This is a genomic window from Bosea sp. ANAM02, assembly GCF_011764485.1.
In the GTDB taxonomy this organism is placed as follows: Bacteria; Pseudomonadota; Alphaproteobacteria; order Rhizobiales; family Beijerinckiaceae; genus Allobosea.
Genome location: NZ_AP022848.1, coordinates 167,273 through 222,339, shown reverse-complemented (window position 1 = coordinate 222,339; position 55,067 = coordinate 167,273). Strand labels below are relative to the sequence as shown.

Sequence of the window (55,067 nt, the reverse complement as noted above, 5' to 3'; positions counted from 1 at the left end):
GTCCTTGAACTGCGCCTCCGCGCCATGGATTATGGCGCGGAGCTTCTCAGCAGAGAGGTCATCAGTATCGAGATCGGCCTCACTCATTCGTCGCAGTTCCAAAACTGCGATGGGGAATGGGGCTCAACTAGATCAAGGGCTTCGCACCGCTTCCCAAGCTGAATGTCGTCGGTTCGATCCCGATCGCCCGCTCCAAATTCCTTGAAAAGCTGGATCCGTCGGGCCTTCCTGATGCGAAGCCCGATTTGACTGTGCCCTTGCGCGAGGCTCCGGTCACAGCTTGACGACCAGCGCCGAGAACGCATCGACGGTGTCGCTTAGGGCCTGCGCGGTCTCCTGGATCCGCGTGGCGATTTCGGCCACGGAGACGGCCTGGTCGAGCGCGCCCTCCGAGCCTGCCGTGACGATCGCCGTCGCCTGCGTCACCGCTTCGGCGGCGATCACGGCGTCGCCTAGCGCGATGACGATCTTGCCGAGCGCATCGGCCTGCTGGTCGGAGGCGGCCAGGATGGTTTCGGCCGAATCGATCACCGAATGCGCCGCCGTTTCGATCTCATGTGAGGCGGCGATCGATTCCCTGGCTGCCGCGCGGATTTCCTCGACCTGCTTGATGATGAGCTCGGCGGCCTGATTGGTTCGGCCGGACAGGAGCTTCACTTCGCGCGCGACCACGGAGAAGCCGGTTCCGAGCTGGCCGGCCCGTGCTGCTTCGATCGTCGCGTTGAGCGCGACGAGATTGGTTTGCCGCGCGATGTCTCGGATCAGGTTCGTGCCCTTGTCGACCTCGTCCAGGAGATGGACCAGCTTCTGTTTGATGAGGACGGACCGGCGTACGTTCTCTGCCGCGACCTGGACGAAGCCTGAGGTGTGGTCGGCACCAGCCCGGATCGACGAAACCGCCTCGGTCATGCGGTGCGATTCCTCGTCGACATGCTTCAGGCCGAGTCTGGCGCGGTCGACCATCCCCGGGAATTCCGCCACGCCGGACCGGGATGTCCGGGATAGCGTCGTCAACCGGTCGGCGCTGCCATTCATCTGGCCGATCGAGGCAGACAGCGAGGACAAGGCCGTTTTCACATCCCCGTGGAAGACCTGGACGCGGCTTTCCAGTGCCAGCCGCATTGCCTCCTCGCGTGCCGCGTGCCGGCGTTCCGCTTCGCGCAGCGCGGCGATCTCGGTTTCCGCCCGCACGCGATCGAGGAAGCGCTGCGCGACCGAGCGCACGAGCAGTAGCGAGAGCGCCAGGAAGATCAGGTCCACGGCGACGTACAGCACCAGCATGTCGCCCTTGAGGAAGACCAGGTGCGTCAGTCGCCCGGCCCAGAGCGTCGCCAGGAAGGCGGCTGCGGCGGCAGGCATGATCGCCATGGTGAAGACGCCGACGCAGGATAGGCAGGTGATCGTGATGCCGATGATCCCGTCGAGCCGCGGCGCCGCGCCGGGATTGAAGGCGACGGCCAGAGCCGCCCAGGGCAGCGCGAGCAGGCAGGAATCACGGATGATGCGCACCGTGAAACGCGGCGAGGGAGGCTCGGTTTGCTGGGTACGGGCTCTCAGGAGACTCATGCGCCGGATGCCGAACCCCGACAGCGCCACGACGACGGGTGCCCAGATGAGTGGAAAGAGCCACCAGCCCGACCAGAGCAGCACCGCCGAGATCGTCAGCGAGAACACCATATTGGCGCCGAGAATCGTCGGCAGCGCTTCGCCGTAGCGCACGGCCTGCGCCTGTCGCAGCCGCGCCCGCTCCTCCGCGGCGATCGCCAGGCCACAGCTCGCCTCGAGCCATGCGCTCAGGCGCAGCAGGGTTCGGGATGGGAAGCCGAATTTGTCTGATCGCGCAGTCACTGAGACGCGGGCCCTTCCGGATACGCGCGGCGCTCAGCCGTGACATGCCGGCGCGGCTTCGCCCGTCATGACCGGTTGGGTCTTCGCCCCCTCGATCACGACCGGCGTCCAGCCGCGCTCGGATGATTGCAGCCAGTCGGCGATGTTCTGGAAGACGATGCGCTGCATCGGCTGGATCGGTTGCCCGCTCTGCTCGGAGATCGCCATGATCCGGCCGAGCTCATCGGCGAAATCGCGCCGGATCTCGCCGCCCAGGCGATTCTCCAGATGTTTGAACAGGATGCCGAACAGGCTGATCTGGGCGCTGGCCAGCCCGGCGATGCAATTGCTGAAGTCGTCCTGGTTCAAGGTCTTGTCCTCGGATCGTTCGGTCGTCGGGCGATGGCAGCGTTTCCCAGGCCGGGACGCTGCGGCGGAGCCGTTCAGAACTCGGCCCAGTCGTCGTGGCCGTTGATCGCGCGCAGCACCTTGCGCTGCAGCCGCGCCGGGGCCGTCGGGGCGAGCTCGGCCTCGCCCGGCGCCGGTCTGGCGAAGGCGGCCGGTTCAGTTTTTCTGTTCAGCCGCTCCAGCGGAATCTGGAAGGAGGTGACGAGGGACTGGAGCCGCTTCGCCGAACCTTCGAGTGTGCCGGCGACGGCATGGCTCTGCTCGACCATCGTGGCGTTCTGCTGCGTCATCTCGTCGAGATGAGCCACCACCTTGGCCACCTCCTCGATTCCGTTCGCCTGCTCCTGCGAGGCGATCGAGATATCCGCGAGCGCGTTGGAGACCTGCTGTGAGGACTGGACGATCTCGGTCAGCGCGGCGCCGGCGTCCTGAACCAGCTTCACGCCGGCGGCGACCTCCTCGCCCGAATCCGTGATCAGCTTCTTGATGTCATTGGCCGAATCGCTGGAGCGCTGCGCGAGTGCCCTGACTTCCGACGCGACCACCGCGAAGCCGCGGCCCGCCTCGCCGGCCCGGGCCGCCTCGACGGCCGCGTTGAGGGCGAGCAGGTTGGTCTGGAAGGCGATCGTGTCGATGACGTTGATGATGTCGGCGATATTGGCTGAGGCGCGCTCGATGCGCTCCATCGCCGCGATCGCCGCGGTGACGATGTCGCCGCCGCGATGGGCGATGGCATTGGCCTTCTCGCCGAGCACCGTCGCGTCCTGCGCCCGCGCCGCGCTCTGCTTGACGGAAGCCGCGAGCTCCTCGGTCGTGGCGGCGGTCTCCTCGAGGCTGCTGGCCTGCTCTTCGGTCCGCTGCGCGAGGTTGCGGCTGTCCTGGTTGATCGTCGAGGAGCCGGCCGTCAGCGTCCCGGAGATCTCGGCCGTCGTGGTCACGACGTCGCAGAGCGTCTCGATCAGCGCGTTCACGCCCTCGCAGAGATTGCGCAGGTCGCCGGCCTTGCCGGCCATCTCGATGCGTGGATTGAGATTTTTCTGCTTGGCGGCGGCGACGACCTGCTGGGTCTCGGTGACGGTGAGCTGCAGGGCCTCCTGCTCGCGGCGGCGTTCCGTGATGTCGGAGGCGAATTTCACCACCTTGTAGGGCCGCCCGGCGGAATCGAGGATCGGATTATAGGTCGCCTGGATCCAGATCCGGCGTCCGCCCCTGCCGATGCGCAGATACTCGCCCTCGTCGTATTCGCCGCGGCCGAGCTTGGCCCAGAACCGCTTGTATTCGTCGGACTGATGCTGTTCGGGCGCGATGAACAGGCGATGATGCTGGCCCTTGATCTCGTCGAGGCGATAGCCGACGGCATTCAGGAAGTTCTCGTTGGCATCGAGCACGATGCCGTCGAGATTGAATTCGATCACCGCCTGCGACTTGCGGATCGCGGCGATCTGCGCTTCCGAATTGGCGATTTCGGCCTTCTGGGCGGTGATGTCGGTCGCGAATTTGACGATTTTGGTGGGCTTGCCGTCGCGGCCGAGCACGGGCGCGTAGACCGCCTGGAGCCAGAGCGGCGCGCCGTCCTTGCTGAAGCGCAGGAATTGCCCCTCCTGCGGCTCTCCCTGACGCAGCGCGCTCCAGAACGCCTTGTAGGCCGGCGCGTAGGCCTCGTCCCTGCGCAGGAAGATCGCATGGGGGTGCCCGACGATCTCTTCGAGCTTGTAGCCGGTCGCCGCGAGGAAATTGTCGTTGGCGGACAGAACCTTGCCCGTGATGTCGAACTCGATCACGGCCTGCGAGCGATGGATCGCCTCGATCTGGGCCGCAGCATTGTCCTTGGTGAAGAGGTTGAAGGCCATTGTCCGTCCCCGACGCGATGTGACGCAGGGAAGAAAGCTCTAACCAAGTTAAATAACGAGCGGAGGCTCTTAAGGAAGCGATTAAGGGCTTGTTAGCCGCACTTAACAGCGCGAAGAAAATTTACGAATCGTGGGCGAAATTTGCATGATCCTGGGGGCGTTTGTTTCAAAACCGGTTCATTTTCATGATATCTGAGGACAAGCCGCGTTAACATGTTAACCGATATTAACGAGTTCTTAATGGAGCTCGAGCAGGTTTGTTGTCGTTTGATAACTATAAGATACTACGGATTGATCTCGTCAGGAATTTCTATTCTGCCGGATAAGGTGAAATGCTGAGCGCAGCGCTCTGGGAAGAAGAAGATTTCGCGCAACTGAAGGTTGAGATTTCAACCTTGAGCAGCAACATGCCCGCATCTGTGCGCGCTATGGTGGCGAGCACCGTCAAGCACTTCGCTGGCGATCTGGTCGACGAACTCTGGGGCGACCTCGCGCGCCATGTCAGAGTCCAGGCTCTGTTCGACAACGAGAGCCTCGCGCGGCGCTTCCGGGGCGCCCTGTCGCAGTGGCTGGTCGAGATCTTCCCGCGGGAGCCGCTCGACCCGACGCTTTTCCTCATGCGTCAGTCCGAGATCGGGGCGACCCATGCCCGCATCCAGATTTCGACCTCGCTGAGCATGCTCGCGGCGCGGGCCTTCAAGCGCGGCATCTGCAGCAATCTCAAGCATACCCGGCTGTCGCGGGACGAATTCGCCCAGGCCGCGCTCTACGTCTCCGGCGTCATCGACATCGCGACGGCGGCGATCATGGCTGCCCATATCAGCGGGCTCGACCGCAACCTGCGCGCGGAGGAAGCGCTGCGCCAGGTGTCGATCGATCACGATTTTCGGGCCGAGCGGGAAAAGCAGAAGGCTTCGCTCGCCGAATGGGCGCAGGCCGTGTTCTTCGGCTCCCATATCGCCGGCGAAGCGGGCGGCGTCCTGCCGTTGAGCCGTTCCGAGTTCGGCCTGTGGTTCTCGCACCGGGCGAATCTGCTGTTCGGCCGGACCGCGGAATATGCCTCGATCGCGCGGCTCGTCGATCAGGCCGATGCCCATATCCGGCAGCTCCACGCCGGCACTGACGCGGCCGGCAGCCAGGAGCGCTTGCGCGAGATCAGGCAGATCGTCGCTCAGATCAACAATCTCCTGAGCGCCCAGTTCAGCCATTCCCTCGACATGGGCGGTGCCCGGGATCCGCTCTCGCGTCTGCTCAACCGCCGTTTCCTGCGGGCGGCGATCTCCCGCGAGATCGCACTGCGCCGCCGCACGAGCCGCCCGTTCTCGATGATCATGCTCGAGATCTCCCAGTTCGACACGTTGCGGGCCCGCCTCGGCGAGGCCGGCGCCGACACCGTCGTGCAGCAGACAGCCGCGATGCTGCTCAATGCGGTGCGGTCGAGCGACACCGTGTTCAGCATGGGCCGGGAGACCTTCCTGATCATCCGCGTCGGGACGGATGCCAGGGAGGCGGCGGCCTTCGCCCGCGGGATCGTCGGGAGTTATGCGGCGACGCATTTCTCGATCGACGGCCAGACGGTTCTCAAGAACACGTTGAATGTCGGCGTCATCGAATATGACGGCCATCCCGATCCGCGCCGTCTTGTCGACCAGGTCGCCAATGCCCTGCGCAACGAGAAGGTCGGGAAGTGACCGATCCGGGCAGGCTTCTGCGGTCTCGATCCTGATCCGACCGTAATTCCGCTCCCGCCGGGGATCGAATCCGCGTTTCGCGGGTTGATCGGCCATGCCGCCGATTCGGCCGAAGGAGCAGGATATGATGACGATCAGGCAGACCACCACCACCATCGCCGCCGTGCTGATGCTGGCCGCGCCGGCCGTGGCGCAGCAGCGCTCCCTCGGCCCGTCGACGGGAACCGTCCGCATCGAGCAGGTTCAGGCCGGCTTCATCGCCTCCGGCGAGGCCGGCGGCGGGACCCTGCGCTACAAGGGGCGCTCCTATCCCATCACGGTCGGCGGGTTGGGCATCGGCTCGATCGGCGCCTCGCGTTCTGTCGCCTCCGGCACGGTCTACGGGCTGCGCCGCGTCTCCGATTTCGCCGGACCTTACGTTCAGCTCAAGGAAGGCTGGGCCGTCGGTGCTGCCGGCCGGGGTACAACTTGGCTGCGCAATGACAAGGGTGTGACGCTGAGGCTCGCCACCCGCCGCCAGGGACTCCAGCTCCAGCTCGGCGCCGATGGCGTGCTGATCGGCTTCCGAAACTAGAGCATTTCGAGCGAAGTGGACACCGCTCCGCGCGTATAAGGTCGGCTGGCCTCTAGGCTTTTGCGCCGCCTCGACTATGGTGCGGGCACTTTGGACAACTTGCTCCGCCCCCTGATCATCTGTGCCACCGCCGCCGTTCTGGCGGCGGTGCTGTGCGTGGCCTTGCGTCCGCTCCTGCTGCGCTACGCGCTGGCGCGGCCGAATGCCCGGTCCAGCCACAGGATTCCGACCCCGCAGGGTGGAGGCATCGCCGTCCTCGCCGGCGCCTTCCTGGCGCTCGGCGCCTCGCTCTGGCTCGCTCCGGTCGAAAGCGAAGCGGCGCGCGCAGTGATCGTGCTCGGCCTGGCCGTGACCGGGCTCGGCATCGTCGGCGCATGGGATGATATCCGGCCGCTGCCGGCAAGCATCCGGCTGGTGCTGCAGGCAGTCTGCGTCGGTTTCGTGCTGTTCCGCGCCGCGCCCGAGTTGCGTCTGTTCCCGGAATTCCTGCCTCTGTCTGTCGAGCGTGCATTCGCGCTTCTGGCAGGGGTGTGGTTCGTCAACCTCGTCAATTTCATGGATGGGCTCGACTGGATCACGGTCGCCGGCATGGTGCCGCTGGCCGCGACGCTGGCACTCGCCGGGATGACGGGGACGATCGATCCCGTCACCGGCTGGCTCGCGGCGGCGCTCTGCGGCGGCCTTCTTGGATTCGCGCCCTTCAACCGGCCGGTGGCGCGTCTCTTTCTCGGCGATGTCGGCTCGCTGCCGATCGGGCTCGTCACGGCCTATCTGCTTTATCGGCTCGCCGGCACCGGCGCTTTCGCCGCCGCGCTGATCCTGCCGTTCTACCATATCGCCGACGCGACGATCACGCTGCTGCGCCGCCTTGCCCGTGGCGAGAAGGTCTGGGAAGCGCATCGCTTGCATTTCTACCAGCAGGCCACGACCAACGGTTTCGGCGTCATGGCGGTTGTCGGCCGCGTCGCCCTGCTCAATTTCGCGCTGGCAGTAATCGCGGGCGCGTCGCTGCTCTGGCCGGCTCTTCCCGTCCAGTTCGCTTGCCTGGCCATTGCGGGTTTGCTCACCGGCCTGCTGCTCCGCCGCTTCGCTGCCGGCCCGCGACATGGCTGAGGGCTGCGTCCTCATCACCGGAGCGAGCGGCTTCGTCGGGCCGCATGTCGTCGCGAGCCTGATCGAAGCAGGCTATCGCCCGCGCCTCGCCCAACGCCGTGCGCAGGCCGTTCCTGCCGGGGTGGAAGCCGTCTTGACCGGGGATTTCACGGCGCCCGTCGACTGGCAGGCCGCTCTGGAGGGCGTCGACCATGTCGTTCACATGGCCGGCCTCGCCCATGCCGGGCCGGGGCTCGACGAGGCGCTCTACCGCCGCATCAATACGGAAGCGACGCTGGAGCTCGCCCGCGCCGCGGAAGCGGCCGGGGTGCGGCGCTTCGTCTATCTGTCCTCGATCAAGGCGCTGACCGACGCCTTCGATGGCCCGCCGCTGACCGAAGAGATGCAGCCGATGCCCGGCGACCCCTATGGCCGCTCGAAGCTTGCGGCGGAACAAGGGCTGGCCGCACTCGATCTCGACTGGGTCGCGTTGCGCCCGGTGCTGATCTACGGCCCGGGCGTGAAGGCCAACATGGCCGCGCTTCTCAAGCTGGCGCGCTTGCCCGTGCCGCTGCCCTTCGGTGGGCTGAAGGGGCCGCGCTCGCTGCTGGCCGTCGAAAACCTCGCCAGCGCCATCCTGTTCGCGCTGACCCCGGCCTGCCCGGCCCGGCAGAGCTATGCGCTGTCGGATCCCGAGCCGATCAGCGTGTCCGGGATGCTCGCGGCGATGCGTTCCGGGCTGGGGCGTGGCCCCGGACTCCTGCCCGTGCCCGAGGCCTGGTTGCGTCGGCTGGCGCGTCTTGCAGGCCGTGAGGAGACCTTCCTCAAGCTGTCGGGAAGCCTCGTCGCCCGGCCGGAGCGCCTGCTCACCGCTGGCTGGCGGCCGCAGGTTGAGACGACGGCAGCGCTGGCACGGCTGGCCGCGTCGAATCGCGCCGGCTGAAATCCGGAATCGCCTCGTCGAGCACGGCATTGGCCGCGGCCTGGTCGTTGGTCTTCACGGCGGCCTGGAGCTGCGCCAGCCATTCCTCGATCCGGGCGCGGCCGGCGAAGATCGGCTTGGCGGCCATCACGCCGTCGAGCCCGGTTTCGGCCATCGGTTCGTCATGGGCGAACAGGATCTCATGCAGCCGCTCGCCCGGCCGGACACCCGAGACGACGATCTCGATATCCTCGCCCGGCTCGAAGCCGGCGAGGCGTATCATCCGCTCGGCCAGGTCCATGATCCGCATCGGCTGGCCCATTTTCAGCACGTAGACGGCGGCGCGCTCGGTCTCGGCGCCGCTTTCGCGGGCGTGGGAAGCCGCGGTCAGCACGAGGTCGCAAGCCTCGCGGATCGTCATGAAATAGCGGATCATCTCCGGGCTGGTCACCGTAACCGGGCCACCGCGGGCGATCTGCGCCTTGAACTTCGGCACCACCGAGCCGGCCGAGCCCAGCACATTGCCGAAGCGCACCGCGACCAGCCGGATGCCGGAATCGGCGGCGACGAGCTCGGCATCGCGCGATTGCGCGTAGATCTCGGCGAAGCGCTTGGTCGCGCCCAGCATCGAGACGGGCTCGATCGCCTTGTCGGTCGAAATCATCACGAAGGTCCGGGCGCCGGCCGCGACGGCGGCGTCCATGACGTTCACCGAGCCGAAGATATTGGTCTTGATGCCCTCGCTCCAGTCGGCCTCCAGATAGGGCACATGCTTCAGCGCCGCCGCATGGACGACGATATCGGGCTTGAAACCGGCGAAGAGAGGCATGATTCGCTCACGATCGCGCACATCGGCCAGCACGCCCGAGACGGCGGTCTGCGCCGCCTGCACCGAGAGCTGTTCGCTGATCTGGAACAGGGCCGGTTCGGAGCTTTCGACGACGAGAAGCTCGGCCGCACCGAAGGCGGCGCAGCGAAGGCAGATCTCCGAGCCGATCGAGCCGCCGCCGCCGGTGACGATGACGCGCTTGCCTTTGAGGAAGGAGCCGAGCCGCTCGCGATCGATCGCGACGGTCGAGCGCACCAGCAGGTCCTCGATCTCGAGCGGCGCGATCTCCGTGTCGCGAATGCCCTCGCCGAGTGCTTCGATGCGCGAGATCGGCAGGGCGAGCTTGCGCGTCTGGGCCAGCCATTTTTCCGGCTCCGCTTCCGGCAGCAGGGCGGAGGGCGTGGCCACGATCCGCCGATAGGCTTCGCCGCGCTCGACCGCTTCGCCCGCGATCCGCTCGATATCCCCGAGCAGCCCGAGCACCGGCACGCCGCGGATCGTCTGGCCGAGATCGTCCGGCCGCGGCGACAGGATCCCGGTTGGGCGCAGTCGCCGCATCGTGCCGGCCTCCATGGCGCGGATCACCATCTCGACCTCGACGCCGCGCCCGAGCAGCAGCGCCGGCAGGCTGGACTCGCGCCCGGTCGTGGTGCGCGAGCGTGCATATTTCAGGTAGCGATAGCCGAGGCGCGGGCCGCCGAGCAGCGAGACCTGCACGAGCCAGTACAGCGCGATCGAGATCTTGCCGAAATAGAAGGCCCCGTAGAAATTCGGTGCGACCAGGACGTAGTCGACCGCGAGCAGCGAGACCGTCAGGACGGAGACTGCCTTGACGATGTTCGACAGGTCCGGCAGCGAGGCGAAGCGCCATTTCGAGCGGTAGAGCGAGAAGAACCAGTAGACCAGCCCGGCATAGGCCACGAAGAAGGGCAGGAACTGCGGCAGATAGCGCAGGTGCTCTTCGAGCTGCGCACCCTCGAAGCGGACGATGAAGACGAGCCAGATCGCCAGCGCCGTGACCAGAAGGTCGTGCAGGACGATGGCGAGCTTCTTGAGATTCTGTTTCGGGAGGATGGCCATGCCCGGGCGGTATCCCGCTCCCTCTGCGGCTTGTCAACGCGCTGGAGCATCGGCCTGAAAAGGTGAACGCGGTTTTCGGGAAAGCCGATGCGAAATCGGAAACCTGGAGTATCGGGCCGAATGTTCGCTTCGATGCTCCGGCGGAGGCCGTCTAGCGACTTTGCGGCCTCGCTTCCAGCGCGCTGAGCACGAAGGCGATCATCTCGTCCGGCGTCGGCCCTGGGATGCACTCGCATTGCGTGATCAGCAGCGGGTGCATGAAGCGGATCATCGCGGTGCGGATGCAGCCCGTGGCGTGCGCCGGTTCCATCGGCCGGAACTCGCCCCGCGCGATGCCGTCGGCGACGACGCGGCGCAGCACGATGTCGAAGCGCTCGATATGGGCGATGATCGCGTCCCAGCTCTCCTCCATCGCGGCGCAGACCATTTCCTGCATCCGGGCATGGCCGGCAAAGCGCGCGGCGTTGAGGCGGTAGGAGGTGGCGAGGATGTCGCGCAGGCGCTCGGCGGCGGGCCGGTCCTCGTCCGCGATGGCGGCGATCGCCTCTTCCTGCTCGCGCTTGTAGCGCTCCAGCACGGCCTCGTTGATCGACTTCTTGGAATCGAAGAAGCGATAGACGTTGGCTGGGCTCATGCGCAGGGATTTGGCGATGTCCGCCACGGTCGTCTTCTGATACCCGATATCGCGGAAGAAGCGCTCGGCGGTGTCGACGATGATCTGCCTGGTATCGCGTTCGGGGTTGCTCACGGCGTCGCCGGCTGGGTTGTTTCAAACGAAAGCGGTGAAGAATTGATCGTTATGACGAATTTCGTCATTCGTCAACGTAATGGCGAATAAAGACTTTTGCCTTGATGTGCATCAATCTTCCCCCAGGATCACGGTAGGGGAACGGATCACGGGCACCGATGTTCCGCAGGCGGCTTACCTCTGGGAAACACGGCGCCGGGCGAGATCGAGCAGCGCTTCCGTGTCGAAATGACCATCCAGATGCGCGGCAAGCGCATCCAGCGTCGCCTCGATCGCATCGTCGTAGAGCAGTTCCGACGCGCCTCTCGCGCCATCGATGGCGGCCAGCCATGCGCCGCGCACCGCGTCCGAAGCAAAGACGCCATGCAGATAGCTGCCGGCGACCCGGCCGTCCGGGCTCGCCGCTCCCTCCGCCCGGCCCTCGACGCGGAACGGCGCGCGGGCGGTATCGGCGCCTTCGGTGCGGCCGAGATGGATCTCGTAGGCACGGCCCTCGGCCGAACTGGCCGCATCGATGAAGCCGACCTCGCGCACGGTCTTGTCGGCGTCGAGCGTGGTCTCGACATCGAGCAGGCCGAGGCCCGGCGCCGCCCCCGGTGGCCCTTCCAGCCCGAGCGGGTCGCGCACCACGCTGCCGAGCATCTGGTAGCCGCCGCAGAGCCCGAGGACACGTCCGCCCCTGCGGCGATGGGCCAGGATGTCGATATCCCAGCCTTCTCGCCGCAATGCCGCGAGGTCGCGCAGCGTCGTCTTCGAGCCCGGCAGGATGACGAGATCGGCATCGCCCGGCAGCGGCTGCCCCGGCCCGATCATGGCGAGGTCGACGTCCCGCTCCAGCTTGAGCGGATCGAGATCGTCGAAATTCGCGATGCCCGGCAGCACCGGCACGGCGATCCTGATCCGGGCTCCGGCCTTGCGTCCGGAGCGGATGTCGAGCCCGTCCTCGGCCGGCAGGCGCACCGCATCGGCAAACCAGGGCACGACGCCGAGGCAGGGCCAGCCGGTGGCTTCCGCAATGGTCGCGACGCCGGGCGTGAACAGGTCGACATTGCCCCGGAAGCGATTGATCGCGAAGGCGCGGATCATCGCCCTGTCTTCAGCATCGAGAACCGCGTGCGTGCCGACCAGGCTGGCGATCACGCCACCGCGGTCGATATCGCCGACCAGCACGGCCGGGACGTTCGCCGCGCGGGCGAAGCCGAGATTGGCGATGTCGCGGGCTCGCAGGTTGGTCTCGGCCGGCGATCCCGCGCCCTCGACGATGACGAGATCGGCGCCTTCGCTCAGGCGCGCGAAGCTTTCGAGCACCTGCGGCATGAAATCCCCGCGCCGTGCGAAATCGCGCGAGGACAAGCGGCCGGCGACGCGGCCCTGCAGGATGATCTGGCTGCCTTGCTCGCCCTCCGGCTTGAGCAGCACGGGGTTCATGTCGGGATGCGCAGCGGTCCGGGCGGCGCGGGCCTGCAGGGCCTGTGCCCGGCCGATCTCGCCGGCGCCGGTGGCCGCGGCATTGTTCGACATGTTCTGTGGTTTGAACGGCCGCACTTCCAGGCCGCGATTCGCGAAGAGCCGGCATAAGCCCGCGACGATCAGCGACTTGCCGACATTGGAGCCGGTGCCGAGGATCATGATCGCGGGGACGGGGGAGCGGGCCATGCGTCTGCTTAGAGCCTGTGGGATTTCGAGGGAAGCACGCCGTCATTCCGAGGCTTCGCGTCGGCGAAGGGCCCGGAATTCATGAATGACCTGCCTGTCATTCTGCGCGACCCGCGTGTCATGGTCGGACTTGTCCCGACCATCCCCGTCGTCGCTGGTCGAAGCTCGCGTTCGAGACGTGGATGCTCGCCACAAGGGCGAGCATGACGGGAACATCGGGTGTCGTGCTGCGGCCGCTCGATGGGAGAGCGGCAATCTTCAGGCAAGGGCTGTGGGAGAACTTGGCGCGGATTTCGCGGGGCGGGAGATGGCTTGCATCATCCTGACAAGGTTTGCCGGCCTTCTGCGGCATCCTGCTGCGCCAAAGGGGCGAAGTCGCAACAGGCGTCCGTCGAAGGCCGGCTGACCTGTATAAACACTGAATGCTGACGAATGTCAACATTCATCATTCGCTATTTTTTGACGCCCTCGCCAGATCGCTTTTCCATTGGATGCGCCGGCCCGTCCGGCATGCTAAAGCCGCGGCTCCCGCCTTTGCCGAGCCGATCCGTCGCGATGAACCCGATCCTCTCCGCCCTTCCCACCACCGTCTTCGAGGTGATGTCGCAGCTCGCCCGCGAGACCGGCGCGGTCAATCTCGGGCAAGGCTTTCCGGACGATCCCGGCCCGCTCGACGTCCGCCGGAAGGCGGCCGAGGCCGTGGTCGACGGCTGGAACCAGTACCCGCCGATGATGGGCCTGCCGGAGCTGCGCGAGGCGACGGCGAAACACTACAGGCATTGGCAGGGGCTCGATCTCGATCCTAACAGCGAAATCATGGTGACCTCGGGCGCGACCGAGGCGATCGCCGGCGCGCTGATGGCCCTGATCACGCCCGGCGACGAGGTCGTGCTGTTCGAGCCGATGTACGACGCCTATCTGCCGCTGGTGCGGCGCGCCGGCGGCATCCCGAAATTCGTGACCCTGACCCCGCCGCATTTCGGCCTGACCGAGGAAGCGCTGGCAAAGGCCTTCTCGCCGAAGACCAGGGTCGTGCTGTTCAACAATCCGCTGAACCCGACCGCGACGATCTTCGGCAAGGCCGATCTCGACCTGCTCGCCGATTTCTGCGTCCGGCACGATGCGATCGCCATCTGCGACGAGGTCTGGGAGCATGTCGTCTTCGACGGGCACCGCCATGCCTCGGTGCTCGGGCGCCCCGACATGCGCGAGCGCACCGTCAAGATTTCGTCCGCAGGCAAGATCTTCTCGCTGACCGGCTGGAAGGTCGGGCTGGTGATGGCCGCGCCTGCGCTCATGCGCGTGCTGTCCAAGGCGCATCAGTTCCTGACATTCACCACGCCGCCGAACCTGCAGGCCGCCGTCGCCTTCGGTCTCGGCAAGGATGACGGCTACTACGAGGGCATGCGCGCCGAATTCCAGCGCTCGCGCGACCGCTTCGCCGCCGGCCTGCACGATCTCGGCTTCGCGGTGCTGCCGAGCGCCGGAACCTATTTCCTCAATGTCGACATCGCCCCGCTCGGCGAGAGCGACGACGTCGATTTCTGCCGCAGGCTGGTGACCGAGAACGGCGTCGCAGCGATCCCCGTCAGCGCCTTCTATGCCGAGGGTGCGGTCAGGAATGTCGTGCGCTTCTGCTTCGCCAAGCGCGATGCGACACTGGATGCCGCGCTGGAGCGGCTGGCGGCGCGCCGCCGGCGCTGAAGCGGCTTCAGCCCGCGATCAGCTTCGCGGCGGCAGCTCCCGCGGACCCGAGCCGCCTCTGCAGGTCGGCCGCGACGGTGCCGCCATTCGCCGCCTTGAGGGCGGTCTGGGTCGCCGCCATCAACTGGGCGAGGGCCTGCTGTGCCAGCGCCTTGTCCTTGTTGCGGCGTGCGAGCTGCAGCTTGGCCTCGGCCTGGTTGGCCGATGTCTGCGCCCAGAGCAGCGGCGCGCGTTCGACGCGATGTTCCTCCAGCGCGGCGGCGAAGGCGGCGATCGCCTCCTCGATCACGACGGGTTCGCTGTAGCGCTCGCCCATCGCCGCGAGAACACCGCCCATCTGATCCTGGAGCGCGGCCCAGCGCATCGGGTCGCGGCTGCGGTCGGTCGCCTGTGAAACCCGATTGAGCCCGTTGAAGGCACGTTCGAGCAGGGAGAGGTCGCTGCGGCGCCCGCCGAGCGTTGCGCGCGCACGCGAGATCATGTGCTCGGCCTCGAGCCAGCGGTCCTCGTCGTCGCTGCGTTTCCAGACCGCGAGCGCGGTGGCATAGGTCGCGACCGCCTCCTCGAGCAGGTTGTCGTCCTTCTGCGCAACGCCGAGGTTCACCGCGAGCTTGCCGAAGCGCAACTTCAGCGCACGCCAGAGCGCCGGCGCCTCGTCATGGCGCAGATCCTCGAGCCCGGCCCGGCAGTGCTTGAGGGCTTCCTCGAGCAGTCTGGCGTCGCCAGTGAGAGTGGCGAGCTTGTCGAGCGTGGCGGCGAGCGCCTCCTGAGCCTCGGCAAAGGCGACGGTATCGGCCAGGCTATCCAGACCTTCCAGCAGTCGCCGCAGCGCGGGGATGGCCGCGTCATAGCCGTCGCGTCCGCCGAAATCCTCGCTGATCCGGGCCAGGGCCTTCGCGTGGTCCAGGGCGGCGTCGCGGCTGCGGTCGACATCGGCAAGGCCGATCAGGGCAGACGCCTCGCCATAGCGGGCGGCGGCTTGGCGATAGGCTTCCGCTGTCGTGCGCAGGAAACTGATGGCCGCGCGATCGGCGCGGTTCTCGCCGATCAGCAGCCGGCTTGCGGGCGGCAGCGCGGAGAGGTCGGTGGAGCCGCCGATGGCGTGCAATTCGGCCTGGGCGAGCGCCTTGTCGGCTTCGGCGAAACGCCCGTTGGCGATGGCGCCTGCAGCCTCGCTGCGCAGGCGCTGAATCTCCGGATTTCCCAGAGGCACCGCGAGACGCTTCGTGAGCGTGAGAAAATCCGTGGCCTTGCGGTCGAGCAGGTTTTCGTCGGGCTGGGTGGAGCCGGGGCGACGCAGCCAATCCCCGATCATCGCCGCCAGCGCCAGCGGCGCGATGCCACGGCGCCCCGCGACACGCGCGAGGAGCGGAGCGATCTGGTCGGTCTGGCTGATGGTCGCCTCCCGCTCCGGTCCGGTGACGGGGATCGCCGCGTGTCCCGATGGAGGCGCGGCGATCCGGGACGGTTTACTTCGCGGCGATGACCGCGATCTCGACTGTGTACTGCGGCGCGGCGAGCTTCGCCTCGACCGTGGCGCGGCCCGGCGTGGCCCCGGCGACGACCCACTTGTCCCAGACGGCGTTCATCTCGGCGAAGGTCGAGATGTCGGAAAGCCAGATATTGACCATCAGCAGCTTCGACTTGTCGGTGCCGGCCTCGGCCAGGATGCCGTCGATGATGCCGAGGATGTCGGCGGTCTGCTCGCCGACGCTCTTGCCGGCGGCGTTGGCCGCGACCTGGCCGGCCAGATAGACGGTGTTGCCGTGAACCACGGCCTTGGACATGCGCGGGCCGACGCCGATACGCTGAATGCTCATAGTCTGATCTCCTTGAACGGACGCTTCGCTGGTAGCCCGCCCCGGCCGGTTTCGCAAATCATATGAGCCTGACCCAACGGAAGTTTTCGGGAAAGCCCTCGGCTGGGCCGGCATAGTCAGGCGAGGCTCGTCCAACCCGCCCAGAGCGCGGCATAGCGCCCGGTCTTGCCGATCAGGACGAGCAGGGCGAAGCGCCAGAACGGGTAGTTCAGCGTTCCCGCGACGAAGGTCAGGGGATCGCCGATGATCGGAACCCAGGCCAGCAGCAGGGAGGGCCAGCCGAACCGGGCGAAGAAGCCTTGCGCCTGCGCGAAGCGCACCGGATCGGGCCGCAGCCGCGCCGGCAGCCTGTCGATGCCGTGGCGCGCGATCATCAGCCCGAGCCACCAGTTGAGGATCGAGCCCGCGGTGTTGGCGAGGCTCGCGGTCAGGAAGAGTGCGAGCGGATCGGCGCTCCCCGCCGTCAGCAGGCCGACGAACACGGCTTCCGATTGCGCCGGCAGCAGGGTTGCGGCGACGAAGGCCGCGAGAGCCATCGCGCCGAGCGATGCGAGGGCTTCCATGGATCAGTCGCCGGCCGTCATTGCGAGGGCTTCGCTGCGCTCGCAATGAAGGAGCTGAGGGCGCGAAGCCAGATCACAGCCGCCGCAGCGCGACCTGCTGGATGCGGTGGCTCGCGCCCTTGGTCAGGATCAGGCTGGCGCGCTGGCGCGTCGGCAGGATGTTCTCCTGCAGGTTCGGCAGGTTGATCCCGGTCCAGAGCTTCTCGGCGATGGCGAGCGCCTCCTCCTCGCCGATCTCCGCATATTTGCGGAAGAACGAGCGCGGATCGCGGAACGCCGTCTGGCGCAAGGTCATGAAGCGGTTGACGTACCAGCGGTGCAGGTCGTTCTCGTCGGCATCGAGATAGACCGAGAAGTCGAAATAGTCGGAGACGAAGGGGATGACCGTGCCGTCCTTCGGCATCCGGCTCGGCTGGAGGACGTTGAGTCCTTCGAGGATCAGGATGTCCGGCCGCTCGACCGTCACCGTCTCGCCGGGCACGACGTCATAGACCAGATGCGAGTAGACCGGTGCGGTCACCTGCGGCTTGCCGGCCTTGACGTCGGAGAGGAAGCGCAGGATCGCCGCGCCGTCATAGCTCTCCGGGAAGCCCTTGCGTCCCATCAGCCCGCGCCGCTCCAGCTCGGCATTGGGCAGGAGGAAGCCGTCGGTGGTGACGAGCTCGACCTTCGGCGTGTTCGGCCAGCGCGAGAGCAGGGCCTTGAGCACGCGCGCCGTGGTCGACTTGCCGACCGCGACCGAGCCGGCGACGCCGATGACATAGGGCACCTTGGCCTCTGACTCGGCCATCAGGAAGCGTTGCGTCGCCTTGAACAGCCCCTGGGTTGCCGCGACATAGAGCGAGAGCAGGCGCGACAGCGGCAGGTAGATCGCCACGATTTCGTCGAGCGAGATCGGATCGTTGAGCGATTGCAGCTTGGTGAGGTCGTCGACCGAAAGGGTCAGCGGCGCGTCGGCGCGCAAATGCGCCCACTCGTCCCGCGAGAAGGCGCGATAGGGCGAGATCAGCTCACGTTCCGGGGCAGTGGAGATCAGGCGCTGGTCCATGACGCGACCCGCAATCCAGGCTTCGAGATTCAAGGGAGGGTCATCCTGCCGGGTCCATCCTCACGCTACGCAACGCGGCCGGCAACTTACCGGGTTCTGGCCGCCTTTTCCGCCAGTCCGGAGCGGGCCGTGCGGGCCTCAAGCTGGCTCAAGACGTCCTGCAATGCAACATCGCGGGACTTGAGCACAACCAAAAGATGATAGAGCACGTCGGCGCTCTCGGCGATCAGCTCGGCCCGGTCGCCCTTCACCGCGGCGATCACGGCCTCGACCGCCTCCTCGCCGAATTTCTTGGCGGCCCGCTCGGGGCCGGCGGCCAGGAGCTTCGCCGTCCAGGATTCCTCGGGCGAGGAGGCGGCGCGCTCGGCGACGCGGGCTTCGAGATCGGAGAGGGTGAAGGTCATGCTGAACCTCTGTCATTCCGGGGCTTCGCGGAGCGAAGAACCCGGAACCCACGACCGGGTGAGACATCCGATGCCCAGTAGCGGGCGGCGCGCCCGGTCGTGGGTTCCGGGTTCACGCCTGTGGCGCGCCCCGGAATGACAAGGGAAAGGAGCCCTGTCACGTTTCAGTCCAGCCTCATCCGGAGGCCGGCTTCGGCCATATGCGCCTTGGCCTGGCCGATCGTGTAGGTGCCGAAATGGAAGATCGAGGCGGCGAGCACGGCCGAGGCATGGCCCTGCGCGACACCGGCGACGAGATCGTCGAGATCGCCGACGCCGCCCGACGCGATGACCGGAACGGAGACGGCATCCGCGATCGCCCGCGTCAGGCCGAGATCGTAGCCGACCTTGGTGCCGTCGCGATCCATCGAGGTGACCAGCAACTCCCCTGCGCCGAGCGATACGACCTCACGGGCGAAGGCGACGGCCTCGATGCCGGTGGCGTTGCGCCCGCCATGGGTGAAGATTTCCCAGCGGCCGGGCGTGGCCTGCTTGGCGTCGATGGCGACGGTGATGCACTGCGCGCCGAATTTCTCGGCCGCTTCCTTGACGAACTGGCGGTTGGTCACGGCGGCGGTGTTGATCGAGACCTTGTCGGCGCCCGCGAGCAGCAGCGCCCGGATATCCTCGACCTTGCGCACGCCGCCGCCGACGGTGAGCGGCATGAAGCAGGCCTCGGCCGTGCGGGTGACCACGTCGAACAGGATGCCGCGATCCTCATGGCTCGCGGTGATGTCCAGGAAGCAGAGCTCGTCTGCACCGGCCGCGTCATAGGCCTTGGCGGCCTCGACGGGGTCGCCGGCATCGACGAGATCGAGGAATTGCACGCCCTTGACGACGCGGCCGTCCTTGACGTCGAGGCAGGGGATGATGCGGGTCTTGAGCGTCATGCCGCCGCTCCCGCACCTGTCGCTGCCAGCCGCTTCAGCGCTGCCGCCGGATCGATGCGCCCGTCATAGAGTGCCCGGCCGGTGATCGCGCCTTCGAGGATCGCGGCGTCTGCGGCGCAGAGGCGCTCGATATCGGCCATCGAAGCCAGGCCCCCCGAGGCGATCACCGGGATCGACACGGCCTGGGCCAGCGCGATCGTCCCCTCCCAGTTGATACCCTCCAGCATGCCGTCGCGGGCGATGTCGGTGTAGATGATTGCGGCGACGCCGGCATCCTCGAAGCGCCGGCCGAGATCGGCCGCTGCCAGCGAGGAGGTCTCGGCCCAGCCTTCCACGGCCACGAAGCCGTCGCGCGCATCGATGCCGACCGCGACCCGCCCCGGAAAGGCCTTCGCCGCCTCGCGCACGAAGCCGGGATCGCGCACCGCCGCGGTGCCGATGATGACGCGGCGGATACCCTTGTCGAGCCAGCCGGCGACCGTCTTCATGTCGCGGATGCCGCCGCCGAGCTGCACCGGAAACGCCACGCGCTTCAGGATCGCCTCGACCGCGGCCGCATTCATCGGCTTGCCGGCGAAGGCGCCGTCGAGATCGACGACATGCAGCCACTGGAAGCCCTGGGCCTCGAAAGCGGCGGCCTGCGCCGCCGGGTCGTCGTTGAAGACCGTGGCCTGCGCCATGTCGCCCTGCTTCAGCCGGACGCAGCGGCCTTCCTTCAGGTCGATCGCGGGAAAGAGGATCATGGTGCCCAGCTCAGGAAATTCGTGATGAGCTTCAGCCCCAGCTTCTGGCTCTTCTCGGGGTGGAATTGCGTGCCGGCGACGTTGCCATGCGCGACCATCGCGGTCACCGGCCCGCCATGCTCGGTGAGCGCCAGCACATCCTGCGGACGCTGCGCCGCAAGCGCATAGGAATGCACGAAATAGGCGTGCAACCCCTGCGGGCCGGTCTCGATGCCGTCGAGCAGCGGGTGCTCGTCCTGCTTGTGCAGGGTGTTCCAGCCCATATGCGGGATCTTGAGGGCGTCGTCCTTCGGCTGGATCAGGGTGACGTCGCCGGGAATCCAGCCGAGGCCCTGCGTCACCGAATATTCCAGCCCGCGCGAGGCGAGGAGCTGCATGCCGACGCAGATGCCGAGGAAGGGCCGGCCCTTGCCGCGCACCACCTCTTCCAATGTCTCGACCATGCCGGGCACGGCATCGAGCCCGCGCCGGCAATCGGCGAAGGCGCCGACGCCCGGCAGCACGATGCGGTCCGCCGCGCGCACGATATCGGTGTCGCTGGTGACATGGATGGTCGAGGGGATGCCGGCCTCAGTCGCTGCCCTCTCGAAGGCTTTCGCGGCCGAATGCAGGTTGCCCGAGCCGTAATCGATGATCGCGACGCTCTGGCTCATCGGCCCCGCGCCTCCGGAAACAGGCCGATGATCGGCAGCGGGCCGCTCGGCCGCGCCGCGGCCGGCGCCGCCTCGACCTGCGGCAGCGCCGCCTCGCCGGCCAGCGCCCGCTCGAAATAGCGGCGCTCGGCCTCGGCGAGGTTGCGGGCCTCGACGACATCGGCGAGCCGCCAGCCCTGCCGGGCAAGCTTGCGCAGGACGAGATTGTTGCCCTCGACGCCGAGGAACAGCGCGATCGCCCAATAGATCAGCGAGAGTGCGCCGGCATGCAGGCCGAAGCGGCTGTTCAGCCAGATCAGCGTGCCCCAGAACAGCACGAAGAACAGCGTCGCCAGCCAGAGCCGCTTGCCCAGGAACCAAAGGCCGGTGAGCAGGAAAGCGCCCCAGGCGAAATGCTCGGGGATGAGCCGCGCCTGTTCGATCTCCTCGCGCCGGTCGCCTTCCGGCGGCGGCGTCATGACGGTGTAGAACGGCATCCGGACCTCCTACAGCGCGCCCTTGGTCGAGGGGATGCGGTCGCCCTCGCGCGGGTCGACATCGAGCGCCTGCCGCAGCGCCCGCGCCAGCCCCTTGAAGCAGCTTTCGGCGATGTGGTGAGCGTTGTCGCCATAAAGCGTCTCGACATGCAGCGTGATGCCGGCATTGATCGCGAAGGCCTGGAAGAACTCGCGCACCAGCTCGGTATCGAAGGTGCCGATCTTCTGCGCCTTGAACTCGGTGCGGAAGACCAGGAACGGCCGGCCGGAGACGTCGACGGCGACGCGCGTCAGCGTCTCGTCCATCGGCAGGTGCACGTCGGCATAACGCCGGATGCCCTTCTTGGTGCCGAGCGCCTGTTTCAGGGCCTCGCCCATGGCGATGCCGGCATCCTCGACCGAGTGATGGTCGTCGATATGGGTGTCGCCCTTCACCTTGACCGTGAGATCGATCAGCGCATGGCGGGCGAAGAGGTCGAGCATATGGTCGAAGAAGCCGACGCCGGTGGCGATCTCGGCCTTGCCGGTGCCGTCGATCAGGAGCGAGACCGCGATATCGGTCTCGTTGGTGCGGCGCTTCACTTCGCCCGAACGCATGCTGGCCTCTCAAGCCTTTAGCGGGAAACGGCCCCGCTTTAGCAGGGGTGGGCGGCGATGGCCACTGGGGCGTAAACCTAAGCCGTCATGCTCGCCCTTGTGGCGAGCATCCACGTCTTGAACACCGTGCGTAACGAAGGAAGACGTGGATGGTCGGGACAAGCCCGACCATGACAGAAAAGCCGTAGCTCAAACCTTCGCCAGCGCCTGCTCCAGATCGGCGATCAGGTCGTCAGGGTGCTCCAGCCCGACCGAGAGGCGGACCAGCCCGTCACTGACGCCCATCGCGGCGCGCACCTCCGGGGTGAAGCGCTGATGCGTCGTCGTCGCGGGATGGACGATCAGGCTCTTGGCGTCGCCGAGATTGTTCGAGATGCGGATCAGCTTGCAGGCGTCGAGCAGGCGATAGGCGCCGTCCTTGCCGCCGGGTACCTCGAAGGCGATCATCGTCGAGGGGCCGCTCATCTGGCGCTTGATGATCTCGGCCTGCGGATGGTTCGCGTGGCCGGGGAAGATCACCCTGGTCGGCTTGCTTTGCGCCGCCAGCCAGTCGGCGACCGCCGTTGCGTTCTGCGCCTGCCTGGCGACGCGCAACGGCAGCGTCTCCAGCGCTTTCAGCATCACCCAGGCGTTGAAGGGCGAGAGGATCGGCCCGGTCTGGCGCAGATAGTTCTGGATATCGGCCTCGATCAGCTCTTTCGAACCGAGGATCAGCCCGCCGAGGCAGCGGCCCTGGCCGTCGATATGCTTGGTCGCGGAATAGACCACGATATCGGCGCCGAGCTCAAGTGGGCGCTGGTAGAGCGGCGTGGCGAAGACATTGTCGACCACGAGCCTGGCCCCGGCCTCCTTCGCGATCTTCGCGATGGCGGCGATATCGAGCACTTCCAGCGTCGGGTTCGACGGCGATTCCAGGAAGAACAGTTTTGTATTGGGGCGAACAGCCTTGCGCCAGGCGCCGAGATCGGTGCCCTCGACCAGCGTCGTCTCGACGCCGTAGCGCGGCAGATGGTCCTCGATGATGTAGCGACAGGAGCCGAACAGCGCGCTCGCCGCCACGACATGGTCGCCGGCCCGCACTGGCGCCATCATGGCGGCGGTGACCGCCGCCATGCCGGTCGCCGTGGCGCGACAGGTCTCGGCGCCCTCGAAGGAGGCCATGCGGGCCTCCAGCATCGCCGTCGTCGGATTGCCGAGCCGGCCGTACTGGAAGCCCGGATCGGTGTTCAGGAAGCGGCCCTCGGCCTGCGCGGCGTTGTCGTAGACATGGCCCTGCGTCAGGTAGAGCGCCTCGGAGGTCTCGCCGAACTGCGAACGCTGGATGCCGTCATGGACGAGGCGGGTCTCAGGATGCAGCCTGGCTGCGGTATTGTCCGGTGACGGCATGGAACTCTCGCCCGTTCTTTATAACGGACGAGAGCAGTATCAGCTCCCGAGAAGTTCGTAAAGAAGAACGAAATTTTCTATCCAGGGAACATGAGCGGGAGGAAATATCTCCTGCTCAGCCCTGCCGTTCGCCGGGGCGCCCGAGCGGCCTCAGAAAACCGGTGAGGTCCGCCGTGACATGGTGGACATGGCCGGCCTCGATCGCGACCTGCTCCCAGGCTTCGCGGAACGGATCGGGCGTCTGCGGCACGATCAGCACGGTCTTCATGCCGAGATCGCTCGGCACGATCAGGTTCTTCTCGATATCCTCGAACATCGCGGCACGGCCGGGATCGACGGAGTGCTTGGCGAGGAAATTCTCGTAGGTGGCGCGCTCGGGCTTCGGCAGGAAGCCGGCATGGACGATGTCGAAGATGTCCTCGAACTGGTCGAGGATGCCAAGCTTGCCGGCGACGTTCCTGGCATGGCCGACCGAGCCATTGGTCAGGATCAGCTTGCGCCCGGGCAATGCGGCGAGCGCCGCGCCGAGCTCGGGGTTCGGTTCCAGGAATGTCAGGTCGATGTCATGGGCGAAATCGAGGAACTGATCGGGGTCGATCTGGTGCTCCTCCATCAGCCCCTTCAGCGTCGTGCCGTAGCGGTGGTAGTAATATTGCCGCAGCGCATGCGAGGACAGGCCGTCGAGCCCGAACAGTTCCTGCAGGAAGAGCGTGATGCGCTCGTTGACCTGCGGCCAGACGCGGCTCTCATGCGAATAGAGCGTGTTGTCGAGATCGAAGATCCAGTGGTCGACATGCGCGAAGCCTTCCGCCGTCAGGGGCGGGGTCGCGGCAGGTGTGTCTGCGAGTATTGTCATCGGACTCCGAGATGTGGCGAGCCGGAGTCTGCGCCGCAAGTCCTTGGCGGGGGCTTAATCGGGACGACGCTTCACGCTGTCATGGTCGGGCTTGACCCGACCATCTCGAAAACCAATGCGTGCTGGTCATGAGATTCTCGGGTCGGAGCTTCGCTCCGTCCGAGAATGACGTGCCGATCAACGCCGGATGATCGTGCCGGCGCCGGTATCGGTGAAGAGCTCGATCAGCGCCGCATGCGGCACCTTGCCGTCGAGGATGACGACGGCCTCCACGCCCTTTTCGAGCGCGTAGATACAGGTCTCGATCTTCGGGATCATGCCGCCGGAGATCGTGCCGTCGGCGATCAGGTGGCGGCACTCCTCGATCGTCAGCTCGGAGATGAGCTGCTTGTCCTTGTTGAGCACGCCCGGCACGTCGGTGAGCAGCAGCAGGCGCTTGGCGTTGAGCGCGCCGGCAATGGCGCCGGCGAAGGTGTCGGCGTTGACATTGTAGGTCTGGCCGTCGGCGGCGGCGCAGACCGGCGCCAGCACCGGGATCAGCTCGGCCTTGAGCACCGCGTCGAGCACGGTGGTATTGACCTTCTCGGGCTCGCCGACGAAGCCGAGATCGAGCACTTCCTCGATCTTGGAATCGGGATCGACCACGGTGCGCGTCACCTTGCGGGCGGTGACCATGTTGCCGTCCTTGCCGCAGAGCCCGATGGCGCGCCCGCCCTCGCGGGTGATGTAGCCGACGATCTCCTTGTTGACCGAGCCGGCCAGCACCATCTCGACGACCTCGACGGTCGCCTCGTCGGTGACGCGCAGGCCCTGCTTGAACTCGGACTGGATGCCGAGCTTCTTCAGCATCGCCGCGATCTGCGGCCCGCCGCCATGGCAGACGACGGGCTTCAGGCCGGACTGCTCGAGCAGCACGATATCCTCGGCGAAATCCTCGGCGGTGGCCGCATCGCCCATGGCGTTGCCGCCATACTTGATGACGATCACCTCCTGGTCGTAGCGCTGCATATGCGGCAGCGCCTGAACCAGCAGCTCTGCGGATTGCGACGGCGTCAGGTTGGGATGGTCGGTCATTCGGGCAGGCTCCGCGCGGCCGCAAGGACAGATGCGGGGGCTTCTAGAGCATCGGCCGGGAAAGGGAAATGCGGTTTTCGGCAGGGCCGGGCAGCGTTCAGCTGCGCTTCGCCGTCACGGCGGCGACGGCCAGCCCGAGCCAGCCGCCGAGCATGAACCAGCCGCCGGTCGGCGCCGCGCGCGGAAACAGCGCCGCGCCGCCAAAACCGCGCCGGGCGAGGTCGGCCGCGAACAGGCAGGCGCCGATGATGATCGCCGAGAGCGCGATTCGCGCCAATGCATCCTGGAGATGCCCGCCCTTGCGGGCCGCGGTGGCGCCGATGACGACCGAGGCATGGAACAGCAGCATCTGGCCGGCCGTCTGGACGTGGCCGGGATCGATCGCGACATGGGCCGCCGCCGCCAGAAGCGCGACGCCGGCGAAGCCCATCAGGGCGGCAAGGGCCAGATGGATGCGCGTCGCAGTCATGGCAGCTCAGCCGTGCTCCGCCAGCACGCGGCCGATCGCGGCACGGAATTCGGGGATACCCATGCCCGTCTCGCTGGAGGTCAGCAGGACCTCGGGGAAGGCGGCCGGGCGGCGCTTGATCTCGTCGAAGGTCGCTTCGGTCATGAACTGCTGGTCGGCCTTCTTCAGGGCGTCGCCCTTGGTCAGCACGACCTGATAGGACACGGCGGCCTTGTCGAGGGTCTCCAGCACGGCGCCGTCGACATCCTTGATGCCGTGGCGGGCGTCGATCAGCACATAGACGCGCATCAGGTTGGAGCGGCCGCGCAGGTATTCGTGGATCAGCCGGGTCCAGGCCGCGACCTTCTCCTTGCCGACGGCGGCATAGCCGTAGCCGGGCATGTCGACGATGGTCAGCCGCTCGTCATGGTCGACCTGGCGGAAGAAATTGAGCTGCTGCGTCCGGCCGGGCGTATGCGAGGTCCGCGCCAGCGCGTTGCGCCGCGTCAGCCCGTTGATCAGGCTCGACTTGCCGACATTGGAGCGCCCGGCGAAGGCGATCTCCTGGCCGACCATCGGCGGCAGGTCGTCGATCCTGGTCGAGGCCCAGACGAAATCCCACGGGCCCTCGAAGAGCTTGCGGGCGGCCTCGATCTCCTCGGCGTCATAGGGCTTGGTCGTCGATGTGGTCATGGCGCCCTGCCTACACGGCCCGACGGAGCGCGTCGATATCGGCGCCCTGGATCGCGTCGACATGACGCGCGATCCTGTCGGCGTCCCAGTCCCACCAGCGGATCGCCAGCAGCTCGGCGACGATCTCCGGCGCAAAGCGCATCTTGACGATCCGGCCGGTATTGCCGGCGACCACGGCATAAGCCGGCACGTCCTTGGTCACCTGCGCCCGCGTGCCGATGATCGCGCCATCGCCGATGGTCACGCCCGGCATGATCACCGCCTCGCGCCCGATCCAGACATCGTTGCCGATCACCATGTCGCCGCGGTTGTTCGGGCCGGGCCGCTTCAGGCTCTCGGGGTCGCCGAGGCCGAACATCTGGAAGGGGAAGGTCGAGAACCCGCCGATCGGGTGGTTGGCGCCGTTCATGATGAACTGCGCCGCCTGCGCGATCGCGACGAATTTCCCGATGATCAAGCGGTCGCCGATGAAGTCGAAATGATAGCGCACGCAGCGCGCGACGAAATGCTCCGGCCCGCGCGAGTCGTCATAGTAGCTGTAATCGCCGACCGCGATCAGCGGATGGTCGACCACCGCCTTCAGGAAGGCCGTGCCCTTCCAGCCGGGGATCGGGTGGCGCGTGCTCGGATCGGGCAATGGCATCGGGGCGGCCTTCAAAAGCGAAGGGCGGGAAACCCCGCCCTTCGATCACTCACTTCTTGTTGCTGTTGGCGGGGTTGGGCGCGCCGCCCGCGGCTGCCGGCTTTTTGCCGAACATGCCCTTGAGGTTGTCGAACAGCTCGATCTTCACCCCGTGCTTCTTCATGATGTAGCCCTGCTGGATGACCGAGAGCAGGTTGTTCCAGCTCCAGTAGATCACCAGGCCGGCCGGGAACGAGCCGAGCAGGAAGGTAAAGAACACCGGCATCCAGGTGAACATCATCTTCTGCACCGGGTCCGGCGGCTCCGGGTTCATCTTCATCTGGATGAACATCGTGATGCCCATGATGATCGGCCACAGGCCGAGATGCAGGAAGGCCGGCGGGGTGAAGGGCAGTGCGCCGAACAGGTTGAACAGGTTCGTCGGATCGGGAGCCGCGAGATCGTGGATCCAGCCGAAGAACGGCGCGTGCCGCATCTCGATGGTGATGAACAGAATCTTGTAGAGCGCGAAGAACACCGGGATCTGCAGCAGCACCGGCCAGCAGCCGGCGACCGGGTTGATCTTCTGCGTCTTGTACAGCTCCATCAGAGCCTGCTGCTGCTTCATCTTGTCGTCGGCATAGCGCTCGCGGATCGCCGTCATCTCCGGCTGCAGCGCCTTCATCTTCGCCATCGAGGCGTAGGACTTGTTGGCGAGCGGGAAGAACAGCCCCTTGAGCAGCACCGTGACGATCAGGATCGCGACGCCGAAATTGCCGATGTGCTTATAGATCCAGTCGAGCACGAAGAAGAGCGGTTTGGTGATGAAATAGAACCAGCCCCAGTCGATCAGCAGCTCGAAGCGCTTGATGCCGAGATTCTTCTCATAGCCGTCGATGGCCGCGACTTCCTTGGCGCCGGCGAAGAGCCGGGCGTTCGAGGCGGCCGTGGCGCCCGGCGCGACCGCGACGCCCTCGCCGAGGAAATCGGCCTGGTAGGTATGGCCGGTGCCGGTCTGGACCGAGGAATAGCGGCCCTCGTATTTGCGCTGCTGGTCCGGAATGACCGCGGCGGCCCAGTACTTGTCGGTGATCCCGACGAAGCCGCCGACCGCGTCCTTCCAGGTCTTGCCGGTCGTGCCCGGCGAAAGCAGCGGTTCCTTGTCGAGCTTGTCGTAGGTGTATTCCTGCAGGCCCTGCTCGCCGAGATTACCGACGAGGCCCTCGTGCAGCACGTAATAGCCCAGCGTATGCGGCTTGCCGTGCCGAACGACCTGGCCGTAGGGGAACAGCGTGACGGCGCCCGCGCCCTTGTTCTCGACCTCGTCGCGGATCGTGAACATGGCGTTGTCGTCGACGCTGACGATGCGCTTGAAGGTCAGGCCCTGGCCGTTGTCCCAGCTCAGCGTCACCGGCTTGGCCGGGGTCAGCACCTGGCTGTCGGCCGTCCAGACCGTCGTCGCATTCGGCAGCGGCACGGTCGTGCCGGGCGCCGCGACCCAGCCGAAATCGGAATAATAGGCGTTCGGCCCGCCGAGCGGCGAGAGCAGGACGATGTTCGCGCTCTTCGGGTCGACGGTCTCGCGATAAGCCTTGAGCGAGACGTCGTCGATGCGCGCACCGGTCAGCGAGAGCGAGCCGGCGATCTTGGGCGTGTCGATCTTGACGCGGGCGCTTGCGGCCAGCGCCTGCTCGCGGGTGCCGATCTGCTGCGGGGCAGCGCTGCCGGGCGCGGCGGAGCTTGCCGGCTGGCCGGGCGTGGAGGGCGCGGGAGCGGAGCCGGATGCGGCGGGAGCCTGCTGGCTCTGGGCCTGCTGGGCCTGTTGCGCGGCCTGCTTCTGCTTTTCCATCTGCGGCACGCCGTAGAAGAACTGCCAGCCGAGCAGCACGACCACGGACATGACGATCGCGAGAAGCAGATTGCGGTTGTCTTCTTTCATCATGGTCGGAAACGGATCTCGCTTGGTCCGGTAGGGGCGCTGGCGGGTCAGGCTTGCGAAGGCGTGCCGCGCTTGGAGGGCGGGCGGCGCCTGTCGGCATGCGGCTTGTGAGGCTTTGCCCGCTCGATGGCAATCGAAAGATCGGCGACGAGCGTCCTGAATCGCGCGGTCAGCACCTCGGAGCGCGCGACGATCACGAGGTCGCAGGGCCGTTCGGCCTGGCTCGTGAGCGCCTGCTTGGCCGCTTCGCGCAGGCGCCGGCGGATGCGGTTGCGCTTCACGGCATTGCCGGTCTTGCGCGAGGCGGTGAGGCCGAGCCTCAAGGCCACGGGTTCGCCGTCCTTGCGGGGCTCGTCGGGCGCGGCGTCGCGCACCTGCGCCATGAAGGCGGGCGAACGAAAACGGCGGCCGTGCTCGGCCGCCGCCAGGAATTCTTTGCGTTGCGTCAGACGGGCGAGGCGCATGGCGATTGGCCTGTCTTCCGAAACCGGCGCGCTATCGTCACGCGCCAGCGCTCGTCAGGCCGACAGGCGCTTGCGGCCGTGGGCGCGGCGAGCGGCGATGACCTTGCGGCCACCCTTGGTCGCCATGCGGGCGCGATAGCCGTGGCGGCGCTTGCGAACCAGCTTGCTGGGTTGATAGGTTCTCTTCACGGTCCGTCTCCGGGGCCTTTATGAGCACGACGGCCGCGGCTTTCCCAGGGAAAGCATGGCCAACCGAGCCTGTCATGCGATAAGGGTCGGCGCCGCCTTTCGGCTGCGCAGGTGGCGGGCTTATGACGGATGGACGACACCAAGTCAACGCCAAACTGGCGGATGTGGCACCGGCTGCGACGAAGCTTCGCGGTCTTTCGATGGCGGCTTGCGATTCTTCGAGACATCCCCGATATAGCGGGCGGGAGGTTGGCGAGGGACGTCTCACTCGCCAACCGGGTCAGGTCCGGAAGGAAGCAGCCCTAACGAGACCGAACGGGTCTTCGTCCAGCCTCCCACCTCATGCGCCCGATAAAGCGTCGGACCGAAGCACGGAGCCGGCGCGGCGCCATTGACCCTCGCCTCCCGATTGGCGAAACCATCTCCATGACCGACCCGATCGACGCCGCCTCTGCTGACGAACCGGGATTCGCCGGTTTCGATCCGGTGCCCGCGCCGCCGCCGGCTGCCAATGGCGCGCCCGCGCCCTACCGCGTGCTCGCGCGAAAATATCGCCCGGCGCATTTCGGCGACCTGATCGGCCAGGAAGCGATGGTGCGCACGCTGACCAACGCCTTCGCGGCCGGCCGCATTCCGCAAGCCTGGATGCTGACCGGCGTGCGCGGCGTTGGCAAGACCACGACAGCCCGCATCCTGGCGCGCGCGCTGAATTTCCAGACGCCGGACGGGCAGGGCGGCCCGACCACCGATCTCCGCGAATTCGGCATCCATTGCCGCGAGATCATCGAGGGCCGCCATATCGACGTGATGGAGATCGACGCCGCCTCCAACAACAGCGTCGACAATATCCGCCAGATCAACGACGCCGTGCGCTACGCGCCGGTCTCGGCCCGCTACAAAGTCTATATCGTCGACGAGGTGCACATGCTCTCGACCGGCGCCTTCAACGCCTTCCTGAAGACGCTGGAGGAGCCGCCGCCGCATGCGAAGTTCATCTTCGCGACGACGGAAATCCGCAAGGTGCCGATCACCGTGCTCTCGCGCTGCCAGCGCTTCGACCTGCGCCGCGTCGAATCCGACGTGCTGGTCGATCACCTCGCCACTATCTGTCGGGCCGAGAGCGTCGATGCCGAGCAGGAGGCATTGGCCGCCGTCGCCCGCGCCGCCGAGGGCTCGGTGCGCGACTCCCTCTCGATCCTCGACCAGGCCATCGCCCATGCGGCCGGCCGCATCACGCTCGACGATATCCGCTCGATGCTCGGCCTTGCCGACCGGGCCCGCGTCATCGACCTCTTCGAAGCCGTGATGAAGGGCGATATCGCCGCCGCGCTCGGCGAATTGCGGGCGCAATACGACGCCGGCGCCGATCCGGTCGTGGTGCTCAACGACCTCGCCGAGTTCACCCACCTGGTTACGCGCCTCAAGCTCGTGCCCGAGGCGGTGAAGGATAACAGCCTCGCCCAGGCCGAGCGCGTGCGCGGCGGCGATTTCGCCCAGCGCCTCTCGGTCCGCATCCTCGCCCGCACCTGGCAGATGCTGCTCAAGGGCATTGCCGAGGTGAAGCAGGCCGACCGGCCGGTGATGGCCGCCGAGATGGTGCTCGTCCGCCTCGCCCATGCCGCCGACCTGCCGACACCGGACGAAGCGCTGAAGATGCTGCGCGACGGCATGGGCTCCGTCCCCGCCGGCAACGGGAACGGCGGTGGCATGCCGCGCCCGCCCTCCGGCGGCGGCAATACCGCGCTCGTTGCCCGCCCGATCCTCGCCAGCGCCAATCCCGCGCCGGCTCCGGTCGCGCGTGCCGTGGCCGCGCCGATGGCGATCGTCGCGACGCTGGAGGATGTCGTCGCGCTCGCCTCGCAGCACCGGGACATCACGCTCAAGATCGCGCTGGAGCGCGATATCCGGCCTGTGCGCTTCGAGCCCGGCCGCATCGAGTTCTCGCTGGCTGAGGGCGCTTCCCGCACCCTCGCGCAGGACCTGTCCCGCCGCCTCAAGGAATGGACCGGCCAGACCTGGATGGTCGCCGTCGTCAATGAGGAGGGCGGCGCCACCATGCGGGAGCAGGCGGCGGCTGCGAAGGACCAGCGCGAGACCGATGCGGCGGCCCACCCCGCCGTCAAGGCGGTGCTGGAGCGTTTCCCCGGCGCGCGCATCGTCGATGTCCGCGATCCCCGCGCTATAGCGGCGGCCGAGGCGGCGGCGTCCATGCCGGCCGAAGACGAATACCTGCCCGATGCCGAGCCCCTGTTCGATGATTCCGAGCCGGATTTCGACGGCATCGATTTCTGACGATTCCGAGGAGGATTTTCGATGCGCGACATGATGGGCCTGATGAAGCAGGCACAGCAGATGCAGCAGAAGATGGCCGACATGCAGGCCGAACTCGACAATATCGAGGTCGAGGGCGGCGCCGGCGGCGGCATGGTCACGGTGACGATGACGGCCAAGGGCGCGCTCAAAGGCGTCAAGATCGATCCCAGCTTGATGGTGCCGGACGAGCGCGAGATCCTCGAGGACCTGATCGTCGCCGCCGCCAACGACGCCCGCACCCGCGGCGAGCGCGTCATGCAGGAGCGCATGGCCGAGATCACCAAGGGCCTGCCGATCCCGCCGGGCATGAAGCTGTTTTGATCGCGACCAGCGCCGCCCTTTGTCATTCCGGGGCTTCGCGAAGCGAAGAACCCGGAACCCACGACTGGGCTGTCCCGACCGGGGGCTCCCTTGAAAGGCTCGCCCCGTCGTGGCTTCCGGGTTCGGCCTGCGGCCGCCCCGCAATGACAAGGTAGCGCCATGTCCCGCGCCATTGCCGGTCCCGAGATCGAAAGGCTGATCCAGCTCCTGGCCAAGCTGCCGGGGCTCGGGCCGCGCTCGGCAAGGCGCGCCGCGCTGCATCTCGTCAAGAAGCGCGAGCAGTTGCTCGGCCCGCTCTCCGAGGCGATGGCGGTGGCGCGCGAGCGCATTGTCGTCTGCGCCCGCTGCGGCAATGTCGATACCAGCGACCCCTGCGGCCTCTGCACCGATCCGCGCCGTGACGACGGGCTGATCGTCGTCGTCGCCGACATCTCCGATCTCTGGGCGCTGGAGCGCTCGGGCGCGGTCTCCGGCCGCTACCATGTGCTGGGCGGCGTGCTCTCGGCGCTCGACGGCGTGCGCCCTGAGCATCTCTCGCTCGACGCACTGGTGGCGCGGGCCTCCGATCCGGTGGTGAAGGAGGTCATCCTCGCGCTCAACGCCACGGTGGACGGCCAGACCACGGCGCATTTCATCACCGATCTCCTGGCGCATCTGCCGGTCAAGGTGACCAAGCTCGCCCATGGCGTGCCTGTTGGAGGCGAGCTCGATTATCTCGACGACGGCACGCTGGCCGCCGCAATCCGCCAGCGCACGGGGTTCTGACACCTTCGCGTCATTCCCGGGCTTGATCCGAGAATCTCAGCCCGGAAGAGGTACCGGAGCCTCCGCGTCACGAGATGCTCGGGCCAAGCCCGAGCATGACGGCCAAGCCGGGGCGTCTTCAGAACTTGTAGGCGACGCTGGCGCGGGCGCTGTGGCTCGACAATTCCTGCGAGCCGGTCAGGCCCGGGAAGGCGCCGGAACTGGCGAAACGGTTCCGCCCGAAATCGGTGTAGCGGTATTCGGCGCCGAGGATCAGGTGGTCGGTGAAGGCGAAATTGACGCCGGCGCCGAGATTCCAGCCGGTCCGGGCGCTGGTCAGCCGCTCGCCGAATCCGGCACCGGGCGCAAAGACGCGCCGCTCGTATTCGGTGAAGGAGGCGCCGCCGGTGCCGTAGACCATCCAGCGGTCGAAGGCGAGGCCGAGACGCGCGCGCGCCGAAGCCTGCCAGTCCTGGCTGACGCGGCCGGAGAGGCCGATCCCATCGAAGCGGCTGCGGCTGTTCAAGGCTTCGACATCGCCCTCGATACCGAGGACGATGCCGCCGAGCTGGTAGTTGAAGCCGGCATGGGCGCCGCCGAAAGCCGAATCCGCGCCGACGCGGAAGCTGACGGGCGCGAAGGCGCCAGCGATCCGCACGCGGCTGTCACCCCAGGCATAGCCGCCCTGGACGCCCGCATAGAAGCCGGTCCAGGAATAGAACGCCGGCAGTTCCGGAGCCGGCGGCAGGGCGATCTTGCGCAGGTCGGCCGCAGAGGCCGCGCCCGACAGCAGGATCGCGAGGCCCGTCAGGCCGGTTCTGAGCAGCTTCTTCATCGGGCTTTCCGCGCCATGGGGAAGCGCCAGCCGCTTGCGGCGGCGCCCGGTCATAACGAAGCATTAAGGTTAACAATCGGCTAAGCCGCCTTCCGGATGCGGTCATGCCGGAACGATTGCGGCCGAAGCCGGTTGCCCTCAAGCTGCGATGGCAATAGCGGGCGGAGCGTGAATCCGGATATGGCTTTCCTCAAACGGGTCACGGGCGCGGCCGGGATCGGGGTCGCTCTGGGTTATCTGTCGGGGATGATCTCCGACAAGCTCGGGCGGCGCAGGCAGGAGGTCGTGCGCGGCCGGCTGGCCAGGACGCCGCTGCAGATGACATGGCTCGGCTGGAAGGACGTGCTGCTGCGCTTCATCGGCAATGTTGCCGACAATCGCCTGATTTCGCTCGCCGGCGCGGTCGCGTTCTTCACCCTGCTCTCGCTTGTGCCGGCCTTGTCCCTACTGGTCACGATCTACCGCTATTTCACCGATCCCGCGACCATCGCCGAACAGCTCGATGGGATCACGACCATGTTCCCGGAGGCCGCTCGCGAGCTGATCCATGAGCAGGCGATGCGGCTCTCGACCCAGTCGGGCGCAAGTCTGTCCCTGACCTTCTGGATCAGCCTGGGCGTCGCGATGTGGTCTGCCAACGCCGCGGTCAAGGCGATCTTCGACGCGCTCAACATCATCTATCGCGAGGGCGAGAAGCGCAGCTTCCTGAAGCTCAACGCGATCTCGCTTCTGACCACTATCAGCGGCGTCGTCCTGCTCGTCGCCGCTCTCATCGCCATCGCCAGTCTGCCGGTGGTGACCGCGCTCTTCCCCTTCCATTCCGAGCTTGAGCGCCTGATCCGGCTCGTCCGCTGGCCCTCCTTCTTCGTCATGGCGACGCTTTCGATCGCGGTTCTCTACTGGATCGGCCCGAGCCGCGAGCGGATGCGCTTCGTCTGGGTGATGCCCGGCGCCATCGCCGCCGCGCTGTTCTGGGGCGCCGCGTCCTATGCATTCTCCTGGTATGTCTCGACGCTCGGCAACTACACGGCCGCCTATGGCTCGCTCGCGACCGTCGTCGTGTTCATGACTTGGCTCTGGCTCTCGGCCACGATCGTTCTGGCCGGGGCCGAGCTCAATGCCGAGCTGGAGCACCAGACCGCCCATGACACCACGACCGGGCGGCCGAAGCCGCTCGGCGAGCGTGGCGCCACCATGGCCGACCGGGTCGGCCCGGCAAGGGCGGAGTGATGCTCGACGCGGAACATACGCGCCACGAGGATCTGCGTACCGGCAAGGGGCCGTGGCGCCCGGCTCTGCAGCGCCCCACTGGCGGGGTGCTCGAAGCCGACATCCGCTGCGATGTCGCGATCGTCGGCGGCGGCATCACGGGGGCTTTGGTTGCCGAGCACCTGACGGCGATGGGCCGTGATGTCGTCCTGATCGACCGCGAGCGCGAAGGCTTTGGCAGCACGGCGGCCTCGACCGCGATGCTGCAATGGGAGATTGACCTCAAGCTCTCGGAGCTCGCGGCGCTCTACGGCTTTGCCGCTGCGGCGGAGGTCTACCGATTGAGTTTCCAGGCCGTCGAAGGCCTGCGCCGTCTGGTCGGCGATCTCACCTTGACGTGCGGTTTCTCCCCTCGCCAGACCGTCTATTTCGCCGCGGGCGAAAGCGGCCCCCGTGAGCTTCTGGCCGAGGCCGGCCTACGCGAGCGGGCGGGCTTGCCCGGCAGCTTCGTCGAGCATGCCGCCCTGCTGGAGGCCTTCGGTTTCGACCGCGCGGCGGCCATTGTCTCGCCGGGCTCCGCCGAAGCCGATCCGCTGAGCCTCTGCCACGGGCTTCTCGGAGTCTCTGCGCAGCGTGGGGCGCGGCTGCTCCGCGACGAGGCCGTCGGCTTCGACGGCGCCGGCCGTTCGGCTGCCGTCACGCTCGCGAGCGGGCACGTGGTCGAGGCCGGCAGCGTCGTGCTCGCGACCGGCTATGCCATGCCCGATATCGTCAGCGACGACCTGCATCGCGTCGCCTCAAGCTGGGCGATCGCGACGGTGCCGCAAGCACCGCAGGCGCTCTGGTCCGGCCCCGCTCTCGTCTGGGAGGCTGCGGAGGATTATTGCTACTGCCGTACGACTGCGGATGGCCGCATCGTCTTCGGCGGCGAGGACGAGGATTTCGACGATCCCGACCGGCGCGAGGCGCTCGGCCCCGAGAAAACGAAGGCCTTGCAGGCGCGCCTGCACGCGCTGATTCCGCAAGCAAGGCTCGCTCTCGATCACGCCTGGTCCGGCGCCTTCGGTCAGACCGAGGACGGCCTGCCCCTGATCGGGCGGGTGCCCGGCCATCCGCGCCTGCTCGCGGCCTATGGCTATGGCGGCAACGGCATCACCTTCAGCTTCATGGCTTCCCGCCTGATCGGGTTGCTGGTCGAAGGGCGGGAGAAGCGCTGGTTCCGCCATTTCGCCATCGACCGCCCCCGCCCCGGCTGAGCCGCTTCATTGCAGCCATGCAATCGCGGCCTTGCCGGCCGGCCGGGCGACAAGAGCAGTTGGAAGCGCCATCTTGATGCTGTGGCCGGCTCGGCCGCCGCGAAAGGATTTCCCATGGTCGCAACGATCGAACGGGCGGCCTCAGCCGCCACTCTCGAAGCCCACAAGGCGCCGGTCTTCATCGGTGCGGTGACGCTGCGGACGCATGATCTCCCCGCCATGACCGCCTATTACCGCGACGCGATCGGGCTGCGCCTGCTCCGGCAGGACGCGGCGAGCGCCGATCTCGGCATCGGCGGGCGCGTGCTGGTTCGTCTGGAAGCTGGCGCGACGCGGCCGACCTCCACCACCGGCCTGTTCCATCTCGCCATCCTGCTGCCGTCCAGGCGCGATCTCGCCAACTGGCTGAGGCATGCCGCGGTCACGCGCATCCCGCTCGAAGGCGCTTCCGACCATCTCGTCAGCGAGGCGCTCTATCTTTCCGATCCCGAAGGCAACGGCATCGAGATCTATCGCGACCGCAAGCGCGCGGAATGGCCGCGCAAACCCGATGGCAGCATCGCCATGGCGACCGAGCGGCTCGATCTCGACAAGCTCCTGGGCGAGGCCGACGAGGCGGCCTATGCCGGCATGCCCGAGAGCACGGGGATGGGCCATATCCATCTGCGCGTCGGCGATACGCAGGCCGCCGAAGCCTTCTATCGCGATCTGCTCGGCTTCGACCTGATGGTGCATTATCCCGGCGCGAGCTTCCTCTCCAGCGGCGGGTATCACCATCATATCGCCGGCAATATCTGGGGCAGCCGCGGCGCCGGCCCGCGCCAGCCGGGCGAGGCCGGGCTCGATCGCTTCGAGCTGGTCGCGCGCGACGAAGCCGGTTTCGCGGCGATGCGCCAGCGCGTTCTGGCGGCCGGCGGCAGTGAGGCCGAGGGCGTGCCGACGGTCACCGACCCCTGGAACAACCGGATGGTTCTGGTGCGCGGATAATACGGCCGTCATGCTCGGGCTTGACCCGAGCATCTCGGAAACCAGGGCCTTCTTGTCATAAGATTCTCGGGTCTGCGCTGCGCTTCGCCCGAGAATGACGGGCTGCTGTTCAGCGCGTCAGTAGGTGCGAGCGGCGGGTTCCGCCCGTGTCCGGCGCGAAGCCGTTCGCCTCCCAGAAGGCGCTTGCGCGCGGATCGGCCGCGCGCAATGACAGCCGCGGCGCAAGATCGAGCCCCTGCTGGATCAGCGCGGCGGCGAGCACGCGCCCGATACCGGCGCCACGATGCAGCGGCCGGACATAGACATGCCGGACGCGCAGCAGATCGGGCGCCGCGTCGTAAGGGTCGGGCGTCAAGGCGCCGATGCCGGCGAGCTCGCCCTCATGAAAGGCGGCGAAGGTGACGAAGCGCTCGTCCGCTCCGCCATAATGGCCGGCGAGCCATTCCTCGCGCAGCCCCTCGACGAAGCGGTAGCTTTCCGCGCTCGCTTCCTGGCGCAAGGCCTCGAAATCGTCCGGCAGGCTGTCGGCCAGCCGGACGATCTGGATGGCCGCTGCGGTCACAGACCCTCGAACAGGGCGCTGGAGATGTAGCGCTCGGCGAAGGAGGGAATGATCACCACGATGGTCTTGCCGGCATTCTCCGGCTTGGCGCCGACTTCGAGCGCCGCCGCGACGGCAGCACCCGACGAGATGCCGGCCGGGATGCCCTCGCTCCTGGCGAGCGCGCGGGCCGTCTCGAAGGCCGTCTGGTTGCCTACGGTGACGACCTCGTCGATGATTCCGCGATCGAGGATGCCCGGTACGAAGCCGGCGCCGATGCCCTGGATCTTGTGCGGACCGGCCTGGCCGCCGGACAGGACGGGGGAATCCTCCGGCTCGACCGCGACCATCTTCACGCTCGCTTTGCGCGCCTTCAGCACCTGGCCGACGCCGGTGATTGTGCCGCCGGTGCCGACGCCGGAGATGACGATGTCGACCGCGCCATTGGTATCGTTCCAGATCTCCTCCGCCGTGGTCTTGCGATGGATCTCGGGATTATGCGGGTTCTCGAACTGCTGCGGGATGATCGCGCCGGGGATCTCGGCCTTGAGCTCCTCGGCCTTGGCGACGGCGCCGCGCATGCCGCCGGGGCCGGGCGTCAGCACCAGCTCGGCACCGAGCAGGGCGAGCATCTTGCGCCGCTCCAGCGACATCGTCTCGGGCATGACCAGGATCAGGCGATAGCCGCGCGCCGCCGCGACGAAGGCCAGCGCGATGCCGGTATTGCCCGAGGTCGGCTCGATCAGCGTGCCGCCGGGCTTGAGCGCGCCGGAGGCTTCCAGCGCATCGATCATGTTGACGCCGATCCGGTCCTTCACGCTCGAGATCGGGTTGAAGAACTCGAGCTTGGCGAGGATGGTCGCCTTGACGCCGCGCTCGGCCGGCAGCCGGTTGAGCTTGACCAGCGGGGTGTCGCCAATCGTGTCGGTGATTGAGTTGTAGATGCGTCCGCGTCCGGGCGCCTTTGTCTTCTGTGCTTCGGCCATGACATGACTCCTCTGGACGAGAGACCGTTCAGGCGTGACGCTAGATCAATTCACAGAGACTGTCGATAAAAAGAAATAAATAACATAATTAGATTGTGAAATCAGCTTTCGCATCGAGCTCGAAGACGGATTTAGCCTGCGCCCTCCGGCACAGTTCCTCGACCGTGACCGTGTCGAGCGCGGCCAGGAAGGCCGCCGAGGCCTGCGCAACCTCGGGCCCGATCACCTCGTCGACGAGTCGCGATTGCGGCTCGGGCCCAAGCCCCTCCTCGATCGCCTCCTGCATTGCGGCCCGCGCGATATCGCCGGCCGTGATCTTGCGGCGCTCGCGCGCGAGCTCGTAGCCGCCGCGCGGCCCGCGCACCCCCTTGAGGATGCCGACGCGCACCAGCGTCTGCAGCAGGGTTTCGAGATGGCGCGGCGGCAGGGCATGGCGTGCGGCCAGCAGCTTGGCCGCGACCGGCTGCGGCCTTGCATGCAGCGCGATATCGACCACGGCGGCGATGGCGAGCAGGCTGCGGCGCGAGAGCAGGATCATGGCCGGCCTCCCGCGTTGGCGCCACCGCTGACGCCGGTCGAGCCGTAGCCCCCGGCGCCGCGCGCGGTTTCGCCGAGCGTCCCGACCTCCGAAAGCCGGGCATGGGCGACAGGAGCGACGACGAGTTGGGCGATGCGGTCGCCGCGCGTGACCGTGAAAGTCTCGCTGCCATGGTTGATCAGGACAACCGAGACCTCGCCGCGATAGTCGCTGTCGACCGTGCCAGGCGCATTGAGGACGGTGACGCCATGGCGCAGCGCCAATCCCGAGCGCGGCCGCACCTGCCCCTCGAATCCCTCGGGCAGTTGCATCGCGAGGCCGGTCGGCACGAGCACGCGCTCTCCGGGCGCCAGCGTCACGCTCTTGGCGATAGCGGCGCGCAGGTCGAGCCCGGCCGCGCCTTCCGTCTCATAGGCCGGCAAGGGCAGGTCGGCGCCATGCGGCAGGCGCTGCAACAGGACAGTGGCCATCGTCAATCCGTCTGCCGGGCCGGTGCCAGCCCGGCGATATGAGCGACAAGCCGGGCCGCGACCTCGCCCTTCGGCAGGGTCGGCCAGGTCTCGACGCCCGTCGTGGTCACCAGATGCACGGTATTGGCGTCGCCACCCATCACGCCGGTGCCGCCGACATCATTGGCGACGATCAGGTCGCAGCCCTTCTTCGCGAGCTTGGCGCGGGCATAGTCGATCACGTTCTGCGTCTCCGCCGCGAAGCCGACGACCAATGGCGGGCGCCCGCTCCTGCGATGCGCGATCGTTGCGAGGATGTCGGGGTTTTCGACCAGGGAGAGCGGCGGCAGCGCCTTGCCGTCCTTCTTCAGCTTGTCGGAGGCCGCATCGGCCACGCGCCAGTCGGCGACGGCGGCGGCGAAGATCGCGATATCGGCCGGCAGCGCCGTCTCGACGGCGGAAAGCATCTCGCGGGCCGATTCGACATGGATGGTCTCGACCCCGGCCGGATCTGGCAGGCTCACCGGCCCGCTCACCAGCGTCACGCGCGCACCGGCTGCGGCTGCGGCCGCTGCGATGGCATGGCCCTGCTTCCCGGAGGAGCGGTTGGCGATGTAACGCACGGGGTCGATCGGCTCATGCGTCGGCCCCGACGTGATCAGGACATGCCGGCCGGAGAGAGAGCCCGTCGCATGGTCGCCGCCCGGCAGCCGGCCGAGGAAGCCGATGGCGCGCTGAGCGTTGGGCTTTTCGCCGGCGAGCGCCAGTTCGATCGCGGCGAGGATTTCCGGCGGCTCGGCCATGCGGCCCGGCCCGCTCTCGCCGCGCTCGGCCATCGCCCCGACATTGGGACCGACGACGAGCACGCCTTCCTTTTCGAGCTGCGCCATGTTCCGTCGCGTCGCCGGATGCTGCCACATGCGCGGATTCATCGCCGGCGCGATCAGCACGCGCTTGTCAGTCGCAAGCAGGGCGGTCGAGGCGAGGTCGTCGGCATGCCCGTTCGCCATCTTGGCGATCAGGTCGGCGGTGGCAGGCGCGACCACGACGAGATCGGTCGAGCGCGAAAGCTGGATATGGCCGATATCGGCCTCGTCGGTTAGCGAAAACAGGTCGGTGAAGCAGCGCTCGCCTGCCAGCGACGAGACGGTGAGCGGCGTAACGAACTGCTCGCCGGCCTTGGTCACGATGCAGCGCGAGGCGATGCCGCGATCCTTCAAGCGGCGGATCACCTCCAGCATCTTGTAGGCGGCGATGCCGCCGCCGATGATCAGGAGAACGGAGCGGGAAGCGGACAAGGCGGCTCCTCGGGCAGCGCGAATGGCGAACGGCCCGTTACGTAGCATCTGCCGTGCCGCGCTGGGAAGCGCAGTGGGAATTCAATCGCAGCCCTCATCCTTCGAGACGCGCTCCTGCGGAGCGCTCCTCAGGATGAGGGCTCGCAACGGGTATGGCTTTAGTTGCGGGGGAGATCGGGCACCTTATAGGCCGTCGTCGCCTTGATCCGCTCCATCGCGAAGCGCGAAGTCACGTTCTTGAGCGGGATCGTCTCGATCAGTTTCTTGTAGAAGCCGTCATAGGCGGCCATGTCGGCGACGACGACGCGCAGCATGTAGTCGACATCGCCCGCCATCCGGTAAAACTCCATCACCTCGGGCATGGCGGCGACCATCTGGGCGAATTTCTCTAGCCAGGGGCCGGAATGGTCGGCCGTCTCGATCTGGACGAAGACGGTGAGGCCGAGCCCGATCTTCTCGGGCGCGACCAGGGCGACCCGCTTCAGGATCACGCCGGCCTGTTCCAGCTTCTGGATGCGCTTCCAGCACGGGGTCTGCGAGAGCCCGACGCGGTCGGCGAGCTCCGCGATCGAGATATTCGCGTCCGCCTGAAGCACGGTCAGAATCTTGCGGTCGATGGCGTCCATTCTCTCAATCTCACTTTGTGGAGAAATTTATTCTTCATATCCGAATTTTGAAGAATAAATCGCCATGCTATGTTGAAAAAGGCAGCTTACATAGAATAATATTTTTATGCGCTGTCAATGGGCGTTAGTCTCGCTTCGCTTTCGGCAGGGATCTGGACGATGGCTCGACGCCGGTCTCGTTACGGATGGCGCTGCGATTTGACTGACGGCCCGCATGTTCGTCCTTGTGGTTGGCATCCGCGCCTTGAACGCTCGAACAGGAAGATGCGGCGGGTCGGGACAACCCCGATCGCGACGGGCATCCCGCCGGCTGCGAGGGACGGCGACATCATGGCGCGCTGCCTCCAGCGGGCATATCGCCCAGAATAGCCGGGACCCCGCCTCACTGCCTTGTCATTGGCGGGTGAGGGCGGATTGAGGCATGGGGTCGGGGTGATCAGGGATTGCGACGGCATCATGCGGCGATTTTTCGGCAAGCGTTTCCTGCGTGGAGCGGTTCTGGTGCTGGGGTTGTTCGCGCCCGGCCTCGCGCTTGCCGCGGAATCCGCCGCCGTCAGCTCGCCGCGCGTCACCGCGACCCTGGTGTCGAGCCGCGACGCGGTCGCGCCCGGCGAGCGGTTCAAGGTGGCGCTCGTTCAGAAGCTGGCGCCGCACTGGCATACCTATTGGCTGAACCCCGGCGATTCCGGCGAGCCGACCCAGATCAAATGGGACCTGCCGGCCGGCGCGGCCGCCGGCGATATCCAGTGGCCGGCGCCCAAGGCGATCCGGGTCGAGCCGCTCGTCAATTTCGGCTTCGAAGGCACGATCCTGCTGCCGCTCGAGATCACCGTGCCGGCCGATGCCAGGCCCGGCGAGAATTTTGCGCTGAAGGCCGAGGCGACCTGGCTCGTCTGCGAGAAGATCTGCATTCCCGAGGAAGGCTCCTTCACGCTCGACCTGCCCGTCGCCGCCGCGAGCGCGGTCGACGAAGTCGCCGAGGCGCGGATCGACGCCGCCATCGCGACCTTGCCGAAGCCGGCCGCCTTCCGAGGCAGGCTGCGCGACGACGCCGGCAAGCTCGTGCTCGACCTGCCGGGCCTGCCGGCCGGTGCCGCCGATCTGCGCTTCTTTCCCCTCTCGGACACGCTGATCGAGCATGCGGCCGACCAGCCCTTCGCCGCCGGCGACAACCCCGCCCTGACGCTGACCCGTTCGAGCGCCTTCAAGCTGGCCAAGCCTGAAGTCTCAGGCGTGCTCACCTTCACGGAGGCGGGTGCGCCGAGGGCCGTGACCCTCCTCGCCGATGCCGATCCGGCCCTGATCGCGGCCGGTGGAGCAGCCGCGCCTGAGGCCCGTCCGGCCGTCGTCCGCATTCCCATGCCGTCCGAGGGCGCTGACCTGACGCTCTGGGCGGCGCTCGCCTTCGCCTTTGCGGGCGGTTTGATCCTCAACCTGATGCCTTGCGTCCTGCCGGTGCTGTTCATCAAGGCGCTCGGCTTCGCGCAGCTCGCGCATCGCAGTCGCTCCGAGGTTCGCGAGCAGGGCCTGCTCTTCCTCGGCGGCGTGCTGGTCACCTTCATGGTATTGGCCGGCGCGGTGATCGCCTTGGGGGCGCTGGGCAGCAGCGTCGGCTGGGGTTTCCAGCTCCAGTCCCCGCCGCTCGTCATCGCGCTCGCGGTGGTCATGGTGCTGATCGGTCTGAACCTGCTCGGCGCTTTCGAGATCGGCGCCTCCGTAGCGGGTCTTGGCGATGGCCTTGCGAGCCGGGGTGGGCGCCTCGGCGCCTTCATGACCGGCGTTCTCGCGGTCGTGGTCGCGACGCCCTGCACGGCGCCGTTCATGGGCGCGGCGATGGGCTATGCGGTGACTCAGGCCCCGGTCGTCGCTCTCTCCGTCTTCATGGCTCTGGCGCTCGGCTTCGCCCTGCCGGTGGTCGCGTTGTCCTTCGCGCCGGGCCTGCTGCGCCTGCTGCCGAAGCCCGGCCGCTGGATGCTGGTGCTGAAACAGACCTTCGCCTTCCCGATGTTCGCGACCGCGATCTGGCTGATCTGGGTCGCCTCGGTGCAGAGCGGCCCGCAAGGCGTGCTCGCCGCCTTGGTCGCGGTGCTGGCGGCGGGCTTCGCCGTCTGGCTCGTCGGCGTGACGCGCGGCTCTCCCGGGCGTCGCGTCTTCGGCTCGGCGCTGGCGTCTCTCGTCGTGCTCGGCGCCGGCTGGTTCACCGTGCAGAATGCCGTTCCCGGCGCGGCCACCGAGGCGCGGGCCGGCGATATCGAGGCCTGGTCGCCCGAGCGGGTGGCGGCCCTGCAGGCGCAGGGCAAGCCGGTCTTCGTCAATTTCACCGCGGCCTGGTGCATCACCTGCATCGCCAACGAGCGCGTCGCGCTCTCCCGGCAGGAGGTGAAGGACGCCTTTGCGAAGCTCGGCGTCGTCTATCTCAAGGCCGACTGGACCAATCGCGACAGCCGCATCGCCAGTGCGCTCGCCGAGCAGGGTCGGGCCGGCGTGCCGCTCTATCTGTTCTACCCCGCCCGCAAGGAGGCGCAGGCCGAGATACTGCCGCAGCTCCTCACCGTGGACGGGCTGATCGCCGCGGCTGAGCGCGCGGCCGGTCGCAACGCGAAGACGGCGGCACTGCCATAGGTTTTCGACATCAACCCAGGGAGACAGACATGCAAAGCCTGACCAGACAGACTTTCATCGCCGGCCTTACCCTCGCCGGTCTCGCCTTCCCGGCCGCCGGTTTTGCGCAGGGCGCGGCCAAGGTCGGCGCGCCCGCTCCCGCCTTCCAGGCGGTCGATGTCGAGGGCAAGACGCGCAATCTCTCGGAGTTCGCCGGCAAGACGGTGATCCTCGAATGGACCAACCATGACTGCCCCTATGTCCGGAAGCACTATAACAGCGCGACCATGCAGAATCTGCAGAAGGACATGGCGAAGGAGGGCGTGGTCTGGCTCTCGGTGATCTCCTCGCCGCAGGGCGAGCAGGGCCATGTCGATGCCGCCAAGGCCAAGGAACTGACGGTCCAGCGCAACGCCGCTCCGGCCGGCATCCTGCTCGACCCGAACAGCAAGATGGCGCGGGCCTATGGCGCCCAGACCACGCCGCACATGTACATCATCGATCCCAGGGGCACGCTCGCCTATATGGGCGCGATCGACGACAAGCCGACATCGGCGGCATCGAGCCTCGAAGGCGCCAAGAGCTATGTCCGCCAGGCCGTGGCCGAGCTCAAGGCCGGCAAGCCGGTCTCGGAAGCCAGCACCAAGGCCTATGGCTGCGTGGTGAAATACGCCCCGCTGAGCTGATCGCTCTCAGCCGTCATGCTGGGCTTGACCCGAGCATCTCATGACAAGAAGGCTTTGAAGCCTCCTTCCGGAAGAGATTCTCGGGTCTGCGCTGCGCTACGCCCGAGAATGACGGTGCCCTTCCGGCTCGCCTATTGCGACCGCGAACCGAGATCGCGCGGCGCGGCGTTGATCGTGACGATCTGCCCGTTGCGCAGTTCCAGCACCGCGAGCCCGCGCTCGACCTGCCCGTCCGGGCGGAAGCGGAAGACGCCGTCAGCCCCGGCGAAGCCCGAGCCATTGGTCAGCACGGCTTCCGAGAAGCGCTGCGACCCTTGCGTGCGCGCCAGCGCCGCCGCCAGCGAGACCGCGTCATAGGCCAGCGTCGCGGTGCGGGTCGGCGCGCTGTTGAAGCGCTGCTGGTAGCGCCCGGCGAAGGCGTTGAACCCGGCGGTATCGGGCGAGGCGAACCAGCCGCCCTGGATCGCCGGCACGCGCGCGATCCCCGCATCGTTCCAGACGCCGGTGCCGAGCGGCTTGACCTTGGCCGGGTTGTAGCCGGCCTCCTGCAGGAGCTGGCCGAGCGTCGGCATCGTGTCGGCGGCGGCGGGCACGAACAGCGCATCGGCTTGCGCGAGCGAGGGCATCAGGCGCTGGATCGCGGCCTTCATCGCGGCCGGATCGGAGCTGAAGCGCTCGATCGCCGCGACGCGCGCGCCGCGATTGGCCACGGCCTGCTGGAAGGCGGCCTCGACGACCTTGCCATAGGCGGTGTCCGGCACCAGCGCGGCGAAGGACTTGCGGCCCTGCTGAGAGGCATAGCCGATCACGCGGTTGACGTCGTTCTCGGGCGGGAAGGAGAGCAGGTAGATGCCGCGCGAGGCGACATTGGAATCGCTGGAGAAGGCGATGACCGGCCTGTTCGCGCCGCGCGCCACCTGGCCGGCCGCCTGGACGGAGGGCGCGAAGAGCGGGCCGACGATCAATTCGGCCCCTTCCGACAGGGCTTCCTGCGCGGCGGCGCGGGCGCCATCCGGCGTGCCGCGATCGTCCTTGACCAGCAGGGTCAGGTCGGCGTTCGGAAACTCGGCCAGCGCCATCTCGGCGGCGTTCTTCAGGGAATTGCCGACGACGGCGCCCTGTCCCTCGGCCGTCAGCGGCAGGATGATGCCGACTCTGACCTTGCCGGTGCCGATGGTCTGGCCGGTCGGCGCGGCGCCGCCGGCAGACGGCGCGCCCGAATCGAAGCCCGGTACCCCGGAGGTGCCGCCGCCGCAGGCGGCGAGCGCGAGCGGCAGCATCACGGCGAAGGCCCGTGCCTTGAACCGCAGGATCGGTGCGAGGTGCCGATGAACAAACACGGGCGATCTCCAGTCGTGACCGGGCCGGCGAGACGCTGCCCGGCGATGGGTCCTGTGGAACTGTTGTGCCCCCGGACCTCTCGTGCCAGTCCGGAAGCCTATTTTCAAGTTGTTAACTATGGGTTGCAGGATCGCGAACGCGCCACGCCATGGCGCGGGCCGTGCGGCTGTGGCAGCGTGACCGGATGTCGACCGATGCCGCCGCCCGTTCTCCCAGCTATACCGCCTTCGGCCTGAAGGCCGAGGCCGAGCCGCTGGCGCCCGGCCTTCATATCGTCGCGACACCGATCGGCAATCTCCGCGACATCTCCTTTCGGGCGCTGGCGACGCTCGCCGCTGCCGACGCGATCCTGGCCGAGGACACCCGCACCTCGAAGACGCTGCTGGCGCATTACGGGATATCGACGCCGCTCCTGCCTTATCACGAGCACAACGCCGCGCAGATGCGCCCGAAGGTGCTGGCGAAGCTGCGCGAGGGCGGCAAGCTCGCCCTGATCTCCGATGCCGGCACGCCGCTCGTCTCCGATCCCGGCTACAAGCTCGTCGCCGAACTGGTGGCCGAGGGCCTGCCGGTCACCGGCATTCCCGGGCCCTCAGCCGTGCTGGCGGCTTTGGTGCTCGCCGGCCTGCCGACCGACCGCTTCTTCTTCGAAGGCTTCCTGCCGCCGAAATCGGGCGGGCGCCGCACGCGCCTGACCGAGCTCGCCGCCATACCTGGCACGCTGGTCTTCTTCGAATCGCCCCGCCGCCTCGCCGAGATGCTGGCTGATGCCGCCGCCGTGCTCGGCGCGCGGCTCGGCGCCGTCGCGCGCGAGCTCACCAAGTTCTACGAAACGGTTCGGCGCGGCACGCTTCCCGAGCTCGCCGCCTATTACGATGGCGAGGAAGAGGCGCGCGGCGAGATCGTCGTGATCATCGGCCCGCCCGGCGCCGCCGATCTCGTCACCAGCGACGAGGCGATCGACGAGCGCCTGCGCACGGCCATGGCCAGGGTCTCGCTGAAGGAGGCCGTGGCGCAGGTCGCGGCCGAAACCGGCCAACCGCGCCGCAAGGTCTATGCGCGCGCGCTCGAACTCACCCGCGACGATCCGTGAGCAGGGCCGGCGCCGATCCGCGCGGGCGCAGCCGAAAGGCGCGCCGCTCCGGCCTGACCGGGCGCCGCGCCGAATGGCTGGCCATCCTCTGGCTGACGGCGAAGGGCTATCGCCTGCTGGAGCGGCGTTTCGGCGGCAAGGGCGGCGAGATCGATCTCGTGATGAAGCGCGGCCGCACCATCGCCTTCGTCGAGGTCAAGGCGCGCGGCCGGCTCGACGACGCCATGATCGCGATCACCCCGGAAAAGCAGCGCCTCGTCGAGCGGCGTATCAGGCACTGGCTCTCGCGCAATCCCTGGGCCGCGAGCCATCATTTGCGCGCCGACGCGGTCTTCCTGGCACCCTGGCACCGGCCGCGCCATGTGCCTGCCGCCTTCGCGCTTGTCCTTTGATGCAAGAGCATTGTGCAAAAAGTGGGCACCGGTTTTTGCTGAAACAATGCTCCAAGTTTTTAGAATCGATCACGTTTTTCGCCTTCTGACGATTACGTCAGAAGGCGACGTGGTCGATGCGCCCCACTTGCAGGAACCCCGCCCGCGGCCCGATAAGAACGGCCTGCAACAGGAAGCCTGTCATGAGCCTCAACGTCGCCATCCAGATGGACCCGATCGAGCGCATCCGGATCGCCGGGGATACCGGCTTCGCGCTGATGCTGGAGGCGCAGGCGCGCGGCCACACGCTCTACACCTACACGCCAGACAAGCTTTCGATGCGCGACGGCAAGGTCACTGCGCCGATGCGTCCGGTGAAGGTGCGCGATGTCGAGGGCGACTATTTCACCGCCGGCGCCGAGGAGAAGGTCGATCTCTCCGAGCTTGATGTCGTGCTGCTGCGGCAGGACCCGCCCTTCGACATGGCCTATGTCACCACGACGCACATGCTGGAGCGCATCCACCCGAAGACGCTCGTGGTCAACGATCCGACCTCCGTGCGCAACGCGCCCGAAAAAATCCTCGTCACCCATTTCCCGGAGCTGATGCCGCCGACATTGATCACCCGCGACAGGGCGGAGATCGAGGCCTTCCGCGACGAGCATGGCGAGATCGTCATGAAGCCGCTCTATGGCCATGGCGGCGCGACCGTGTTCAAGACCAGCAGGACCGACCCGAATTTCGGCTCGCTCTTCGACCTGTTCAGCAACCTCTTCCGCGAGCCCTGGGTTGTGCAGGGTTTCATCAAGGAGGTCACCGAGGGCGACAAGCGCATCATCCTGATCGACGGCAAGGCGGCCGGCGCCGTGAACCGTGTCCCGGCGGTCGGCGATCTGCGCGCCAACATGGTCCGTGGCGGCGCGGCGCGCCCGACCGACCTGTCGAAGCAGGAGCTTGCGATCTGCGAGGCGATCGGCCCGACCCTGCGCGAGCGCGGCCTGCTGCTGGTCGGTATCGATGTGATCCACGGCAAGCTCACCGAGATCAACGTCACCGCGCCGACCGGCGTGCGCGCGATCAAGAAGCTCGGCGGCCCGGACCTCGCGGCGCAGCTCTTCGACGTGATCGAGGCGAAGCGCGGACGCTAACCCGCTTTCACATAGCCCTTCCAGCAGCGCCCGAGCGCGATCTCCCGCCGGCCCGTCAGGACCGGCGCGTAGATCCGGCGCAGGGCTTCGTTCGCCACCGTGACCGGGCAGAGCGGATAGAGCACGAGGTCGGCCTCGCGGGCGAGCGTGATCTCGGTGTCGTCCGGTTTCGGCACGGCCCGGAACGGATCGGCACCGATGGCGATGCCGCGCGGCGCGCTGCGGCCCATCACGGCGGGGAACGGGTTGACGAAATTGAGGCTCATGATCGTCTCGAAGCGACGCCCGCTCGCCTGCTCATGCGCCAGAATTGCCGAGACGCCCTCGTCGACCGCCATCAGCCACGACGCCTGGAAGTCGAGTTCCGAATAGAGCTGCGGCGACGGCAGCATCTCGCGGGCGGTGAACTCCCGGAAGGTCGCGGGATGGGCCGCGTAGATGTCGAGCATCGCCTCCGCGCGGTTCATGACGTCGGCATGCTGCGAGACCTGGCCGAGCCGGCCGAGATGCTGGTTCGGCAGGGCGGCATAGCCCGCCTGCGCCATCAGGGCGCGCGCGCCGCGCTGAAGCACGGTTTCGGCCGGCGGGATCGCGGTGGCCGCGACGAGGCAGCAGACGACCAGCGCACCGCGCCGGCCGCTGCCGAGCCAGCGTGACAGGATCATAAGCAGCACCGGCCAGATGAAGATGAAGGCCTGCCCGCCGGTGTTCTGCGTCTCGAAGAACAGCCCGGCGGCGAGGACGACGGCGAGCCAGGCGACGTCGCGGTCGAGCAGTCGGACGAAGCCGGTCGCCGACGGCTGTCCGCGTAGCGCAAGGGTAGCCTCCGCGATGTCGTGGCGGTCCAGCCAGAGCAGCGCGAGCCCGAGCGCCGCCCCGGCGCCGACGATGTCTAGATGCAGCGAGGTGGCCTGGACGAAGCGGGGCAGGATGCCGCCGGCATTGATCGCGATCAGCGCGAGGATGCTGTCGAGATAGGAGCTGACGAGACCTGTGGTGAGTTCCAGTCCGATCAGCCCAAGCCCGGCCGCTGCCGCGATCAGGAGACTCTGGCGCCAGCCGATCCGCCCTGCGGCGAGCGCGAAGGCCGTGACGATGCCGCCGGCGAGGAAGCCGGTGATCTTGATCAGGAACAGCGCGGTCAGCGTCCAGCCGATGACGGCGCCGAGTGCGGGGCCGCGCAGGAAGACGAGGCCGCAGACCAGCACGTAGAGCACGATGCTGACATGCCGGTTATAGATGCCGAACCCGTCCGTGCCGGGGAAGAAGGAATAATGCTCGACATTGATCGGCAGGATCTGGAAGGCGAGATAGGGCAGGAGCAGCGCCAATGCCCTGGCGCGCGACTGCTTGCCGATGGCGTGCAGGATCACGGCCATGGCCGGGGCTGTCACCGCGAACAGGCACCATTGCGCCGTGAGCAGCGGGTGGGCGCGCGGGAACAGCGTGTCGAGCCCGGCGAAGAGCCAGTAGCCGAGCGGGCCGACCGGCGCGATGAAGTCGATCAGCGGGACCTGCCCTTCGCCGATGCGGTTGGCGGCGTCGAGATAGAGGACGAGGTCCCAGTACATCGGCCCGAGTGGCAATGTCAGGGGCAGCGTCAACAGGAGCGCGCAGGCGAGGACGGCGATGCCGAGCAGGGCGAGGGGCAAGTTGGGAAGCCAGCTCGCTCGCGTCGAAACCCCTGTCCCGATCGTGTCGCCGGCCTGCATGCTGTCCCTTTCCCCGTCCTCGACAGGGATCAGCTAGCACATGCGGGTTAAGATCGGCCTTCGGTCGCGCCCGTGCCGTTGAGCGGATTGGTCTTGTCCCAGCCATAGCGCAGCGTCTCGAAGCGCATCGTCAGCGAATCGACCAGCAGCAGCTTGCCGACGAGCGGCTCGCCGAAGCCGGTGACGGCGCGCACCACCTCCAGCGCCATCAGCGAGCCGATCACGCCGGGCAGGGCGCCGAGCACGCCGGCCTCCGCGCAGGTCGGGATCGCGCCGGGCGGCGGCGCCTCCGGGAAGAGGCAGCGCCAGGTCGGGTTCGGCTTGCCGTCCGGACCCGCCTCGTGGGCGCGGATCGTGGTGAGCGAGCCGTCGAAGCGGCCGAGCGCGCCCATCACCACCGGCTTGCGCTCGTGGAAGCAGGCATCGGTCACGGCATAGCGCGTCGCGAAATTGTCGGAGCCTTCGGCGACGACGTCGTAGAAGGCGATCATCGCGCGGGCATTATGCGGGTCGATGCGCGTGACATGCTCCTCGACCACGACGTTCGGATTGAGGTTGCGCACGAAGCGCGCGGCGGCGACCGCCTTGTGCGCGCCGATATCCTCGGTGGTGAAGATGGTCTGGCGCTGCAGGTTCGAGAGCGAGACGATGTCGTCGTCGACGATGCCGATCTTCCCGACGCCGGCGGCGGCCAGGTACTGGAGCAGTGGCGCGCCGAGCCCGCCCGCGCCGACGACCAGCACGCGCGCGTTCTTAAGCCGCTGCTGGCCCGGCCCGCCGATCTCCGGCAGGACGATGTGGCGCGCATAGCGCTCGATCTCGTCGTCGTTCAGCATCATGGCCGGCAGCCTAAGGCCGCCGGCCGGCATTCGGCAATCGCCATCCCGGTCCGATCCGATCTCCCGACGAGCATGACCTTTCGCCAGCTTGGCCGCGCGCTCGGGCCATGTCATCGTGCCGGGATCGAGGGCCGGACAACGGCGCCCGGCTATGACAGGGGATCGTGCGATGCGTTTGGGTTCTTTCGCGGCGGCGCTCGCCGGCGTGGCGCTTTCGGCTGTGGCGGCATGGGCGCAATCGCAGCCGATCAAGCCGGCGATCGTCTACGATAAGGGCGGCAAATTCGACAAATCCTTCAACGAGGGCGTCTTCATCGGCGCCGAGAAGTTCAAGAAGGAAACCAATGTCGATTTCCGCGATTTCGAGCCGACCAACGACGCCCAGATCGAGCAGGCGCTCCGCCGCTTCGCCCGCGACGGCCACTCGCCGATCATCGCCGTCGGCTTCTCGCAGGCCACCGCCCTCAAGAAGGTCGCGGCCGAGTTCCCGAACCTGAAGTTCACGATCATCGACATGGTCGTCGAACTGCCGAACGTCCAGTCGGTCGTCTTCAAGGAGCATGAGGGCTCCTATCTCGTCGGCCTGCTCGCGGCGATGGCCTCGAAATCCGGCAAGGTCGGCTTCGTCGGCGGCATGGATATCCCGCTGATCCGGAAATTCGCCTGCGGCTATGTCCAGGGCGTCAAGGCCGGCAAGGCCGATGCCGAGATCTTCCAGAACATGACCGGCTCGACGCCGGCGGCCTGGAACGACCCCGTCAAGGGCGGAGAGCTCGCCAAGTCGCAGATCGATCGCGGTGCCGACGTGGTCTATCACGCCGCCGGCGGCACCGGCATCGGCGTGCTGCGCGCCGTGGCGGATGCCGGCAAGCTCGGCATCGGCGTCGATTCCAACCAGAACGCGCTGCATCCCGGCAAGGTGCTGACCTCGATGCTCAAGCGCGTCGACATCGCCGCCTATAATTCCTTCAAGGCGGCACAGGACGGCACCTGGAAGCCGGGCGTCTCCGTGCTCGGCCTGAAGGAAGAGGGCATCGACTGGGCGCTGGACGACAACAACAAGGCCCTGATCACGCCGGAGATGAAGTCGGCAGCCGACAAGGCCAAGGCCGACATCATCGCCGGCACGGTCAAGGTCCACGACTACATGTCGGATCAGAAATGCACGATGTGAGGCACGGGCGGCTCCCTTGAGTTCCGCGCCCGCTATCGAGCTTATCGGCATCTCCAAGCGCTTCGGCCCGGTCGCCGCCAACAGGGACGTGTCCCTCTCGGTCGCGGCTGGCTCGATCCATGGCATCGTCGGCGAGAACGGCGCCGGCAAGTCGACGCTGATGTCGATCCTCTACGGCTTCTACGAGGCCGATGCCGGCGAGATCACGATTGCCGGTGAATCACGCCGCATCCGCTCCCCGGCCGATGCGATCGCGGCCGGGATCGGCATGGTCCACCAGCATTTCATGCTGGTGGAGACGTTGAGCGTCGTCGAGAACGTCGTGCTCGGCGCCGAGGGCGGAGCTGTCCTGAAAGGCGGCATCGGCAAGGCACGCGCCGCGCTCGCCAGGCTTTCGCAGGATTACGGCCTCGCCATCGATCCCGACGCCATCGTCGGCGAACTCTCCGTCGGTCTGCAGCAGCGTGTCGAGATCCTGAAGGCGCTCTATCGCGGCGCCGAGATCCTGATCCTCGACGAGCCGACGGCGGTGTTGACCCCGGCCGAGGCCGACCAGCTCTTCGCCCTGCTCCGGGCGCTGAAGGCGCAGGGCAAGACGGTGATCCTGATCACCCATAAGCTGCGCGAGATCATGGACGTGACCGACCGCGTCTCGGTGATGCGCCGCGGCGAGATGGTCGCCCATGTCGCGACCGCCGAAACCTCGCCGCCGGCATTGGCCGAGGCGATGGTCGGCCGGCGCGTGCTGCTGCGCATCGAGAAAGAGCCGCGCGAGCGCGGCGCGCCGGTGCTGGAGGCGGTCGGCCTCGCCTGCCGCGACGGGCGCGGCACCGAGACCCTGAAGGACGTCGATCTCACGCTCCATGAAGGCGAGATCGTCGGCATCGCCGGTGTCGCCGGCAATGGCCAGAGCGAGTTGCTGGAGGTGCTGGCGGGCCTGATCCAGCCAAGCCGCGGCGTGATCCGGCTGGGCGGGCGAATATTGGCTTCCGCCGACCGCCATCCGGCGCGATTGCGCGAATTGGGCGTGATGCATATTCCGGAGGACCGCCACCGCCGCGGCCTCGTCACGGCTTTCTCCGCCGCCGAGAACGCCATCCTCGGCTATCAGCACGATCCCGCCTTCGGCTCCGGCCCGCTGCTCTCGCCCAAGCGTATCGAAGCCTACGCTCGCAAGGCTTTCGCGGCCTATGACGTACGCCCGCCCGATCCGGCGCTCAAGACGGCTAAATTCTCGGGCGGCAACCAGCAGAAGATCGTACTTTCCCGCGAGATCGAGCGGGGGCCAAAAGTCCTGCTCGTCGGCCAGCCGACGCGTGGTGTCGATATCGGCGCGATCGAGTTCATCCATCGCCGGCTGGTGGCTTTGCGCGATCAAGGCGTCGCGATCCTGCTCGTCTCGGTCGAGCTCGAGGAGGTGATGGCGCTCTCCGACCGGATCATCGCGATGTGCGGCGGCCGGATCACCGGCGAGCGCGCCGCCGAGGCGGCCGACGAGCGCGATCTCGGCCTGCTCATGGCCGGCGTGACGGACGAGGCCGCGTGATGCGGGGCTTTCGGCAACCCGCTTCCCGTCATGGTCGGGCTTGTCCCGACCATCCACGTCTTCGCTGGTCGAGTGCGGTGTCCAAGACGTGGATGCTCGCCACAAGGGCGAGCATGACGGAGCCTCTCCTATGAGCGCCGCCCCCGTCGAACTCCCGCATTGGGCCGATGTCGCGCTGGTGCCGCTGGTTTCGGTGATCGCGGCCCTGCTCGTCGCCGGGCTCGTCGTCGTCGGCATCGGCGAGAACCCGCTGGAGGCGACGGCGCTGCTCTTGCGCGGCGCGCTCGGCAGCGCCGAAGGCATCGGCTTCACGCTGTACTACGCCACGAATTTCATCTTCACCGGGCTCGCGGTCGCCGTCGCCTTCCATGCCGGCCTGTTCAATATCGGCGGCGAAGGGCAGGCGACGGTCGCCGGCATCGCCATGGCGATTGTCTGCCTCGCGTTGTCCATGCTGCCCGGCTTCCTCGCCGCACCCTTCGCGATCCTCGGGGCGGCGGCGGGCGGCGCGCTCTGGGCCTTCATTCCCGGCTGGCTCCAGGCAAAGCGCGGCAGCCATGTCGTGATCACCACGATCATGCTGAATTTCGTCGCGGCGACCCTGATCGTCTACCTGCTGCGCGAGATCATCGGAAAGCCCGGCTCCATGCAGCCGGAAACGCCGGATTTTCCGGCGCAGGCCGTGCTGACGCCGATGCATCAATGGCTGGCGCCCCTTGGCATCGATCTGCCGTCGACCCCGCTCAATACCGCCTTCCTGCTGGCTCTGATGGCGCTCGCCGCGGTCTGGCTGCTGATCTGGCGCACGCGACTGGGCTATGCGATCCGCACGGTCGGCGCCAATCCGCGTGCCGCCGCCTATGCCGGCATCTCGCCTGCCGCCGTCACCATGATCGCGATGGCGATCTCGGGCGCGCTCGCCGGCGGGCTCGCGGTCAACGAGGCGCTTGGCGTCCAGCATCGGCTTGTGCTCGATTTCACCGCCGGCTACGGCTTCGTCGGCATCGCCGTCGCCCTGATGGGCCGCGGCCACCCGGCCGGTGTCGGCCTCGCCGCCCTGCTCTTCGGCGTGCTCTATCAGGGCGGCGCCGAGCTCTCCTTCGACAAGCCGGCCATCACCCGCGACATGGTCGTGGTCATCGGCGGCGTGCTCGTGCTCTTCGCCGGG

55 protein-coding genes and 1 other RNA gene (2 of these 56 running past the window's edge) are annotated in these 55,067 nt (G+C 67.4%); 20 read left to right on the top strand and 36 right to left on the bottom strand.

All coding sequences use genetic code 11. The features are described 5' to 3' along the window. The 4 genes from OCUBac02_RS01090 to OCUBac02_RS01075 all read right to left on the bottom strand — a co-directional run. A protein-coding gene (locus OCUBac02_RS01090) for an AAA family ATPase (RefSeq protein WP_244639054.1) crosses the window boundary here: on the bottom strand, nt 1-87 show its start. Its footprint begins 1,239 nt before the window's first position; 87 of the gene's 1,326 nt are visible here — the first part of the coding sequence; it begins with the start codon at nt 85-87; its stop codon lies beyond the left edge, outside the window. 186 nt (nt 88-273) lie between these two features. Then, nucleotides 274-1,848, bottom strand: coding sequence for a methyl-accepting chemotaxis protein (locus OCUBac02_RS01085; protein WP_173043130.1), 1,575 nt, complete (start codon nt 1,846-1,848; stop codon nt 274-276). 33 nt (nt 1,849-1,881) lie between these two features. Next, nucleotides 1,882-2,196 carry a hypothetical protein gene (locus tag OCUBac02_RS01080; protein ID WP_173043129.1) on the bottom strand — a complete coding sequence of 105 codons (315 nt, stop codon included), beginning with the start codon at nt 2,194-2,196 and terminating at the stop codon, nt 1,882-1,884. 74 nt (nt 2,197-2,270) lie between these two features. Continuing rightward, a complete protein-coding gene (locus OCUBac02_RS01075) occupies nt 2,271-4,085 on the bottom strand; it encodes a methyl-accepting chemotaxis protein (protein WP_173043128.1) in 1,815 nt (604 codons plus the stop codon). A gap of 407 nt (nt 4,086-4,492) precedes the next feature. On the opposite strand from OCUBac02_RS01075, the gene OCUBac02_RS01070 reads away from it, so the two are divergent. From OCUBac02_RS01070 to OCUBac02_RS01055, 4 genes are all read left to right on the top strand, one after another. After that, complete coding sequence (locus OCUBac02_RS01070; protein WP_173043127.1) at nt 4,493-5,776, top strand: GGDEF domain-containing protein; 1,284 nt, start codon at nt 4,493-4,495, stop codon at nt 5,774-5,776. A 124-nt stretch (nt 5,777-5,900) separates the two neighbouring features. Next, on the top strand, nt 5,901-6,350 hold the full coding sequence (locus OCUBac02_RS01065) for a hypothetical protein (RefSeq protein WP_173043126.1): 450 nt from the start codon (nt 5,901-5,903) through the stop codon (nt 6,348-6,350). A 99-nt stretch (nt 6,351-6,449) separates the two neighbouring features. Further along, nucleotides 6,450-7,463 (top strand): MraY family glycosyltransferase, encoded by a 1,014-nt coding sequence (locus tag OCUBac02_RS01060; RefSeq protein WP_173043125.1) that lies wholly within the window; start codon nt 6,450-6,452, stop codon nt 7,461-7,463. Continuing rightward, nucleotides 7,456-8,385: an NAD-dependent epimerase/dehydratase family protein gene (locus OCUBac02_RS01055; RefSeq protein WP_173043124.1), complete on the top strand. Its 930-nt coding sequence runs from the start codon at nt 7,456-7,458 to the stop codon at nt 8,383-8,385. Before OCUBac02_RS01060 ends, OCUBac02_RS01055 begins: the two co-directional genes overlap by 8 nt. On the opposite strand, the gene OCUBac02_RS01050 is transcribed toward OCUBac02_RS01055, so the two are convergent. From OCUBac02_RS01050 to OCUBac02_RS01040, 3 genes are all read right to left on the bottom strand, one after another. Further along, the gene (locus tag OCUBac02_RS01050) at nt 8,309-10,273 is read right to left on the bottom strand and encodes a nucleoside-diphosphate sugar epimerase/dehydratase (protein WP_173043123.1); all 1,965 of its coding nucleotides are present in this window, start codon (nt 10,271-10,273) and stop codon (nt 8,309-8,311) included. The genes OCUBac02_RS01055 and OCUBac02_RS01050 overlap by 77 nt on opposite strands. Before the next feature lie 151 nt (nt 10,274-10,424). Beyond that, the gene (locus tag OCUBac02_RS01045) at nt 10,425-11,021 is read right to left on the bottom strand and encodes a TetR/AcrR family transcriptional regulator (RefSeq protein WP_047581189.1); all 597 of its coding nucleotides are present in this window, start codon (nt 11,019-11,021) and stop codon (nt 10,425-10,427) included. 174 nt (nt 11,022-11,195) lie between these two features. Continuing rightward, complete coding sequence (locus tag OCUBac02_RS01040) at nt 11,196-12,677, bottom strand: cobyric acid synthase (RefSeq protein ID WP_173043122.1); 1,482 nt, start codon at nt 12,675-12,677, stop codon at nt 11,196-11,198. 555 nt (nt 12,678-13,232) lie between these two features. Between OCUBac02_RS01040 and OCUBac02_RS01035 the strand changes: the two genes are divergently transcribed. Next, nucleotides 13,233-14,381 carry an aminotransferase gene (locus tag OCUBac02_RS01035; RefSeq protein ID WP_173043121.1) on the top strand — a complete coding sequence of 383 codons (1,149 nt, stop codon included), beginning with the start codon at nt 13,233-13,235 and terminating at the stop codon, nt 14,379-14,381. A 7-nt stretch (nt 14,382-14,388) separates the two neighbouring features. On the opposite strand, the gene OCUBac02_RS01030 is transcribed toward OCUBac02_RS01035, so the two are convergent. The 19 genes from OCUBac02_RS01030 to rpmH all read right to left on the bottom strand — a co-directional run bounded on the left by OCUBac02_RS01030 (nt 14,389) and on the right by rpmH (nt 29,285). Beyond that, on the bottom strand, nt 14,389-15,696 hold the full coding sequence (locus tag OCUBac02_RS01030; protein WP_173043120.1) for a tetratricopeptide repeat protein: 1,308 nt from the start codon (nt 15,694-15,696) through the stop codon (nt 14,389-14,391). A 154-nt stretch (nt 15,697-15,850) separates the two neighbouring features. Further along, nucleotides 15,851-16,201, bottom strand: coding sequence for a RidA family protein (locus tag OCUBac02_RS01025; RefSeq protein ID WP_047577833.1), 351 nt, complete (start codon nt 16,199-16,201; stop codon nt 15,851-15,853). 116 nt (nt 16,202-16,317) lie between these two features. Then, nucleotides 16,318-16,764 (bottom strand): YqaA family protein, encoded by a 447-nt coding sequence (locus tag OCUBac02_RS01020; protein WP_173043119.1) that lies wholly within the window; start codon nt 16,762-16,764, stop codon nt 16,318-16,320. A 73-nt stretch (nt 16,765-16,837) separates the two neighbouring features. After that, the gene (gene coaA, locus OCUBac02_RS01015; RefSeq protein WP_173049214.1) at nt 16,838-17,812 is read right to left on the bottom strand and encodes a type I pantothenate kinase; all 975 of its coding nucleotides are present in this window, start codon (nt 17,810-17,812) and stop codon (nt 16,838-16,840) included. 86 nt (nt 17,813-17,898) lie between these two features. Further along, nucleotides 17,899-18,216: a phosphoribosyl-ATP diphosphatase gene (locus OCUBac02_RS01010; RefSeq protein WP_173043118.1), complete on the bottom strand. Its 318-nt coding sequence runs from the start codon at nt 18,214-18,216 to the stop codon at nt 17,899-17,901. Nucleotides 18,217-18,380: 164 nt separating this feature from the next. Next, nucleotides 18,381-19,145 carry an imidazole glycerol phosphate synthase subunit HisF gene (hisF, locus tag OCUBac02_RS01005; protein WP_173043117.1) on the bottom strand — a complete coding sequence of 255 codons (765 nt, stop codon included), beginning with the start codon at nt 19,143-19,145 and terminating at the stop codon, nt 18,381-18,383. Further along, nucleotides 19,142-19,897, bottom strand: coding sequence for a 1-(5-phosphoribosyl)-5-[(5-phosphoribosylamino)methylideneamino]imidazole-4-carboxamide isomerase (gene hisA, locus OCUBac02_RS01000; protein WP_173049212.1), 756 nt, complete (start codon nt 19,895-19,897; stop codon nt 19,142-19,144). Before hisA ends, hisF begins: the two co-directional genes overlap by 4 nt. Next, complete coding sequence (gene hisH / locus OCUBac02_RS00995; RefSeq protein WP_173043116.1) at nt 19,885-20,541, bottom strand: imidazole glycerol phosphate synthase subunit HisH; 657 nt, start codon at nt 20,539-20,541, stop codon at nt 19,885-19,887. The genes hisA and hisH overlap by 13 nt, the downstream gene beginning before the upstream one ends. Next, on the bottom strand, nt 20,538-21,017 hold the full coding sequence (locus OCUBac02_RS00990) for a DUF2628 domain-containing protein (protein ID WP_173043115.1): 480 nt from the start codon (nt 21,015-21,017) through the stop codon (nt 20,538-20,540). The genes hisH and OCUBac02_RS00990 overlap by 4 nt, the downstream gene beginning before the upstream one ends. A 9-nt stretch (nt 21,018-21,026) precedes the next feature. Then, nucleotides 21,027-21,614, bottom strand: a complete 588-nt coding sequence (hisB, locus tag OCUBac02_RS00985) for an imidazoleglycerol-phosphate dehydratase HisB (RefSeq protein WP_173043114.1) — start codon at nt 21,612-21,614, stop codon at nt 21,027-21,029. 189 nt (nt 21,615-21,803) lie between these two features. Further along, nucleotides 21,804-23,000, bottom strand: coding sequence for an O-succinylhomoserine sulfhydrylase (metZ, locus tag OCUBac02_RS00980; protein ID WP_173043113.1), 1,197 nt, complete (start codon nt 22,998-23,000; stop codon nt 21,804-21,806). Between the two features lie 115 nt (nt 23,001-23,115). Beyond that, nucleotides 23,116-23,856 (bottom strand): pyrimidine 5'-nucleotidase, encoded by a 741-nt coding sequence (locus tag OCUBac02_RS00975; protein WP_173043112.1) that lies wholly within the window; start codon nt 23,854-23,856, stop codon nt 23,116-23,118. Between the two features lie 177 nt (nt 23,857-24,033). Beyond that, nucleotides 24,034-24,930: an acetylglutamate kinase gene (argB, locus tag OCUBac02_RS00970; RefSeq protein WP_047579274.1), complete on the bottom strand. Its 897-nt coding sequence runs from the start codon at nt 24,928-24,930 to the stop codon at nt 24,034-24,036. A 97-nt stretch (nt 24,931-25,027) separates the two neighbouring features. Further along, nucleotides 25,028-25,399: a DUF423 domain-containing protein gene (locus tag OCUBac02_RS00965; RefSeq protein WP_173043111.1), complete on the bottom strand. Its 372-nt coding sequence runs from the start codon at nt 25,397-25,399 to the stop codon at nt 25,028-25,030. Nucleotides 25,400-25,405: 6 nt separating this feature from the next. After that, the gene (yihA, locus tag OCUBac02_RS00960) at nt 25,406-26,071 is read right to left on the bottom strand and encodes a ribosome biogenesis GTP-binding protein YihA/YsxC (RefSeq protein ID WP_047578647.1); all 666 of its coding nucleotides are present in this window, start codon (nt 26,069-26,071) and stop codon (nt 25,406-25,408) included. 10 nt (nt 26,072-26,081) lie between these two features. Beyond that, nucleotides 26,082-26,729: a CatB-related O-acetyltransferase gene (locus OCUBac02_RS00955; RefSeq protein WP_465247747.1), complete on the bottom strand. Its 648-nt coding sequence runs from the start codon at nt 26,727-26,729 to the stop codon at nt 26,082-26,084. A gap of 34 nt (nt 26,730-26,763) precedes the next feature. Further along, complete coding sequence (gene yidC / locus OCUBac02_RS00950; RefSeq protein ID WP_173049210.1) at nt 26,764-28,632, bottom strand: membrane protein insertase YidC; 1,869 nt, start codon at nt 28,630-28,632, stop codon at nt 26,764-26,766. Between the two features lie 47 nt (nt 28,633-28,679). After that, complete coding sequence (gene rnpA / locus OCUBac02_RS00945; protein WP_173043109.1) at nt 28,680-29,096, bottom strand: ribonuclease P protein component; 417 nt, start codon at nt 29,094-29,096, stop codon at nt 28,680-28,682. Nucleotides 29,097-29,150: 54 nt separating this feature from the next. Then, complete coding sequence (gene rpmH / locus OCUBac02_RS00940) at nt 29,151-29,285, bottom strand: 50S ribosomal protein L34 (protein ID WP_038364779.1); 135 nt, start codon at nt 29,283-29,285, stop codon at nt 29,151-29,153. Between the two features lie 243 nt (nt 29,286-29,528). On the opposite strand from rpmH, the gene ffs reads away from it, so the two are divergent. The 4 genes from ffs to recR all read left to right on the top strand — a co-directional run bounded on the left by ffs (nt 29,529) and on the right by recR (nt 32,684). After that, nucleotides 29,529-29,625: signal recognition particle sRNA small type (ffs, locus tag OCUBac02_RS00935), an RNA gene on the top strand. Nucleotides 29,626-29,711: 86 nt separating this feature from the next. Then, nucleotides 29,712-31,577, top strand: coding sequence for a DNA polymerase III subunit gamma/tau (locus tag OCUBac02_RS00930; RefSeq protein WP_173043108.1), 1,866 nt, complete (start codon nt 29,712-29,714; stop codon nt 31,575-31,577). Between the two features lie 21 nt (nt 31,578-31,598). Next, nucleotides 31,599-31,919 (top strand): YbaB/EbfC family nucleoid-associated protein, encoded by a 321-nt coding sequence (locus tag OCUBac02_RS00925; RefSeq protein WP_047572605.1) that lies wholly within the window; start codon nt 31,599-31,601, stop codon nt 31,917-31,919. Nucleotides 31,920-32,078: 159 nt separating this feature from the next. Then, nucleotides 32,079-32,684 (top strand): recombination mediator RecR, encoded by a 606-nt coding sequence (gene recR / locus OCUBac02_RS00920; RefSeq protein ID WP_047572608.1) that lies wholly within the window; start codon nt 32,079-32,081, stop codon nt 32,682-32,684. Between the two features lie 118 nt (nt 32,685-32,802). Here the strand turns inward: recR and OCUBac02_RS00915 are convergent, their stop codons facing one another. Further along, nucleotides 32,803-33,498: an outer membrane protein gene (locus OCUBac02_RS00915; protein WP_173043107.1), complete on the bottom strand. Its 696-nt coding sequence runs from the start codon at nt 33,496-33,498 to the stop codon at nt 32,803-32,805. Between the two features lie 180 nt (nt 33,499-33,678). Here OCUBac02_RS00915 and OCUBac02_RS00910 point away from each other — a divergent pair, with 180 nt between their 5' ends. The 3 genes from OCUBac02_RS00910 (at nt 33,679) to OCUBac02_RS00900 (ending at nt 36,950) form a co-directional block, all read left to right on the top strand. After that, nucleotides 33,679-34,728, top strand: a complete 1,050-nt coding sequence (locus tag OCUBac02_RS00910; protein WP_047572611.1) for a YihY/virulence factor BrkB family protein — start codon at nt 33,679-33,681, stop codon at nt 34,726-34,728. Further along, entirely contained in the window at nt 34,728-35,963 is a 1,236-nt protein-coding gene (locus tag OCUBac02_RS00905) for an NAD(P)/FAD-dependent oxidoreductase (RefSeq protein ID WP_173043106.1), read from the top strand. Before OCUBac02_RS00910 ends, OCUBac02_RS00905 begins: the two co-directional genes overlap by 1 nt. A 114-nt stretch (nt 35,964-36,077) precedes the next feature. Then, complete coding sequence (locus tag OCUBac02_RS00900; RefSeq protein WP_173043105.1) at nt 36,078-36,950, top strand: VOC family protein; 873 nt, start codon at nt 36,078-36,080, stop codon at nt 36,948-36,950. Nucleotides 36,951-37,059: 109 nt separating this feature from the next. Here the strand turns inward: OCUBac02_RS00900 and OCUBac02_RS00895 are convergent, their stop codons facing one another. From OCUBac02_RS00895 to OCUBac02_RS00870, 6 genes are all read right to left on the bottom strand, one after another. Then, nucleotides 37,060-37,512 (bottom strand): GNAT family N-acetyltransferase, encoded by a 453-nt coding sequence (locus tag OCUBac02_RS00895; protein ID WP_173043104.1) that lies wholly within the window; start codon nt 37,510-37,512, stop codon nt 37,060-37,062. Next, the gene (cysK, locus tag OCUBac02_RS00890; protein ID WP_173043103.1) at nt 37,509-38,477 is read right to left on the bottom strand and encodes a cysteine synthase A; all 969 of its coding nucleotides are present in this window, start codon (nt 38,475-38,477) and stop codon (nt 37,509-37,511) included. Before cysK ends, OCUBac02_RS00895 begins: the two co-directional genes overlap by 4 nt. Before the next feature lie 88 nt (nt 38,478-38,565). Then, a complete protein-coding gene (locus OCUBac02_RS00885) occupies nt 38,566-39,015 on the bottom strand; it encodes an RrF2 family transcriptional regulator (protein WP_047582228.1) in 450 nt (149 codons plus the stop codon). After that, nucleotides 39,012-39,485: a dUTP diphosphatase gene (gene dut, locus OCUBac02_RS00880; RefSeq protein ID WP_173043102.1), complete on the bottom strand. Its 474-nt coding sequence runs from the start codon at nt 39,483-39,485 to the stop codon at nt 39,012-39,014. Before dut ends, OCUBac02_RS00885 begins: the two co-directional genes overlap by 4 nt. Nucleotides 39,486-39,487: 2 nt before the next feature. Further along, entirely contained in the window at nt 39,488-40,810 is a 1,323-nt protein-coding gene (locus tag OCUBac02_RS00875; protein WP_173043101.1) for a phosphopantothenoylcysteine decarboxylase domain-containing protein, read from the bottom strand. 110 nt (nt 40,811-40,920) lie between these two features. Continuing rightward, nucleotides 40,921-41,388, bottom strand: coding sequence for an Lrp/AsnC family transcriptional regulator (locus tag OCUBac02_RS00870; RefSeq protein WP_052232492.1), 468 nt, complete (start codon nt 41,386-41,388; stop codon nt 40,921-40,923). 456 nt (nt 41,389-41,844) lie between these two features. Here OCUBac02_RS00870 and OCUBac02_RS00865 point away from each other — a divergent pair, with 456 nt between their 5' ends. Next, on the top strand, nt 41,845-44,010 hold the full coding sequence (locus tag OCUBac02_RS00865; RefSeq protein ID WP_173043100.1) for a protein-disulfide reductase DsbD family protein: 2,166 nt from the start codon (nt 41,845-41,847) through the stop codon (nt 44,008-44,010). Nucleotides 44,011-44,039: 29 nt separating this feature from the next. Beyond that, nucleotides 44,040-44,675, top strand: coding sequence for a thioredoxin family protein (locus OCUBac02_RS00860; RefSeq protein ID WP_173043099.1), 636 nt, complete (start codon nt 44,040-44,042; stop codon nt 44,673-44,675). Between the two features lie 131 nt (nt 44,676-44,806). On the opposite strand, the gene OCUBac02_RS00855 is transcribed toward OCUBac02_RS00860, so the two are convergent. Further along, the gene (locus tag OCUBac02_RS00855; RefSeq protein ID WP_244639052.1) at nt 44,807-46,015 is read right to left on the bottom strand and encodes a penicillin-binding protein activator; all 1,209 of its coding nucleotides are present in this window, start codon (nt 46,013-46,015) and stop codon (nt 44,807-44,809) included. A gap of 185 nt (nt 46,016-46,200) precedes the next feature. Between OCUBac02_RS00855 and rsmI the strand changes: the two genes are divergently transcribed. The 3 genes from rsmI to gshB all read left to right on the top strand — a co-directional run bounded on the left by rsmI (nt 46,201) and on the right by gshB (nt 48,628). Beyond that, a complete protein-coding gene (gene rsmI, locus OCUBac02_RS00850) occupies nt 46,201-47,109 on the top strand; it encodes a 16S rRNA (cytidine(1402)-2'-O)-methyltransferase (RefSeq protein ID WP_173049207.1) in 909 nt (302 codons plus the stop codon). Next, nucleotides 47,106-47,501 carry a YraN family protein gene (locus tag OCUBac02_RS00845; protein WP_173043098.1) on the top strand — a complete coding sequence of 132 codons (396 nt, stop codon included), beginning with the start codon at nt 47,106-47,108 and terminating at the stop codon, nt 47,499-47,501. Before rsmI ends, OCUBac02_RS00845 begins: the two co-directional genes overlap by 4 nt. A gap of 182 nt (nt 47,502-47,683) precedes the next feature. After that, complete coding sequence (gene gshB / locus OCUBac02_RS00840; protein ID WP_173043097.1) at nt 47,684-48,628, top strand: glutathione synthase; 945 nt, start codon at nt 47,684-47,686, stop codon at nt 48,626-48,628. Here gshB and OCUBac02_RS00835 read toward each other — a convergent pair. Both OCUBac02_RS00835 and OCUBac02_RS00830 read right to left on the bottom strand, forming a co-directional pair. Then, nucleotides 48,625-50,340 carry a hypothetical protein gene (locus tag OCUBac02_RS00835; RefSeq protein ID WP_244639051.1) on the bottom strand — a complete coding sequence of 572 codons (1,716 nt, stop codon included), beginning with the start codon at nt 50,338-50,340 and terminating at the stop codon, nt 48,625-48,627. The genes gshB and OCUBac02_RS00835 overlap by 4 nt on opposite strands. Before the next feature lie 47 nt (nt 50,341-50,387). After that, nucleotides 50,388-51,179, bottom strand: a complete 792-nt coding sequence (locus OCUBac02_RS00830) for a HesA/MoeB/ThiF family protein (RefSeq protein ID WP_173043096.1) — start codon at nt 51,177-51,179, stop codon at nt 50,388-50,390. A 169-nt stretch (nt 51,180-51,348) separates the two neighbouring features. Between OCUBac02_RS00830 and OCUBac02_RS00825 the strand changes: the two genes are divergently transcribed. From OCUBac02_RS00825 to OCUBac02_RS00815, 3 genes are all read left to right on the top strand, one after another. Next, nucleotides 51,349-52,353, top strand: a complete 1,005-nt coding sequence (locus tag OCUBac02_RS00825; RefSeq protein WP_173043095.1) for a BMP family lipoprotein — start codon at nt 51,349-51,351, stop codon at nt 52,351-52,353. A 16-nt stretch (nt 52,354-52,369) separates the two neighbouring features. Next, nucleotides 52,370-53,899 carry an ABC transporter ATP-binding protein gene (locus OCUBac02_RS00820; protein WP_173043094.1) on the top strand — a complete coding sequence of 510 codons (1,530 nt, stop codon included), beginning with the start codon at nt 52,370-52,372 and terminating at the stop codon, nt 53,897-53,899. Between the two features lie 130 nt (nt 53,900-54,029). Next, on the top strand, nt 54,030-55,067 hold the 5' portion of the coding sequence (locus tag OCUBac02_RS00815) for an ABC transporter permease (protein ID WP_173043093.1). Its footprint extends 63 nt past the window's final position; only the first 1,038 of its 1,101 coding nucleotides appear in the window; it begins with the start codon at nt 54,030-54,032; its stop codon lies off the right edge, out of view.

What these genes read in the sequence shown, in the direction of transcription:
- OCUBac02_RS00930 (WP_173043108.1), top strand. Translation starts at nt 29,712, where the DNA reads ATGACCGACCCGATCGACGCCGCCTCTGCTGACGAACCGGGATTCGCC.
- hisF (WP_173043117.1), bottom strand. Translation starts at nt 19,145, where the DNA reads ATGACGCTCAAGACCCGCATCATCCCCTGCCTCGACGTCAAGGACGGC.
- OCUBac02_RS00875 (WP_173043101.1), bottom strand. Translation starts at nt 40,810, where the DNA reads ATGCTACGTAACGGGCCGTTCGCCATTCGCGCTGCCCGAGGAGCCGCC.
- rsmI (WP_173049207.1), top strand. Translation starts at nt 46,201, where the DNA reads ATGTCGACCGATGCCGCCGCCCGTTCTCCCAGCTATACCGCCTTCGGC.
- rnpA (WP_173043109.1), bottom strand. Translation starts at nt 29,096, where the DNA reads ATGCGCCTCGCCCGTCTGACGCAACGCAAAGAATTCCTGGCGGCGGCC.
- OCUBac02_RS01075 (WP_173043128.1), bottom strand. Translation starts at nt 4,085, where the DNA reads ATGGCCTTCAACCTCTTCACCAAGGACAATGCTGCGGCCCAGATCGAG.
- coaA (WP_173049214.1), bottom strand. Translation starts at nt 17,812, where the DNA reads ATGGACCAGCGCCTGATCTCCACTGCCCCGGAACGTGAGCTGATCTCG.
- OCUBac02_RS01055 (WP_173043124.1), top strand. Translation starts at nt 7,456, where the DNA reads ATGGCTGAGGGCTGCGTCCTCATCACCGGAGCGAGCGGCTTCGTCGGG.
- OCUBac02_RS00870 (WP_052232492.1), bottom strand. Translation starts at nt 41,388, where the DNA reads ATGGACGCCATCGACCGCAAGATTCTGACCGTGCTTCAGGCGGACGCG.
- OCUBac02_RS01030 (WP_173043120.1), bottom strand. Translation starts at nt 15,696, where the DNA reads ATGATCGGGGATTGGCTGCGTCGCCCCGGCTCCACCCAGCCCGACGAA.
- OCUBac02_RS01050 (WP_173043123.1), bottom strand. Translation starts at nt 10,273, where the DNA reads ATGGCCATCCTCCCGAAACAGAATCTCAAGAAGCTCGCCATCGTCCTG.
- OCUBac02_RS00860 (WP_173043099.1), top strand. Translation starts at nt 44,040, where the DNA reads ATGCAAAGCCTGACCAGACAGACTTTCATCGCCGGCCTTACCCTCGCC.
- OCUBac02_RS01065 (WP_173043126.1), top strand. Translation starts at nt 5,901, where the DNA reads ATGATGACGATCAGGCAGACCACCACCACCATCGCCGCCGTGCTGATG.
- OCUBac02_RS00990 (WP_173043115.1), bottom strand. Translation starts at nt 21,017, where the DNA reads ATGCCGTTCTACACCGTCATGACGCCGCCGCCGGAAGGCGACCGGCGC.
- OCUBac02_RS00915 (WP_173043107.1), bottom strand. Translation starts at nt 33,498, where the DNA reads ATGAAGAAGCTGCTCAGAACCGGCCTGACGGGCCTCGCGATCCTGCTG.
- cysK (WP_173043103.1), bottom strand. Translation starts at nt 38,477, where the DNA reads ATGGCCGAAGCACAGAAGACAAAGGCGCCCGGACGCGGACGCATCTAC.
- recR (WP_047572608.1), top strand. Translation starts at nt 32,079, where the DNA reads ATGTCCCGCGCCATTGCCGGTCCCGAGATCGAAAGGCTGATCCAGCTC.
- yihA (WP_047578647.1), bottom strand. Translation starts at nt 26,071, where the DNA reads ATGACCACATCGACGACCAAGCCCTATGACGCCGAGGAGATCGAGGCC.
- argB (WP_047579274.1), bottom strand. Translation starts at nt 24,930, where the DNA reads ATGACCGACCATCCCAACCTGACGCCGTCGCAATCCGCAGAGCTGCTG.
- OCUBac02_RS00830 (WP_173043096.1), bottom strand. Translation starts at nt 51,179, where the DNA reads ATGATGCTGAACGACGACGAGATCGAGCGCTATGCGCGCCACATCGTC.
- OCUBac02_RS01070 (WP_173043127.1), top strand. Translation starts at nt 4,493, where the DNA reads ATGCCCGCATCTGTGCGCGCTATGGTGGCGAGCACCGTCAAGCACTTC.
- OCUBac02_RS00885 (WP_047582228.1), bottom strand. Translation starts at nt 39,015, where the DNA reads ATGATCCTGCTCTCGCGCCGCAGCCTGCTCGCCATCGCCGCCGTGGTC.
- OCUBac02_RS00975 (WP_173043112.1), bottom strand. Translation starts at nt 23,856, where the DNA reads ATGACAATACTCGCAGACACACCTGCCGCGACCCCGCCCCTGACGGCG.
- OCUBac02_RS00965 (WP_173043111.1), bottom strand. Translation starts at nt 25,399, where the DNA reads ATGACTGCGACGCGCATCCATCTGGCCCTTGCCGCCCTGATGGGCTTC.
- gshB (WP_173043097.1), top strand. Translation starts at nt 47,684, where the DNA reads ATGAGCCTCAACGTCGCCATCCAGATGGACCCGATCGAGCGCATCCGG.
- hisH (WP_173043116.1), bottom strand. Translation starts at nt 20,541, where the DNA reads ATGAGCCAGAGCGTCGCGATCATCGATTACGGCTCGGGCAACCTGCAT.
- OCUBac02_RS01025 (WP_047577833.1), bottom strand. Translation starts at nt 16,201, where the DNA reads ATGAGCATTCAGCGTATCGGCGTCGGCCCGCGCATGTCCAAGGCCGTG.
- OCUBac02_RS01035 (WP_173043121.1), top strand. Translation starts at nt 13,233, where the DNA reads ATGAACCCGATCCTCTCCGCCCTTCCCACCACCGTCTTCGAGGTGATG.
- OCUBac02_RS00825 (WP_173043095.1), top strand. Translation starts at nt 51,349, where the DNA reads ATGCGTTTGGGTTCTTTCGCGGCGGCGCTCGCCGGCGTGGCGCTTTCG.
- OCUBac02_RS00865 (WP_173043100.1), top strand. Translation starts at nt 41,845, where the DNA reads ATGCGGCGATTTTTCGGCAAGCGTTTCCTGCGTGGAGCGGTTCTGGTG.
- OCUBac02_RS01010 (WP_173043118.1), bottom strand. Translation starts at nt 18,216, where the DNA reads ATGACCTTCACCCTCTCCGATCTCGAAGCCCGCGTCGCCGAGCGCGCC.
- OCUBac02_RS00905 (WP_173043106.1), top strand. Translation starts at nt 34,728, where the DNA reads ATGCTCGACGCGGAACATACGCGCCACGAGGATCTGCGTACCGGCAAG.
- yidC (WP_173049210.1), bottom strand. Translation starts at nt 28,632, where the DNA reads ATGAAAGAAGACAACCGCAATCTGCTTCTCGCGATCGTCATGTCCGTG.
- OCUBac02_RS00835 (WP_244639051.1), bottom strand. Translation starts at nt 50,340, where the DNA reads ATGCAGGCCGGCGACACGATCGGGACAGGGGTTTCGACGCGAGCGAGC.
- hisB (WP_173043114.1), bottom strand. Translation starts at nt 21,614, where the DNA reads ATGCGTTCGGGCGAAGTGAAGCGCCGCACCAACGAGACCGATATCGCG.
- OCUBac02_RS01020 (WP_173043119.1), bottom strand. Translation starts at nt 16,764, where the DNA reads ATGGAAGCCCTCGCATCGCTCGGCGCGATGGCTCTCGCGGCCTTCGTC.
- dut (WP_173043102.1), bottom strand. Translation starts at nt 39,485, where the DNA reads ATGGCCACTGTCCTGTTGCAGCGCCTGCCGCATGGCGCCGACCTGCCC.
- OCUBac02_RS01040 (WP_173043122.1), bottom strand. Translation starts at nt 12,677, where the DNA reads ATGGCCCGCTCCCCCGTCCCCGCGATCATGATCCTCGGCACCGGCTCC.
- OCUBac02_RS00910 (WP_047572611.1), top strand. Translation starts at nt 33,679, where the DNA reads ATGGCTTTCCTCAAACGGGTCACGGGCGCGGCCGGGATCGGGGTCGCT.
- OCUBac02_RS00900 (WP_173043105.1), top strand. Translation starts at nt 36,078, where the DNA reads ATGGTCGCAACGATCGAACGGGCGGCCTCAGCCGCCACTCTCGAAGCC.
- OCUBac02_RS00925 (WP_047572605.1), top strand. Translation starts at nt 31,599, where the DNA reads ATGCGCGACATGATGGGCCTGATGAAGCAGGCACAGCAGATGCAGCAG.
- metZ (WP_173043113.1), bottom strand. Translation starts at nt 23,000, where the DNA reads ATGCCGTCACCGGACAATACCGCAGCCAGGCTGCATCCTGAGACCCGC.